Origin of the sequence: Clostridium sp. (assembly GCF_032576335.1) — a bacterium.
Classification (GTDB): Bacteria; Bacillota; Clostridia; order Oscillospirales; family Acutalibacteraceae; genus Faecalispora.
Genome location: NZ_JAWFXC010000012.1, coordinates 1 through 51,810, shown reverse-complemented (window position 1 = coordinate 51,810; position 51,810 = coordinate 1). Strand labels below are relative to the sequence as shown.

The following is a 51,810-nucleotide window of genomic DNA, read 5'->3' as shown; positions in this document are numbered from 1 at the left end:
CACTTGTAAACAGAAGAGGGAGCGCAAAATGGATCATTTTCTGTTCTGGTTGTGAGATGCACTGATAGAATGAGCGCTTGTTGTGGAATTGGCCCTGAAAGAGGAGGGCCTATCCGTGACGAGCGCTTTTTTGTTGCCTTACAGACAAGGCAACGCGGAGCTGGGGTTAAACGGCAGTTCACATTTGCGGTAGTGATGAGCCGCGGAGGATTGTGGGTTATTTTTTATGTTGAATCACATCAGCAAGATTTTTACTCACTTGTGGGAATGGCACAATCACGAACGAACCCCCTGAGCACTTTGACTCTTTGGAGGAATAAATAGAATCCCCCAGCTTCGCCGCGCTATTGTCTGTAAGAGTACAACGCCGCACACATCGCCTGTGCGGCTCACGCCGTTCCTTGATTGGAACGGCGTTCTTTTTTGTCCGAAAGCAATACAGAATTCATTGCAAATAAACGCAATGAATCATTTTATCTTCTTTGTTCGACGAAGTTACTGAAAAAATATCTAAAAATTACAAAAGCTTAGTTGGAAAAATAAACCAAATATGCTAATATTAAAATACCTTTACAAATAACGAATACCTATTTTATACATATATTCATACATGCTGGAGGAGATAACATTGTTTTGCATTAATTGCGGTACTAAGATTGCAGATGACAGTAAATTTTGTTACCATTGTGGTCAAAAAATAGCACTTAGTGAAGAGGACAAACAGCAAAATTCAAATGAAACACAGCAAAAGCCCACCACAGAACAAGAACAAAGGGGAACAGATGCACCAAAGGCTCCCGTCTCAAATTCAAATGAAGTAAATCGTTCCACACAAAGCAATACAAGCTCAGTCAATGACTCCGTAGCTTCTACGAATAATTCAGAAGCGAATAAGAAGGCTGCTATGCATTTCGTTTTGGGTGTATTGGTTATTATTTTGGTTTGTATCCTATTTGTAATAATGGGAGTGAACTCAGAGCCAGCGTATTCTTCAAACTACAAGTTCACAAGCAATGGCTCTAACGTGAGTAATTTAACGCCAGAACAAAAGAAAATACGTAATGCGATAACAGAAGATATTCTATACAATGTTGAAATCACGATAAAGGATGATTGCAAGCTGCCTGATACTACTCTAATAAAACATGATAAATCAAGCTGGAATATCGAAAATTCTCTTTTCACTTTTGGCGGAACCGTTACAAGCCAAAATAAAGAGGGATTAGAGGAAACAGAACCATTTACCCTAAAATTATTTATAAGTGAGAAGAAATTATTCAGGGTTTATGTAAAGTTGGGAAGTAAGGAGTTCTATAATATTCAAAACCAATACAGTACGATGGGAGTAATCAAAAATCCGGATACGGAGGATATGGATCTAACAAAAAATATGGAAGGCAAGCTATTAACGATTCATGACAAAGATTATGAAAAGGCAACACTCGAAGAATTTCAGAAAATTAAAATTGGAATGACTTACGCAGAGGTATGCGATATCATTGGCTCTTTGGGCACGCTTTCTGGGCAGACAGGTGGAAGTGTAAATATTTACACTTGGGTAGGGAATGGGGAGAAGGACTCTCAAGCGATAATTACGTTTACAGGTCAAAAAGTGTTTTTAACAACACAGGTTGGATTAAAATAAAAAGAGTATTTGGAGGAGAACGCGTGTACTGTAAATATTGCGGCGTAAAATTACCCGAAAACAGTAAGTTCTGCATCAGTTGTGGAAAAAAGGTAAATGATGGTGTGGCACCAGTAGATTATTATGCTCAACCCATAGCAGCTCCGGAAGCTCCCCCAGTTTCCGAAGATTTCGAAGTTTCTGAAGTTTATGAAGCTCCTGAAGTATATGAAGCTCCCGTCCCCCCAGAACCAGAACCAGAACCGAAAGAGGAATCAGAAAGCAATGGCTGCGCTTGGCTGTTTATATCATTTTGTGTCTTTATTATAATAATTATTATAGTATCTGCGTTAAGTGGTGGTGATGGCGACTTAGATGCTGCCCAACAAACAGCGTCAGCCACAGTTAGTGCAACAGCAGAGGTGCAGAAAGAGGCTCCTGCGCCGGAGGTCCCTCTCACACCAAGAGAACAGGAAATAAGAGCTGCATTTGAAGATAATGCATTATATTGTATTGAAATAACCATAAAGAAGCAACTGAAAAATCCGGTCACGGCTCATTTTACACACGATAAAACAAGCTGGAAAGTACATAACGCAATTTTCACAGGGAGTGGTACTGTTACATACAAAAATGCAAAATCAAATACTGTAACAGAGCCTTTTACCGTAACTGTAATAATGACGACTAAGAGTTTTTTCTCGCTCTATGTAAAATTAGGAGATACCATTTCAGTGAACAATGTAAAAGCTGTAAATAGCCTTGGTTTGGCCACAAAATCTGGCTCATCTATTTTTGGAGTGGGACAGTCGAACTATATATTTGATAAAGATGATGGCGATTTAATCGCTGTTTATGACAAAGACTCAGAGAAAATTACCTTAGACGAATACAGCCGTATTAAAAGTGGAATGGGTTATGATGAAGTCACCGAAATCGTTGGCTCGTATGGCACAGAAATGGCACGTTCTGAAATAGCAGGGTATCAATCGTTTATTGTATCTTGGGATGGAATAGGAAGTTTGGGAGCCAATGCGAATGTTACGTTCAGCAATGGCAAGGTTTACGCAAAGGCTCAATTGGGGTTACAATAAATGAAAAGCCGCTCTCTTTTGCACATGCAGAAGAGAGCGGCTTTCTCACCCGAAAGCGGGCTCAATATATCGTTTTATTCGGCTCTGGCGCGGGCTGTTTTTGCGTGAACTTATTTGGTTGCTTTACCCATAGCGAGAATAATATGTTATAATTAGAATGAAAATAATAAAGAGGGTGTATCTATGGATTTATTTGCATTCATCATTATGTTGTTGGTTGGTTTTCTATTTTTATTCCTTGGCTGGAAGATTTGGAGAAAAGAGCAAATCACACTCATTCATGACTATCATTATACGAATGTTACCGAAGAAAACAAGAGTGCGTATACCCAAAACATTGGTAAAGCTCTAACTTTAATGGGGATAGGAATCTTACTTACAGGTGTAATAAATCTTGTAACAAGCACAGCATATGGTTGGGCAGTATTTGCGGTTTGTTTTGTGGGCGGGCTCATTCATATGGTGATAACGCAGAAAAAGTATAATCACGGGATTTTTTAAATAAGAAGATTTTAATTTAAGTCCTCATTTAATCCTCTTAAAATGAATAAGAGGTAAAACGTCATCAATTATAGAATAAAGAAAAACCGCATGAACACTGAAAATCAGTGTTCATGCGGTTTTAAAGCTGTGGACACCGTGGAAAAAAGATTTCTTATCTTTCTCCAAAGAGAGCGCCAAATTCTCAAAATAAATCAGATTCTCCGCAGGCAATGACCAATTTTATGATGCCATAAATCCTCAGACTCTTCATGGCCGTGTTCAAATAATTATGCGGCTGTTTTCGGTCGATGTACTTGCCATTGATAATTCCTGCCCTGTTTTCTGATAAAAGGCGGCGGGAGCTTCTTCGGTTGAACCATATCGGGCGGCGGCTTTAAATGGATGATTTGTTTCTGCGCCAATGGTTTTGGCGAAGCGGAGCGCTCCAGAAACGGGTAAGCCTGCCAGCATGAAATGGACTGTTTTCGCATATTTTTCATTCTTTTGCCGGTTGGAATTATTGTGAGAATTTCACTGTAGCCACTGCCAGTGCCTCGGAGCAGAGTATCCCCTTGGCGGGGAGGCTCACACGCTGTCACAAATGGCTCACACGCCGTTTCAACTGATGTGGTGGTGTCCACGGCTTCATCGGGGCAGCTATCGCTTACAGGGGCGAAGCTGGGTTCCATGCCCTCAGCGCAATTTTCCGTATGGAGGGCATCGGCAAAGGCATGCTCCTGAATGGCTTTCATGAGCGCCAGTTTGGAAAGATTCCGTTCTGCCGCAAGGTCAAGATAAAACGAACGCTGCGCATCGGTTTCACAGCACTCCAGTATCACGGCGTTCTGTGTCCAGCCAAGGGACTGTGCCCTGCTCATAAGAGCCGGGTTGTTTTCATAAGTACGGTAAAAGTCACGCATCCTGCGGAGATTGCGAAGGGAGAAGCCTTTCAGCGATGGAAACCGGTCGGCGAGCATCTCAGCCAAATGCGGGATAAACGCTTTTTCACCCTGAAGGCAGATACATTGGCCGATCCGTGTATAAAGCTCCAGCAATGCCCGATTGCAGGGCTTCTCGTCTTTTTCATAACATTCAGCTACTGCAGAGGTAATCTGCTCCAGATACAGGGCACTGTTCTTTTTCAATGCTTTCATAGACTTCTCCTTTCCGGCTCCGTGGGAGCCTGTTTTTTATGTACCCGGCAGAGCAAGCTCCGCCGATGAAATGTTTGGAATTGTTAGTAGCTTTGTTTCATTTCAAGGCCGCCGTCCTGTTGTGTAGTTGCTTCATCCATATGAACGCCCAGCCGGTTGGGAAGATAATCACTCAGCCAAGTGCCGCCGAAAGCACTGTGTGACTGCAAACGCCATATGGCGAGCTTTCCCATATGCAAATCCACATTTTCCATAGAAAACAGCAGATTGGTGCAGCCGTCATGCTCAAAAGCGAAAACCTCCTTGAAGGTATCGCCGTTTTGCAGGATACCTTCCTGTGTCAGCAGCTCGTTGATGCCGTTTACCCATTCTGAAAGCTCCCCGCCGCAGCCTTGAAGAATCAATCCTTCACGGTCTGTCATGGTGCGAAGCTCATCTGTCGTAATCCGTTTCACGGTGCATCCTCCTTTCATTCCATCCTCATGCCGAACTGCTGAGTGGGGCCTTCCTCCGGCTCAGACGGTGCCGAGTGCGAGAGCACCGAGAAGCTGTCCTCGCCGGGAACGACACCGAGGGTGCGCCCATTGTCAAAGGTGCAGTGAAGTGTGCCGATATCGTCCACGAAATTTACCGTACCTTCCGTTCCCGGCGCAATGGGCGCGTAGGGATCGTCCATACTGTTGATGCGGATACGGGTTCCGCTGGGATACCGCTCCTTCATCCGCTGTGCTTTTTGGTAATCGAAAAACATTCTAATTCCTCCTGATAAAAATTTATATTGTATAGAAAATCAGGTGCAGGATATTTCCCTGCACCTGATTGCTGCTGCCATCAAATAATCTGCTCAATCTCTGTTCCATCCTTGAAACGGATGAGCAGTTTTTCTTCGCTGAGTACCGTGATGGCGCTGATCAGCTGCCGCACCGTGACCTCGTCAAAGGAGGCGATGCCGGTGTCCATCGATTCCAGCTCGGCGGCAAGCTGTTCCACGCGCTCGTCCGCCTGTTCGGTATCCTGCTTATTTTTCTCCAGCTCGCTCCGTTTTGCCACCAGTGCGGAGAATTCCATGCTGACTTTTTTTAGTTCCTCATCGTATTGGGTGGAATCCGCTCCCACAGCGGCGGCAAGCTGAAGGAGCCGGTACTGCTGTTCCCGCAGTTGAGACAGCCTGCTGTCGATGGCTGCGAGGCTGGTTTCCCCATTTTCCGGCAAAAGAGCTGTCCGGATGCTGTCCTGTAAAATTGCTTTCATGCTTTTTAGGCTGAACATTTCGTTCATGGCACTGACCACCGCAGTGTGAATCCGGCTTTCCTCCAGCGTGGGGGCGTCCTTGCAGAACTTCTTACCATTCTCCAGACGGTTGATGCACCGCCAGACAATTTTTTTACCCTCCGGTCTGGTCCATGTCACTCTGCGGTAGGGACTGCCGCAATTTCCGCAGGATAACAGCTCGGTCAGCACATATTTGCCGCTGTATTTGGCAAGCTCGGTTTTGGCGGCGGTACTGACTTTTTTCAGGCTGGATCGCCGTGCCATTTCCTCCTGCACCCGCTGAAAGGTCAGCCGGTCGATGATGGCGGGATGGCTGTTCTCCACGTAGTATTGGGGAAGCTCACCGGTGTTCTTCTTAGTCTGGCGAGTAAAAAGGTCTGCGATGTAGGTTTTCTGGAGCAGAGCGTCCCCCATGTATTTTTCGTTTTGAAGCATCCCCCGTATCACGCCGTCATTCCACTTTTTATGCCCCCGCGCCGTTTTGATGCCGTCCGCCTCAAGGTCTGCGATGATTTTGGCTACGCTGTGCCCAATCAGATACCGTGAAAAAATCCTGCGGACGATTTCCGCTTCCTCCGGGTCGATTTCAGGCAGATCGTTCTCGCCCCGGCGATAGCCTAAAAATCCGGCATAGTGAAAGTAAACCTTGCCGTCCTTGAAATTTTTGCGGTGTCCCCAGCGGATGTTGCCGCTCATGGACTCGCTCTCGGCCTGTGCCTGGCTCATCATAAAGGTGAGAATCATTTCATTGTCCATGTAGAGGGTGTTGACATTTTCCTTTTCAAAGAAGACGCCCACGCCCATCCGCTTGAGCCTGCGGACATAATCCAGACCGTCCAGCGTATTCCGGCAGAACCGGGATACCGATTTGGTGATAATCAAATCCACCTTGCCCTTTTCACAGGCCTTGATCATCCGCAGGAAATCCTTGCGCTTTTTGGTGGAGGTTGCGGTTTTGCCCTCGTCCGCAAACATATCCACCATGGTCCACTCCTGCTGGGCGGCGATTTTTTCGGTGTAATATTCAATCTGCGCCTGATAGCTGTCGAGCTGTTCCTCGGAGCTGGTGGAAACGCGGCAGTAAGGCGCTACCCGCAGGCGCTGCTTGCGGATATCCTTTTGGTTGTGCTTGGGATCAGCGGGAATCACCGTGACTTTTCTCACTGCGCTTTCGGGCACTTTGCATCCTCCTTTCCATCTGCTTCAAGGGTTTTTCCGTTGATGAGTCGCAAGCGGAGACTGCCGTGGGCGGTAAATTGGATTTCCTGCACTGCGATTGTGAAAAGCTCTCTGAGAAGTTCCGCATTGATGGATTGTGTAAGGATTTTTTCCTTCAGTCTCTGCATCTGATAATAAGGCATAGAATCAGGCAGTCCGCTGTATTGCTCGGCGGCACAGGCCAGTATCAGCATTTTGGTGTACTCCGGTCCCGGCTCCGCTTTGTTCAGCTCCCGGATGACCTCGTTCTGGATGCGTACCGCCTCCAGCGTCGGCTCATTTGTATTTTGCGGCAGGGACCATTCTAAGAGGTTCGGGGTCTGCGCCAGCACATCCAGCCTTTCGGATAGGGCTGTGCGGATGTCCTCGTCCTCTATGTAACGGCGGTTGGTACAGCCCTCCTTTTCGCAGTACCAGCGGGGCTTTCCCCCAGCTCTGGTATCGCGGATCATCCTGCCACCGCACACGCCGCAGACCGCCTTTTCACGGATGGGCTTGATGTAGTCCGGGCAGGGTGTATAGGTATTCTTTTCTCCCCTGACAAGCTGGGCGCGCAGAAAGGCTTCCGGCTCAAGGATGGGGGGATATTCCTTTTCCCCAAGATAGCGTTCGTTTTCAAGGATGCGTTTAACCATGTGCTTGTTCCATTCAGTCGTGTGGCTGTGGTAACGAAGCCCCCGGCGCATCATTTCAGCGACAATTTTGCTGTAGGCCATGCCGTCCGCATAAAGCCTGAAAATCTCTTTGACCGCCGCCGATTCTGTGGGGCTGCATTGTATCTCTCCCTTTTTCATGGTGTACCCGAAGGGGATTTTTCTCTGCCATGCCATATTACCGCACCGTCCTTTCCATGGTTTCTTTCAGCATCAGACCGTTGTAAAGGCTTATACTCATCGCCGTTTCCGAAGAGATGGTGATGCTCTCCACCAGCGTTTCAAACACTTCCTCCGTGAGTTCCTCCAGATATTCGGGGCTGTCCTCCAGATAATCCAGCATGGCTTGGGTGGCTTTGATTTGGCTGTCCTCACCGTTGGCCTCCATGATGCGGCGGCGTTGACGGCGCAGCTCCCGGAGCTTAAAGTCAATTTCGCCGGTTTGGGATAAATAAAGAGCAGAATCTACGTATCCCTTCGACTTGAGTCGAACAAGAACGAGATTCTGCTCGGTGAGCTGGGCGATTTCTTTGTCGATATCATTGATTCTGCGGTTGGAGCGAAGCTCCTTTTCCCGAAGCTCGGTCAGCTGAGATAAGACCGGGGACAGGATTTGCGCGCGATGCCGTTTCAGCTTGTGGTACATGCGGAGGATTGCCGTGACAATCTGTTCCTCCGGTATCTGTGAGGTGGGGCAAAGGTCTTTGTCACGGTCATGCCTCCGGCAAGTCCAGTAGATCTTTTCATTGACGATTTTTCTGCGGAACAGGGTTCCGCAGCCTTCACAGCGGATTTTCTTTGCCAGCAGTGCGGAGGAAACCGTTCCGTTTGTCTGCCTCCGTCGGCTTTCCATCAGCGCCTGCACCCGCTGAAAGTCCTCCTTGGAAATAATCGCCTCATGGCAGTTCTCTACAAAGTATTTCGGTTTCTCACCCTTGTTGCGCACCTGCCGGAACGGGATTTCGTTGGTGGCAAAGCTCTTTTGCCAGATCATATCTCCGGTGTAGGCGATGTTGGTGAGGATGTACGCCACTGTACTTGGGTGCCAGACGGTTCGCCCTTTGGTGCGGGGGACGCCTGCTTTGTTCAGCTCGTCTGCGATGTCATCCTTTCCCTGACCGCTGAGATAAGCGGCATAAATTCGGCGCACCACCTCGGCCTGTTCAGGAATAATCATTAGGGTGCGCCCCTCCAGCCTGTAGCCGTAAGGCTCGGACGGCGATAGGTAATCGCCCTTTTCCATACGGATGCGGACGCTGATCCGCATATTGTTTGAGTGGTTCTGTGACTCCATCTGTGAAAAAGCGCCGTAGATGGTGGCAATCTGCTCCGACGTCATTTTGCCGGTGTCGATGTTCTCCTTTTCAAAGTGGATGGAGATGCCCAGCCGTAAAAGCTCCCGCACATACTGGATATATTCCTTGGTATTTCTCGCGAAGCGGGAGATGGATTTGACGAGGACGCGGTCGATCTTTCCGTCCCGGCAATCCTGAATCATGCGGTTGAATTCATCCCGCTTGCTTGCCACAAGGCCGGAGATACCCTCATCGGCATAAATGTCCGCCAGCTCCCAGCTCTCCTGTGCGGCGATATGCCGGATGTAATAATCCACCTGTGCGATGTAGGAATTCTGCTGATCCTCCGAATCGCTGCTCACACGGGCATATGCCGCCACACGGAGCTTTGCCGTTTCCGGCTTTCGCGCCTGTATCAATGTGATTTTAGGCGCTTCCGCCGATGTTGAATTGGATTGATACATCTTTTTTCCCTCCTTTCAACGACATACACTACCACACCTCCCGGCATATAGCTACTGAATCGTTGATAATATTCAGAAAACAATTCCGCGACTCAGCATAGTGCGATAATGGTGGGTCGCAGCCTGCGTTCCAAGTCTTTTTTAATCTTTTCAATTTCCTGATCCGTCATGCCCTTGACGGCTGCAAGCCGTGTGAGCTGCTGCAGGGCGGCAGCGTACATCAGATTATCGGATACCTGTGCGTTTGTCATGGCGTTTCCCTCCCTGATAAAATAGGCGCCGGAGCCAGCCCGACGCTGATTGCCAGTGCCTCGTCAATTTTTTGCATTTCCTGTTCATCCAGCCTGCCGACATATTCCCGAAGCCTGCTGCGGTCGATGGTGCGTATCTGCTCCAGAAGCACAAAGGACTCCTTCAGGCGGCCGCAGGCATGACCGATGCTTGCATGGGTGGGGAGCGGCTTTTTCGGCTTCGCGGTAATGGCGGCGGCAATCACGGTGGGACTGTAGCGGTTTCCAACATTGTTTTGCAATATGACAAGGGGCCGAACGCCGCCCTGTTCCGAGCCAACCGTTGGATTTAAATCTGCGTAGTAGATGTCACCTCGTAAAATGGTATTATGGAACTGTTTCAAATACACACCTCTTTCCTATGCCCATATTCTTAATGGCACAAAAATAGAGACCGCCCTGTATGATCTGCTTTGCTGTGAGAGTCTTTGCAGGCAGGGCGATCTCCATTGCTTCTAACATTAAGATTTTTCTCGCTGTGCTTAATTCAACACTATTCCCCAAGCACGCAGAGCTCTGGTGTATACGAGCTCAAAAGGCGACGGCCTGAACTGCGGCTGGCTTCACCGCATCATAGGAATCTCACCTCCACCGGGATCTCCGCTGGCTGCCCTCATTGCGTGGTCCCCCTGTCAAGGGGGGGCTGTGACTGGACAGAAGTATCAATATAGGCTGACGGGGTCATTGCGAAACAAGCTGCCACAGCCTGCTTTTCGGACGGATGGGTACCGCTTTGCACCTTATTTGGCCGTCTTTGATAGGCTGGAAAATGAGAAGCCATGAACAGAATAAAAGTAATATGGTTGCTTTCATGTTCTCATCGCCGTCCTACAGGTGGTCTTGGCGCATCCTCCGTGGTCGCTTTCCCTTTTTTGGGGCCGTCAGCTAACGTATTCAGGTCGTCGGATATGAAATTTTCAAAGAGCAGTGAGGGTGAATAGAAAAACCCCCTCACTACTAAGCCGATTTCGTGAGGGGGTCTACAAAAAATATTTTTACTTTTCTATCATTTTTTTGAGCTTCAGCCGAATCTGTCGTTCACGGTAGCTGATAGTTTGTTGCTTGATACCGGTTTCCCGCTCCAATTCCGACTGAGATTTTCCTTGAAAGTACAGGGCAAAGATTAAAGCCTGTTCCTCCTTAGAAAGCTGTGCGAGGCACCTGTGGAGCTTTTCCGTTATGAGCTTGTCCATGACCACATCCTCCACACGGGGAGAGACAAGGTCCGGAATACCATCCTCACCTGTAGTTTCCGCCGTATCCATCGCACTGTAATAAAAGACGCCGTTTGCCGTATCCCTTTCCTCCAGATAGGTTTCACGACGCTTCATGCGGTGATAGGTAAAATAGATTTCTTCGCTGACCGGCACAAGCTGGTCTTGCACCTTGATTTGGTATTTTTTCTTGCTCTCCCTCTGACGCTGAGTATCTCTTTTGATGCTTTTCATAAAATCTGCTCCTTTGAATTTCAAATTTTTGAAATCCGCCGGAACCGTCGAATCCGCATAAACGAAACAAGACGGCAGGAGAACCTCCTTTGCAGGAAGTTCCGCACTGCCGTCTTGCGTTCTGGCGGATTTCATTTTTGTTACTGAGGTACGGTTATGCTACAGGTTTTACACGATCATGCGTTATGTTCAATGTGCCATCGGTATTTACGGTGATACGAGTAACGCAATCTTTTATTTGAATTTCAAACAGACGTTGATCACTGCTCATATCGCCGATGCGTTTTTTATTCAGGTTTCTTACTTCGGTCATAGAAATACTTCCCTCCCCTCGACTGATTTTTGAGTGTTCAGGCATATAAAGCAAAAGCTGTTATCGCCTTACGCAATAACAGCATACTAATTTATGGGACAAGCTTGGAGGTGTGGGAATAGCTTTCCAGTAGCGTGTGAGTAGCGAATTTTTAATATTGTACCAAGTTCATGCATGAAGTCTAAATATGCAAAGCCAATATCAGCGTTAATCAAGTTAACCTTGATATCAGTCTCAAAACGTGATAAAATATTCCAAATAGGCTATTTGAGGGCAAAGCTCTTTGGAGGAGATATTATGGCGTTCAGCTACAATAAGCTATGGAAAATACTGATAGATAGAAAAATGATGAAAAAAGATTTGATGGCTATGACGGGCTTAACTACAACTACTATGGCAAAGTTAGGCAAAGAACTGCCGGTCAGCATGGACGTTTTGGCGCGCATATGTAAGGCTCTCAGATGTAATATTGGAGATATCGTCGATTATATTGATGAAGAAAATAAATAGGATACAGTTCAGTTTGAATGGAGGGTTTCGGCATGAGGTTATGTTTTGGCTCATATTTAGCGATTCTTGTTCCGTGCAAGGCAGTTAATATTGATAATAAGCAGTTGTGCGAAGCACTTCTTCATTCTGTTGCCCCCAATTATGAGTTTACATTTTCAGGGCAGGAAAATGCAGATCGTGTCAGAGAAGATGCCACATCAAAATTATTGCGGTGTGAACAAAATCTCTCAAAAGATATTACTGGGCCAGCCCGCAGCGCCGTTCCACAAGAAGTAGCCAGCTACTTTAAGAACAATGTCATCAAACTGTTGGACAGTAATTTATCCAAGCAGATAATCCTGACACTTAAAGACATGATTGGTAATGATCTTCCTGAAAAAGATGGGAAGAAAATACATGGTATTTACGATGATACGAAAGTCGAGCTGGTCAATGGCATAACCAAAAAAGAATTGGCATCACAAACCGAATTCTGTTTTCATTCGTTTTTGGCCGGAGTCTTTTTATATGTTGTCACAAACACTACGAACCGAAGCGGTAAAAAGACGATTCGATCTGTTACACAAGAGTATGTTCTTTCCTTCACATCTCGGATTGAAGAAATAACGCTCCTTGAGGATAATGTGTCAGATCGGGTCCGCACTTATGATCATAGAAACGGAAAGACCGATACAGAATTCGCCGAAGGTGTCGCAGAGTATGTTATAGACAAAATCAAGCAACTACCTCAGCCATCAAAGCAGGACGATTCCCTGCTTGTTACTCTGCTGTCAGAAGCTAATGGAAAGTGTTTATATTGCGGTGGTTATCTTGGAATTCCCAAGCGAGGGAAGATTCCGGTTAAAAACTGTGAAATTGTCTATTTGAAGCAGTCACCAGATGAAGCGGACAGCTATGAAAATGCGGTAGCATTATGTACAAACGAATGTGCTCCTCTTGTTCCGGTGATGTCATCTGATGAAATAGCAGAGTTGCTTGAAAAAAAACACCGTTGTGCGGATATTCAGGCATTTCTTGACAGAATATCCGGTATTAAGTTTCAGGATGAAATAGAGACTGTTCTGCGCGAAGTTCATAAGACAAAGAATGCGCAAGGACTGGAACCAACAGATATCAAGGATTTGGTTGAGATTGAGCGTAAGATTCACGAACCTTTCCTGAAGGACAAGATTAATGCGAGTATGGCTCGCTTATATAAAACTGTAAAAAACACTTGCTCCCGTCTTGAACAGGAAATCGGATTTGACACGAATATGTTTGGGGAGTTAATGAAATCCGCTTATAAGCTGCTCGAGAGTGGAATACAGAAAAAATCAGATATTATCGATCCACAGGAATACATAGCGGATCTCTTAGTTGAAAAACTATTTTCACAAGTTGGACAGAGACATAGAGATGCCTGTGAGATCATTGTTGGATATTTAGTGAAAAGGTGTGATTTGTTCAATGAAAATACCAAGCAAAGTTAATTCCTTCTCCGATAGCGTCATTGCTCTTTTCGCGCCTATCTTGGAGAAATTAGAGGAGCGGGATATGACCCCGCATGAACTGCTCGAAGCGACACGGACAAAAGTATCAGAAATAAGCATATTTCTTGATGCCCTTGATTGTTTGTATAAACTTGGGCAAATAGAAATACCTGACGGGACGGAGGTATTCCACTATGTTAAAGCGGATAACATGCGATAAGTTTAAAACTCAGCCGGAAGATTTCCGACCTGGGCTTAACGTCATCCTTGGCAGTTCGGATGGCAGCAACGCTATTGGCAAGTCCACTTTTCTGCTGATACTGGATTTTGTATTTGGAGGGGATAACTACCCGAAATCCGCAAAGGATGTGATCACTTATATTGATCACCACACGATAAACTTTATCTTTGAATTTGATGATTTTCCCTACTTTTTTTCTCGAAGCACAAGCCGCCCGTCCGTGGTGAATCGCTGCGACAGCCAGTTCCATGTCATTGAGGAAATGAGTGTGCCGAACTATCGCAAATGGCTGTTCCATGAGTATAGAATACTCCTGAGGGGTATTACTTTCGATGAAATTGTAGAAAGATTCTTCCGTATTTACGGCCATGGAAGTCATAACGAACACAAGCCTCTGCAAAGCGAGCGCGAATCAATGGCAACGGCTGTAGAGTACCTTATGAAATTATTGGATAAGTTTGAAGCCATCCAGAATCTGAAAACCGCCGAAGAAAGCTATGGCATCAAGCCAAGCAAACAAGCGGAACGTTCCATATCGGATATCACGGCTGATATTGGCGAGAATAAGGATAAAATAGAAAGTCTGGAAAAGCGCAGGGAGAGGCTGTGCAGACAAAATGAAGAGGCCAACCTGCGCGCTTTGGGTATTGATCCACAGCAAGCGGAGCGGCTTGCTGAAATTAAGAGTGAGTTAGGTAAACTGAGCCGCCGGAAGAGTCGTTTGATATCCCAGCTTAATGCAGTCCGCAACAATATGCCTGGTAATGACGGAGCGCTAAAAAAAGACTTTTCGGCGCTGCTCCATTTTTTTCCTAATGCTAAAATTGATGCTTTTACTGATGTTGAAGCTTTCCATGCTAAGATCAACGGTTTTCTTCGTGCTGACATTGAGGAAGAAATTGCACGGCTGACGCCGCAAATTGAATACATAGATGCCGATATTGTAAACTATGAGAAGCAAATCGAGGGTTCAGGAGTCGCCAAATCGCTCTCGCAATCCATTCTTACTCAGTACGCCCGTGTGTCACGGGAAATAGAAAAACTGGTTGAAGAGAATGAAGCACTGCAAGGCGAAATGGAGCAAATGGAAAAGCGCAAGGAGATAGAACATCTGCTGGCGAATCTCCGCAAGCGGCAGGAAGAAGCTCTCGCCGCTGCTCAGGATGAAGTGAACGCTGAAATGCAGCGAATTAATGATATTATTACCGGCGGTGACAGAACTGCACCAGAATTGACGCTAAAACCGGACAAGACCTTTGAGTTTGAAACCCCCGATGATAAGAGTGAAGGAACAGCGTTTAAGAGTCTTGTGGTATACGATCTGAGTATGCTCGCTTTAACTCCGCTCCCTGTTCTGATTCATGATTCAAGCATCGTTAAGCGTATAGAGGATGCCGATTTTGAACAGATACTTGGTTTGTATCAGAAAAGCGGTGAAAGCGGCAAGCAAGTGTTCATCGCATTTGATAAGGCAGATACTTATACACCCAATACATACAAAATCGTTGATAAGGCGTCAGTTCTCCGCCTGTCCGTGGGGAATGAATTGTTTGGCAAGTCTTGGAGCCGGCAAAATGCTGTGCCAGAGACGGAGCCCATTTCCAGATCAGATGCCGAAGATAAAGCAAAAACAGAACAGCGAAACGATGAAGATTAAGGAGATAAAAGCACATGGCACGTATTGGAAACCTACTGAGGCAAATCTCCGACCCGACACTGCGAGAGCAGTTGACAACCGAAGTAGATAGTCTCAAAAAAAATAAGAAGTTTGGGCTGGTGTTTGAGGAACACGAGCCGGAGTATACGCCGCTTTACGGTGTCGCCTTTAGGTGCGGGTCTTTCGTCGCCAGAAAGACTGGAAAGCTTACAGGTGTTTATATCGTGAAAAAGATGGACGGTGAGACCGCCATCTGTGAACACAAGAACTCGCACGAAATTGAAACCATCCCGATTGCGGAACTGGTATCCGTGGCACAATTCGGCGAGCCGATTTTCCCGTCGCTTGAGCCGATTGCGAAAGTGGAAAATGCGCCGAATGACAGTCTCTGGCACACGATTATTGAAGCGGATAACTACCATGCTCTTCAGCTTTTGGAGTACCTTTACGAGGGACAAGTGGATTGCATATACATAGACCCGCCCTATAACACAGGGGCAAGGGACTGGAAATATAACAATGACTATGTGGACTCCGCCGATGCATGGCGGCATAGCAAATGGCTTTCGATGATGAAAAAGCGTTTACGATTGGCGAAGCGTATTCTTAATCCAAATACAGGCGTTCTTATTGTTACAATTGACGAACATGAGGTTCATCATTTACGGACGATGCTTGAGGATATCTTTCCAGAATTTTTTGTTCAAATGATAACCGCAGTCACGAATCCCAAAGGTGTAACTCAAGGCCGTTTTTCCCGTGTAGAGGAGTATGCTATCTTTTGCTTTGCTAAGAATGCATTTGTTGCAGACAGCAAAGATAATTTGCTTAATATACCTAATCCTAATCGAAAGCCTCGATGGAAAGGACTTCTTCGTTCCGGAACAGACGCATTGAGAACTGATAGAGAGAGTATGTTCTATCCTGTTTTAATCGATGCTGAAAAACAGATGATTATTCGTGCTGGGAATTATTTACCTATTTCCCAGAATCCTGTACTTGGAGATAAGATCGATGGATATGATGTTGCATGGCCTATCAGACGCGATGGGTCATATGGTCGGTGGAGCGTGGGTAGTGAAACACTGAATGATTTGATTAAAAAGGGATATGTGGCATGTGGGAAATTTGACATGCAAAGAGCGACATGGGGTATTTCTTACATCAGCCAACCTAATCAGCTTCAAATTGAGCGCGGTGGTATAAGAATTGTTGCTCGAAATCCAATTACAGGTGTTGTGGAAATTGAATATGTAAACGATGATACAAGAGTGATAAAAACCGTATGGCATCGTACCACTCACGATGCGGGTGCATATGGTTCTGACATGGTATCAGCGATAATTGGACAATCACGAGCGTTTTCATTCCCGAAGTCTCTTTATTCTACAAAGGATGCCATTTCTGCAGTTATGAAAAACAAGCCTACCGCTCTTATTGTTGACTTTTTCGCCGGTAGTGGAACGACTCTTCATGCTGTTAATCTGCTGAACGCTGAGGACAATGGAAAACGGCGCTGCATCCTTGTCACCAACAACGAGGTTTCCGAAGCCGAAGCCCAACTATTGACTGAACGGGGATACCAGCCGGGTGATCCAGAATGGGAAAAGCACGGCATTTGCCGTTCGGTGACTTGGCCGCGCACGGAGTACAGCATCCTTGGCAAACGGGCTGATGGTACGGTGCTTTCAGGCGAATATTTTACAAACCAAACAACGACAAAAGAAGTCAATCGCTCGTTCTATCAGCTTGGCTTTGTTGAAAATCCTGCATCACTTACCCCTGCTGCGAAAAAGCAGATTGTTGCTCTCATCGGTAAGGATAAGCTGCCGCAGTCTCTCGTGAAAGCAGACAGCCGTTTCATTGTATCAGAAAAGCATACAGCGTCCGTGTTGTTTGACCCTGATGCTGCTGATGAATGGCTCAATGTCCTTGAAGATCAGGAGCATATAACCGATTTCTATATCGTGGCAAAAGACAGCCGAACATATAATAACATCAGACAAAAGGTCGTGGACCTTCTCGGTACGGTCACGGTAACCGAACCTCTGAAGCGCCCGATGAGCGAAGGTTTCGCCGCTAATGTAGAATACTTCAAGCTTGGCTTTCTTGACAAAAACAGCGTGTCGCTCGGTCAGCAATTCGCCGAGATTCTTCCCTTGCTATGGCTGAAAGCTGGAGCGATTGGCAAGCGCCCCGAGCTGGACAGTGCGGAACTGCCGAATATGTTGATTTTGCCGCAGAACTCTTTTGCAGTTCTCCTTGATGAAGACTGCTACGGTAAATTTGCCGAGGCTTTGCTGGAAACGAAAAATATTGGTACGGTATATTTTGTTACAAACTCTGAGGAAGCGTTCAGAGAGATGTCGGATGGTATTGGGATCGAGCAAACTTATCAGCTATACCGCGACTATATTGATAATTTCGTAATCGGGAGCAGGAGGAATAATCTATGAGAGCAACGTTATTTCCGTTTCAAGAATCGGCACTTGCCGACTTGCACGAGAAGATAAAAAAAGCACATGCCTATTGGAGTGAAAAAGATCCTCAGGTCATTTCGTTTACTGCTCCCACAGGTGCCGGTAAGACAATTATTATGACCGCTTTATTTGAAGATATTATCTTCGGCCATGCCTATGGAGTAGCGGAGCCGGATTCTGTTTTCGTTTGGCTTTCGGATATGCCGGAACTCAATGAGCAGACACGTTTGAAAATTGAAAGCAAATCAGAAAAATTTCGCACAAGGGACATTCGGGTAATTGACTCGACTTTTGATGCAGAGTATTTTGCCCCCGGCGGCATCTATTTTCTGAATACACAAAAGCTCGGTTCGGACAAGCTGCTCACGCAGAAATCCAATTTGCGCGAATATACGATTTGGGAAACAATTGCAAATACTGCGGAGCGTCAGCCCAAGTCCTTTTATGTTGTAATCGATGAAGCGCATAGAGGAACATTTACATCCCCACAGGCCGAAAATAAAGCACAGTCTATCATGCAGAAATTTATTAAAGGAAGTAAAGAAGATGGTCTCCCTGTTATGCCTCTTATTATGGGAGTGACCGCTACGCCTCAACGGTTTCAAAAGCTTGTGGCCGATACGACATCTACTATACAAAAAGTTGTCGTTCCTCCTGAAGATGTGCGAGAATCCGGTCTTTTGAAAGACAGAGTTATTATTCACTTCCCCGACATTGCAATCGGTGCCGATATGACGATGTTTAAGGAAGCCGTTGCCAATTGGAAAAAGAAATGTGAACGATGGCAGTCTTATTGTGACCACGAGGAAATTAAGAAACCCGTCCGCCCTGTTCTTGTCATTCAGGTTGAGGATGGAAATGAACGGGAAATCACTCAAACAGATTTGGATTCCTGTATCTCCATACTTGAAGATGCGATCGGGCGCAGACTTCAAGCTGGAGAAGTTGTTCATACGTTTGATAAACACGAGACCATTAAAAGGCATGGGCTGGATATACGCAGGGTGGATGCTTCCCGCATTGAAGAAGATGAAAAGGCTATCGTTGTGTTCTTTAAAATGAATCTTTCCACTGGCTGGGACTGCCCTCGTGCCGAAACAATGATGTCGTTCCGACACGCAAATGATTATACTTATATCGCTCAATTGCTCGGACGTATGATACGTACCCCGCTTGCCCGTCGTGTGGAGTCTGATGCCGAACTGAACAATGTAGGTCTATTTCTTCCTTTTTTTGATGAAAAAACAGTCAAAATGGTGGAGCAGGCATTGCGCGACAGTGAGGCAATTGTTCCTGCTGAAACCGGATCGCATAAGGAGCTCATCACCCTGAAACGTGATCCTGCATTTGCCGATGTATTTAGCGATATGAATTTAATAACCTATCGCATAGATTCCGCGAGGAAACAACCCGCACTCCGCAGACTGATTGCGCTTGCCCGTGCGCTAACGCAGGACATGATTGCCCCTGAAGCTCGAAAAAGCACACTGAAAAAGGTGCTTGATGAGTTTGAATCGGAAATAGCCGAATTGAAGAAAAGCGGCAAATTTGAAGAGATCTCTAAAGCTGTTACCGGCTTGGCGTTGCGAACGCTTACCATAGATTACGGCAGCGGCGCAGAAGGGACGACAGACAACATATCAGAAATTGTGGAGCTCTCAGAATTTGATATCAACAATCTCTTTGAACGGGCGGGAAAAGTGCTCGGCGAGGGTTTGCACAAGGAATATTGGGTCCGTCACGCTGTCCGTGATTTTAAGGATGTAAAAACAGAAATTATTGTGTTGACAAACGACAATGCAGCCATGGAGCGTCTTGAATCGTTTGCAGACAAGCTGTTCAACGAATTATATGACATGCATAAAACAGCATTCCGAAAATTGAAAGAGGATCGTAGAGATGCTTATAAAAAGCTGGCTCTATCATCAACGACCCCAATTGCTCTTGACTGGGAACTGCCCCCAACCATTGATTTTTTGATTGGCGAAGATGCTGTAATTCTGGAAAAACACCTCTACATCCCTTTTGATGGTGGTGAATTCAAGGTAAGCCTGAATGACTGGGAGCTTGGTGTTATCAGGGAAGAAATGAAGGATGAAAAGGGTGCTGTAGCATGGCTCCGCAACCTTGACCGTAAAAGGTGGTCATTGGAAGTTCCATACGAAGTGGACGGAGTGGTAACTTCGATGTTCCCTGACCTGATTGTTGTTCGAGCTGATGCACATGGATATGTTTTTGATGTACTTGAACCGCATGACTCAAGCCGTAAGGATAATTATCCGAAAGCCGTTGGATTGGCCAAATTTGCAGAGAAGCACGGAGAGCATTTCGGACGTATTCAATTGATCCGCAAGGTAAAAGGCGCGGACAAGCGAGATCACTTCTATCGCTTGGATATGGGAAAACTGAGCGTCAGAAATAGGGTTCGCGGTGTGACATCTAATGCCGAACTCGATAGAATCTTTAATGAGGATGCACAAACAGAGGAATAGGCTTCAAGAAGGAGGAAACATCGTGGCTAATTGTGAATATCAATATCCGGCGCTGGCCGTGGAAAAAAAGCATGGTGACGAGTGTTTCCTTAACGGCTGCTGCTCCGCTCATCTTGTAGACTTTTGGAGATGGGCATACTCCGACCTGATGGGAAATACGGAGCGTGGCAAACTCGCCGAGTACATTGTTTCTCTGGCAATGCACTGTGCCAATGGTGTTAGCGAAGGCTGGAGAGCTTTTGACGTGTTGACACCCGAAGGTATAAAAATCGAAGTGAAAACCTCAGCCTATTTGCAGAGTTGGGCGCAAAAGAGGATCTCCAATATTCGTTTTGGCATCCGTGAAACTCTGGCTTGGGATTCGGTTACGAATACTTATGCGGAAATTGCTATACGCCAAGCGAACGTTTATGTGTTTTGCGTTCAAAACTGCAAAGAACAGAAGTTGGTAAACCCGCTTGACTTAGCACAGTGGGATTTTTATCCCATTGCTACAGAAGCTCTGAACGCTGCCGTTAGCAATCAAAAATCAATAGGATTAAATACGTTATTGGCTCTTGGTGTCAAAAAGTGTTCTTTTATCGAGTTGCGTGACACAGTAATTTCATTGGCCAAGATGCCGATTGACAGATAATAACAGACTAATAAAAAGATTTGGAGGTACTTTATGGCTTTTCAAACTGCACTAACAATCAAGGAAACAGTTGCCAATATACATAGCAAAAAATATTTGCTGCCGTCTATTCAACGTGAGTTTGTCTGGGATGTAGACCAAATAACCCAGCTGTTTGACAGCCTGATGCTTGGCTATCCCATTGGTTCCTTTCTGTTTTGGGAGGTTAGCCCTGCTAACGTGAAGGAGTTTGTTTTTTATGAATTTCTTCGGAATTATCACGAACAGGAAAAGGATGGCCGGCACAATCCGAAAGCAAGTATTATCGGCAACGAGACCGTCACTGCTATTCTTGATGGCCAGCAACGCTTGACATCGCTGTATTTAGGATTAATGGGGACATACGCCTATAAAAAACCATATATGCGGTATGATAATCCGAAAGCCTACCCGATAAGAAAGCTTTATCTGAACTTATTGAAAAAATCGGATGACGATGACTGGTTTTATGATTTTGCATTTCTTACTTCTGATGAGTGCAAAAATGACGATAGCCACTACTGGTTTTTCGTTGGGGATATACTGGGTTTTGATAAACTGTCCGATGCGATGAAGTACCTCCAAAAAGTCAACAGCTATCTTGTTAAAATCGGACAAGGCTCATATGATGAGGAGAAAGCAGAATTTGCCACCGAAACACTTAGTAAACTGTGGCAAGCAATTCACGCCGATGGAACGATCAGCTATTATCTTGAAAAGAGCGATAAACTGGACAAAGTCCTCAACATATTTATTCGTGTAAACAGCGGAGGAACACCACTCAGTTACTCCGACCTTCTCCTTTCCATTGCTTCTGCACAATGGGATGATCTGGATGCCCGTGAGGAAATTCATAGTGCAGTTGACGAAATAAACGCAATTGGCAGAGGATTCAATGTCAATAAAGATTTTATACTCAAAGCCTGCTTAGTCCTGTGTGATTTCCCTGACATAGCATTCAAAATTGATAACTTCAATCACACTAATATGATGAAGATACAGTCGGAATGGTCAAATATTATGGCTGCCCTGCGAGAAGCGGTAACCCTTGCCGCCAGACTGGGTTTTAACAGAGATAACCTGACATCAAATAACCTGTTCATACCTATCGCCTATTATATTAAACACATAGGCTTGCCTTCAAATTTTGCGGCATCACCCAAAAATGCTGAGAACGTTAGGGCAATCAAAAAATGGCTTGTAAGCGCCATGCTGAAGCGTGTGTTCAGTTCCCAGCCTGATGGTGTCCTGCGCCCTATTCGGGAGATAATCGCTAAAAGCGATGGTTCGATCTTTCCGCTTGAACAAATTATTGAGCGGTTTAAGGGAACAAACAGAACACATGAATTTACGGATGCTGACATTGAAAATCTGCTGTATCTCAAATATGGACAAGGTGATACGCTGACAGTGATGTCGGTTCTCTACCCTTGGGCAGACTTGCACAATTTGTTTCATATGGATCACATTTTCCCAAAAGCAGAGTTCACAGAGCGCAAGCTTCGCAAGATGGGAGTTCCTTCGGATAGAATTTCAGATTTCTTGGAGAACTTCAATTACATAGGCAACCTTCAATTACTTGAGGGGCTGGACAATACATCAAAAACCAATAAAGATTTTAAGAAGTGGTTTGAGGATAACCTGCCTACAGAAGAGGCAAAGACTGCCTATCGGCAGAAACATCTGATACCCGCTGGCGTTGATCTTGCGTTTACAAACTTCCCGGAATTTTTAGAAGCCCGTGAAGCTTTAATAATTGATAGATTAAAAAAGGAACTGCAAGGATAGCGTGTGAGAAAAGAACTTGAGGGATGGATGATGGAACTGAAAATTGAAGAGCTGTGGTCTTCTACCCGCCAAGACGACTGGCTGATTGCCGAGAATTGTTATTGGAATCAGGTTTCTGATGCGAATAGAAATCTGGAAAAATCGCTTGAGATGTTAAATCCAGATGACATAAAACATATGAATGTTGAGACATTTTATCTTTTTCTCCACGACACTTACTTTGTCTGGAAATATACTGCCAAAAATCGGCTTGCCACCACCCGCGCACAGTTAAAAAGGCATTTGACTGACATCACCACACTGGCTGAGATTCAGAACGAGTTGTTTTCTTTTGATAAGGCACAAATTCGTACTGGACTTGAGATCGCAAGCAGGATTCGAGGTTTGGGCATCGCCGGAGCGTCAGGATTACTTTCAGTTTTATTCCCTGATTATTTTGGGACTGTTGATCAATTTGTAGTGAAGTCCTTGCTGCGCATTAATGAGTTAAATGAACTTGAAAATCTTGTTCGGATGCGCCCAGAGGCGTTGACGCTTGCAGATGGCGTAATGCTTGAACAGGTGTTGCGTGCAAAGGCAGACGAATTGAATCGAATATTTCAGACTGGCACATGGACGCCAAGGAAAATTGATAAAATCCTTTGGGCCTATCGTGAAAAGAATGAAAATTCGCCTTCTTTGAATAAAAAGTTAAAATTTGAAATTACATAACGAAAATCGGATTTAAGTTTGCTTTTTCTGGAAAGAGGAGTATTAAAAAAATGTTACAAAACAAAGAAAAGGAGCACTAATTAATTATGAAAACCGTTTCTAATTTAAATGAATTAATCACGAACATCCAAACTTTAGATAGATACCTCAATGCTCAAGTTGATCCGGAATATGATTTTGCCCTTAACTTAATCAAAAACGGAACTTGCTTTGTTGCGATGGAAGATTCCAGCGTTTATAGATTTTATCCCAGTAGATTCATTGGTTACGCTGACAATTCAATGGACGCTCATTTGAACAACGTGGAAAAAGACGGGAAAGAGACTAATCCGGCTATATCAAGAATTTTGGGTGCCAAACCTTCGGTCAATTCTATCTTAAATAAGGAATATGCAAGATACTGCGAAACATTGGGCTTTGAGCCACGTGATAAAGGCGCATTTGGAAGCGAAAGAAAGTTCTGGTTAATAGAGAAATGATTAACAGGAGCAAATACAATGTACGACTTAGATAAAATACTTGATGAAGTACGCACAAAGTACTATGCATCAAAAGCTTTACCGCGCCCTAATATCTTATGGTCTGATGAACACTGGACAGCCATCAATGGCAAATACGATTTATATAATAATCAGATTACTATTAGCCGGGCATTAAATAGTAATGACATTTCTTATGAAGCTTTGGCATCCGTCGTTTATCACGAAAGCTTGCACCAGGATTTTGCAGACCATGACCGCAAATTTATGCTGAGGGCCAATAGATTTCCTAATTACAAGACATATTCAAAAGAACTGGATGAATATCTTAGCGATTACTCACTTAACTTGAAATATGACAAAATAACAGCTGATTATTCAAAAGGTAAAAACGAGGTGGTTTTTGTTATCATTCCTTATCTGGAAGATTTTCAAAATGCCTTTACTTTTTATGATGGGAACATTTATATTGACACAGAAGCAGAAATTTCAAATGTTTCAAAAAGCAACTTGACAATCTTTCTGGTAGACAACGGAGAAAAATACCATATTGTTGCTTGGGCGGAAAATGCAGAGTTTTTTAAGTTTCAAAAGCAGATACTTCATGGAGATTTCGGAGGGCTTGACTTTTCTTATAGGATTTGGACTTTGAGGGATCATGTAAAAATTCTTTTTGATACAACATGTACCTATGCGATTTGTAAAAAAGCATTTCCTGCTTCTTTAGAGACTGATAAGTTTATCATATATGATATTACATCAGATGTAATACAAGAAGATTTAAAATATGTAAACTCATATTGCGAAGGCTTTTATGAGTTAGGCATGGCTCCTTTCGCAACAGAGAAAGCCGCACCATATCTGCAGCTTGCATATAAGGAGTTGTATGCAATAGCTGTCAATGAGGTTGGGTTCCGGGGAGTATGGGCGGCAAATGCACTATGCAAAATGAATTTGAATTATGATACGCTTTTTAATAGAGCTGATGCTCTGAGGGATAGCGGACTTATTACATTGGCTTATCATGAAATGAAAAAGGCGTATTCTTTGGCAAGTAAAAATTCTAACTGTGTCGTAGAATTAATTAAATTATGTGCTATGGTATCAGATTTCTCTCTCGGCAATCAGTTGATTAAAGAACTCTCTGGTTCGATTGCAGTAGATGAATATCTTTCCAATAGTATTGCCCATCTTCAAAAGTAAAGGCATTGTATAATTCAGCGACGTTAAAAAAGTAGATAAATAATGGTTCATAACAAGAGAGGAGGTGTGTTAATGCCGTTTACTATTGTCCGTCAAGATATAACAAAGCTGAAAGTTGACGCCATCGTCAACGCAGCTAACACCGAATTGCAAATGGGCGGCGGGGTCTGCGGAGCAATATTTAAAGCAGCGGGAACAACGCAGCTCCAATCTGCCTGCGATAAACTCGCACCGATAAAGATTGGTGATGCCGTTATCACGCCGGGGTTTGATCTTTCGGCGAAGTTTGTCATTCATGCGGCGGGTCCGATTTACCGACATTGGAATGAGGCAAAGAATGAGAAAGATCTTCGTGCCGCATACACAAATTCACTGAAACGCGCCGTTGAAAATAATTGTGAAAGCATAGCATTTCCGTTAATTTCAAGCGGCATATATGGCTATCCAAAGGATAAAGCACTAAAAGTAGCTACCTCGGCTATTCAGGACTTTCTATCTGGCCATGACATTGATGTGGCTCTTGTGGTATTTGATAAATCGGCGTTTAACATAAGCCGCGAACTGCTTGGTGAGGTGGACAGCTATATTGACGAGTACTACGCCGATGCGCATCCGCGCCAAACTCAACGGCGGGAACTGCTTGATGTGGAATTGGAAGCCTTAGAGGAAGCCGATAAAAGCGCAAGTAAGTACAACGGACCTTTTCTAAAAGATCTGCTTGCTCCGTCCGTTGGTGCCCCTGCTCCACTCGACGATTTGGTCGGCAACCTTGATGAGCCGTTCTCGAAGACGTTGCTCCGCTTGATTGATGCCAAGGGTAAGACGGATGTGGAAGTCTATAAACGGGCAAATCTTGACCGCAAGCTATTCTCTAAAATTCGGAGCAACACAGGCTATATGCCCAGCAAGCGCACAGCAATTGCCCTTGCCGTGGCGCTGGAGTTATCCCTTGACGAAACCGATGATCTTTTGAAGCGTGCAGGATATGCACTTTCTCACGCCGTTAAGTTTGACGTGATTGTGGAGTATTTTATCACAAACGGCAAGTATGATGTTTTTGAGATAAACGAAGTGCTGTTCGAATACGACCAGCCGCTGCTGGGAGGCTGATTAAATGAAACAAAATCTTCCTATTCCTAAACCAATCATTGATACTAAAGAAGCAAACGCCCTCGATACACTGACGGAGCGTTATAATAAACTAATTGAGCCGAGCAAAGTATCAAAAAAATTGAAAGAGGTCGGCTCGAAAGTTGAAGAAATTATCCCCAGCAAAGTTAAATCTTTAGGGAGCGGCGTATCCTCAGCTATATCAGAACAGGAAATATACCGACAGGCTCTTGAACTGATTGCTAAAGGATTTAAGTACGTTGAAGAGATGGCTGCTAAAACTTCAATTAGTGAACAGGCAATCATATCAAAAGTAAATAAAGCAACACCAGATATCTCTATTTCTGACTTTGAGGACATTTGCTTTGCACGCAGCTACAATATATCAAAACTGGTATCCTCATATAAAACTCAAGACTTTTTTATCGCTTTTGCAGAGGGCGGCGCAACAGGTTTTTTTGGTTTTGCAGGAATACCTTTCAACTTAGTCCTGAGTACATTTATTTACTTTAGAGCCGTACAATCGATAGCAATGTATTACGGCTACGATGTAAAGAATAGCGTTGAAGAATTAGTGATTGCAAGCGAAGTTTTTACAAAAGCATTAAGTCCGACTCAACAAGATGTAAATAACGAATTGACAGCTACAATCAGTAAAGTAATGCTAATGAGTCAAGCTTCTATGATTAAACAAACGGCCCAAAAGACTTGGTCTGATATGGCTTCAAAGGGCGGTATTCCTCTTTTGATGACACAAATGAGAGCCTTAGCATATAAATCCGCACAAACAGCACTCGATAAAGCGGGGCAAAAGGGGCTTGAAAATAGTCTGTTCAGAGAGGTGTTCGAACAAATTGGCAAAAAACTGACAAAAGAGGTTATAAAAAAAGGAGTTCCTTTTGTTTCGGCAATAATGGGGGCATTTATAGATGCGGCACAAATGAAAAAGGTATTAGACTACGCTGATGTGTTTTATCAGAAACGATTCATTTTAGAAAAAGAAAACCGCATCATGGAGATTAGCGGTGAAGACTGTATCATTATTGATACCGACATAATTGTAAACGAGAACAAAACCGATTAAAATTGTCGCTTTCGAAGTGACCACTCGCCTCGCTGGAGCTGTTATCCTTAAGTCATCAACAAAACTTAAGGAGGACATAGCAATGAAAAAGGGATTAACAGAGCTGGTTTTTATACTGGACAAAAGCGGATCAATGAGTGGTTTGGAAAGAGACACGATCGGCGGCTATAATTCCATGCTTGAAAAGCAAAAGGCGGTTGAGGGTGAATGCCGCATTACTACGGTGTTATTTGATAATAACTACGAGCTGCTTCATGACCGCATTGATATTAGGGCTGTCAATCCAATCACTGAGAAAGAGTATCAGGTGGGCGGTTCCACAGCGCTTCTTGATGCCATCGGCAGGACGATTCATAAAATCGGCAATGCACAAAAGAACACAGCCGACGACTATAGAGCTGAAAAGGTGATGTTCGTAATTATTACCGACGGCGAGGAAAACGCAAGCCGCGAATATTCCGCCGATAAGATAAAAGCACAGATTGAGCGGCAAAAGGCAAAATACGGCTGGGAGTTTATCTTCCTCGGTGCAAACATCGACGCTGTACAGACTGCGGGGCGGTTCGGAATTGCCCCAGATAGAGCTGTTGACTATCTGGCGGACAGCGCGGGAACGGAATTGAATTTTAAAGTAATGAGCGCTGCCGTATCGACATTTCGGGAAAAAGGAACTGTCGACGAAGCGTGCTTTGAAGACATTCGTAAGGATGTACAGCGCAGAGGAAAACGGAAAAGGTAATGAATAATATCAGGCATTCTGGAAGGAGTGGCATAGAAGAAAAAATGAAACGTGAACAAACCGTGTTGACCGGTAATGAGAATTTTGAAATGCATGGTATCGTACAGGATGCCAATATATCAGATTTTTGGGCATGGTCCATGTCACGACTGCTCGCAGACGGACCTCGTGGCGATCTTGCAGAATTTATTGTTCGATTAGCTCTCGGTGAAAACATAACCATTCCGAAAAGAGGATGGGGTGAATGTGATATTATCCACCGAGGAAAACGAATTGAAGTAAAGTGTTCCTCCGTAATTCAAGAGTGGGAACGAGACCATCCTTCTCGTCCGGTATTTTCGATTCGTCCAACATATGCATCCGACATTGCGGAAGGTGTGGAAGGTGGCTATCGTTATGTCGGCCGACAAAGCAACGATCTTTGTAGGCGCTCGGATGCATATGTTTTTTGCCTTTTTTCCAATCCAAATCGCCAGACCGCTAATCCGCTAAAATTGGAACAGTGGACTTTTTATGTTGTATCCACTAATACTATCAACAAGGAACTTGGACGCAGAAAAACGGTTTCTCTCCCAACTCTTGAAAAAATAGGCTCAATTAAGTGCGATTTTCCAAAGATTCGTTTGGCAGTACAATCTGTCTTGGCATAATGGACATTATACTTGCAACAAAAATTGAAGCTGGCCTTTCGTATGAATCTACTCAGGCCATGCTTCATTTTTGAATATAGCATATTTATTCTGTTTTTTATTCGCGTGCACACTTTGTATTCAAGATTTTTAGGTCAGATGATTCGGTTGGCTGTTGGGGACCATTTGGGTTTTTGACGATGGTATGCTTATGTGAAATACAGTTTCTACCGTTCTTCTTGGCATAATACAGTTCCTTATCTGCACGATTATAATAATCGTTTATTGTGTCTTGTTTGTCCGGGATACTTATTTCAATGCCTATGCTGACAGATAAGCATTGATTGGCACAGGATTTCACTTTCAGTTGTGAGAGCGAAGCGAGAAGATTTTGTGCCATATTTATGACTTTTTCATCTTCGGTATCCTGAATAAAAATCAAAAATTCATCCCCGCCGATTCGTCCGATAATATCACTTTCCCTTTTAAAGCAACTTTTCATCTGAAGGGCAACCTGCTGTAGTATATGGTCACCCTTTAAATGACCTAATGTATCGTTATAGCTTTTAAAATAGTCTATATCGATCATAAGTACCCCAACGAGTTTTCTTTCACGCTTGCAGATGTTTAAAGCTGCGGAGAGTGTTTGTTCCAGACCCTTCCGATTAAGCAGTTGTGTTAAATGATCCGTAGTTGCTTCCAGTGCCAAAGCACTCATTGTTTTATATTCACAAAGTAACATATGAATAAAATTTCGGGCTATTCTCATAGAAACTAAAAGTGTAGATATGTTGCAGAGTAACATCAGTAAAAACTCTTTGAGATATATTTTCCCTAAGCAAAATTCAATTGTTATATAAGCGGTCACAATTACAAATATTAGTACAATTCTTTGCCACGGAAGAACAAACAATATGGATAGTAAAATAAAAGCTATTGATCCAAAAACTGCGATTCGGATCACCGCAGATTCTGCTCCAAGTGATGGAACCAGCAACAGAATCGCAACTGCAATAATAAGCAATACCGATATTGCAATGCGTTGCTTGTTATAATATTGTATTTTTTTCTTGACTTGTTTATCGTCAAAGCAGTGTATTTTCATAGCATTCCTCGCAATATTTAAAAACTTTTCCTGAAGCGTTTATACGCACTTATTTGATCAGCGCATCCTTGGGGATACCAAACTGAGCACGATAATTTAGGTGCTCCTGTTCCAGACGTTTCCATTCCATATCTGCAGTATGGAATTCAGATAAAGCTTTTTCCATTTCCGGTGAATCATATGGAATTTTTTTCTCCACCAATCGGCGAACCTTCTCTCTTCTCCTTTCTACAGTAATGCCTAATGTATATAATTTGCTTGCCTGTTTGATCAGTTTTCTTTTTTCAGTTGGTGTCATACCTATCCCTCTTTGATGTAACTTATAATTTTTATATGTATCATTATAAGTTACACTTTGTGTAAAATCAAGTTGAAGAAAGCACAAAAAGAGCCTCCTTTCGGAGACTCTCATTGACTAACTTAAAATTATTCCTTTTCGGTAATATGGCGAATCAATACTTCTATCATTTCATTGACCATATCAATCTGATCCGGTTCCAGATGCTTTAGCTGTTTGCCGAGTTGCTCCACGCTGTCAGGTATCACTGGATGTTCCAGGAGATCCCCTAAGAGATAATCAGCAGAAGTTCCAAGCACATTGCATATCTTCAGAAAAAGAGAAAAGCTGGGCAGGCTGCCGCCGCTTTCAATTCTGCGGATATGCACGGCGTTTACTCCGCACAGCTCTGAAAGCTGCTCAGAAGTTAACCCCTTGCTTTTACGCAATTGGTTTATTCTCTTTCCCAATGCCTGCCGCATTCTATTCTCACCTCTCTTTGTAACATTAAATTTTTATTTGTATATTTATAGTTTACAGAAGTAGCATTTCCATAAATAGTGCTTTGAATGTTACTGAAAAACATATAAAGATACATTTCTTCTTTCTCTGTAATAAATATTCTTAGAGTGAGAGGTTCTGGTGGGTTCATCATGAACCGCACCTCGGTTCAGCGGAAAGACGGAATACCCCCTTGGCGGAAAATCCATATTTTTTCTTTGCTACAGCCCGGCTATTTTTTCAAAATCAGCCGGTTGCTGGTATTGCTGCCGTTCTCCCGATAGCGGGATTCCTTTTCAATGAGCCCAGCATGAACCAAATCATGCAGGGCGCGTTTGACAGTGCTGCGGGAGAGTTGTAGGTCGGCAGCAATGGTCTTAACCGCGGGCCAGCAGTCCGAGCCCTTTCCGGCGCGGTCGCGGAGGTAAAGATAAACCGCCCTTGCCCGATGGGGAAGCTCATCAGGCGAGGCGGCATAGATGTGGTTGAAGTAGCTCATTCGTTATCACTCCGTTCTGACATGGCTTCGACGCTTTAGTGGCTCTGCTGGCAGCTCTGCCACAGGTGTGTGAAGTGCGCCGGTACCGGTGGGCGGCTCAAGGATTTCGCCGGTTTCCTCATCCACCATCAGACAGGCTGTGTGCTTGCGGACAATGTTTTCCTCCAGCGTCTGCTTATCGGCATACATAACCTTTCGATGTGCCTTTTCTGCCACAGTATAGGGCTTTCCGAAGCGGATGCCCCAATCCAGAAACAGCCGCAGTCTTGTCCGCATGGGATGGGTGCCGGTTTTCATGACGACGAAGTTTCCTTTGGGAATAGATTTGAGTTCATCGGGAGTCATGAGGGGGCGCTCCATCATTTGTAAACTCTGGCTTGGATCGTTCTTTCCACGGCTGATGCTGCCGCTCATGACCGTTCGGCTGCCCATCGCCTTGCTCAGCACCTCGGCAGTCTGGCTGTTTGGTGCGAAGCCACCGAAGATAGTGTCCTGACAGTTGTCCACGATGATTTCCGCACCCTCCTTGCCGTAATTCTTTTCAAGCTGGCCGAAGGACTGGATAATGGGGATCATGGAAAGGCGGCGGGAGCGGCTGGCCGAAAAAATCAGCTCCAGGGATTCGATGGCAGGCAGCGTACCCAGCTCATCACAGTAAAACATGACACGGTTTTTCAGCTTGCCGCCGTTCTCGTCCGCCACCGCAAGAATTTCCCGATAGAGTTGCTGGATCATCAGGCTGACCATAAAATATTTGGTCAAATCTTCTTCGGGCAGGACCACAAACAGCGCAGATTTTTCATTGCAGAATTTCTCCGCATCAATGGCTGTATCAAAGCAGAGTATCTGCTCCATTTCGGAGTCAAGAAAGGCATTCAGGCGGGACAGCACGGTGGAGAGTACCGACGCCATGGCCTGTTCCGCAGAGTTGAGAGCAGCTCCCGCAAACCAGCGGGCCTTGTGGTCGGGCGGCAGCTTTTCCATGAGGAGCTGGAACTGACTTTTGCCCTTCACCTTGCTGGGGGCCAGCAAATCCTGCACCAGCTTGAACACACTGATGATATGTCGGCAGTCCACCTTTTTCCCATCCACCTTGGTGGGCGGCAGATATTCGGCTATCAGCAGAATGATGGAAGACAGGAGTCCCTCGGCGGCATCGTAGAAAAACTGATTCTGCCCGTAGTTCTCGCCGCTGGCGTTGATGATGGTTTTGGAGATGATCTTGGCGTATTTCTCCGCCTTGGCCTTTGCCACAAGGTTGTTTTCGTCGGCAAGGTAAGTGTCCATGTAGGTATTGACCAACTGGAGCATATTGTTGCCGTCGGAACGGGTGGGATTTCGAAGGTCAATGACCGCCACATGGTAGCCGTAGTGGTCACGGGCAATGGCGCCATAGTTGCGGTAGAGGTCCCCCTTGGTATCAGTGGTCAGAAAACTCATGCCGCTGGCGCAGGCATATTCCAGATTCGGGTACAGGAAAAAGGCCGTCTTGCCCACACCCGACGCGCCAATCATGAGGCAGTGGACGTCATCGGTGTCCACCAGCGCCGTGACCTTATTTTTCGCTCCTGTACTGCCGAGGATGATGCCTTGCTCCGAAACAGCGGGGAGGCTTTCTCCCTGCCGCCACAGCTCCGGCTGGAAGGGAATGTGCTTATAAATGCTTTTGATTTCTTGCTTGGTGGAAAAGCGCGCCGTGCCATGCTGGCCATCGCCCACCGTGCGGGACTTGATTCCATTGAGGGTGTAATAGTGCGCCAAAAGAGAAAGGCCGCCGATGACGAGAAACATCACGGCGGCCGCAGCAAATAAGAGGTAGACCTGGGATTGCATTGGGAAAGCTCCTTTCTTATCAGTCGATTTGGTGGTAAAATAAATTCATAAAAGTCATGCTTATCGATAAAGGGGACATATAATGGACAAGGAATTATTACTGCTTGACAGCAAACTGGATTATCATCTGTTTCTCTATAAACAGCTCACGGAGCAGCTATCCTCTATTCAAAAATGTGCGGCTCAAGGCAGAATTGAAAGCTATGAGACACTAATGGAAGACGAAACACTTCGGGATGCGCTGCTGCTGAAATTTATTCTTTTTCAGCGCACCATTAAAAAGGTCGGATTCTCAACGATGGCAAGCCGCTACAAGATGCGGCTGGAGAAATTTCCGTGGCTGGAAGCAGAATACTTTGACCAGAACTGTGTAGTGCATTATGATTGCGTATGGTCGCTTCTGCAGAACATAAAACCTTTGAAGCGGCAAATCGAGCACATTAAAAAATACGACGATGCCCGGTATGAAGAGCATGGCGAGGATATTCACTGTAGCTTCTGCGGCAAGAGCCAGCAGGAGGTGGAACGCATCATCGCGGGTACCCATGAAGCAATCTGCAATGAATGCATCGGACTATGCTCCGAGATACTGGAGGAAGTAACAGAAGAGGAAAAAGATAAAAAATAATCTCAGGCAGGGCTCATACCCTGCCTGATTGCTATGCCATCCGCATTTCAAAGCCACTCTGCCTTTGCTGTGCCGCTTCCGTTAAATCGTCATTCCAGTCCTTTCCCTGGGAAATCAGCCGCTGAGAGGGATATCCTTTTTCCGCAAGCTGCTGTTTCAGCCGTTCGCTGGCCTTGTGCCCGGCTTCATCGTTATCCAAACAGAGAGACACCTGCCGGAGCTGCGGATACTGCTCCAGCATCCACAGCATTGCCTGACCGCCCACGCCACAGAGGGACACATAGCTGTGCCGCTGCCAATCCTGCGGATGCAGGGTGATAAACGACAGCAGATCCACCGGCGCTTCAAACACATACAGATGCTCACTTTCGCCAAACCAGTGAAAGCTGTGGCGGGGATCGCAGCCGTCCACATTTCCTTTATACGCCTGCCCCAAGGTGTAAATCCCGCGCTTGTGGGCGTGGCGGGCAACGCCGTTTTCATCCAAGCCCACAAATACCGCATTGTGATATTCCTTTGTCTCGTCTTTGGATTTTTCGCAGCTTTCGTAGAGGAGCTTCTGCTTTGCAAAGTAACTGACCACCTCTCGGCCGATGTGCCGGGTTTTCACCAGATAGGCATACACACGCCGCATATCCGTATGGGCCGGTGGGAGCGCAAAGGGCTTTTTCGGCTCCGGCTCCTTTTGTGAGGCTGGCCTGTAGATCTCACCCTGCTCACCGCCCAGCAGCAGGGTCACGGCTTCGGGATAAGAGCAGCCGTAGAACTTCCGCACGAAATCAATGGCATAGCCGCCGCTCTCTGCGGAGTGATCGTACCACTCGTTTCCCCGGACGGTGATGCTGTGGTCGGAGGCCAGCCGCTTATCCCTGCCGCTTGGCAGGAGCTTTTCGCCGCGCCGCTGGAGAAAGTCCGCCAGTTCCACATTGTTGGCGCGGTATTTCTGTTCATCCGTAAAATACACATAGGCACCCATGGGCGCACCTCCTATCTGTGGCGATTGCCGATTCGATGAAAAAATGCCGCCCTTTTTACAGGACGGCATGGCTTCGGGTACATATTTTTTAAGATGGGCATCCGCCTGGTTTTCTTTTTCTGCTTTTTCATGGTGTTCCTCCAATCGTTTTTAGAGTGACATGGTCTGTTCGTGGTCGTCCCGCGCATGGCCCTGCGCCTGTTTTTTCTCCCGGAGCCTGCGCAGGAGCTTGCGGTCGGCGTGCTGTCCCGGCGGTTTCAGAGGTGGGGCATTGTCTGCAAACACACGGCTCATGTGATGCAGAAGCCGCGTGCCCGCCAGCAGGACGGAGGGGTCTTTGAACTCGTCTATATGGTCAAGGAAAAACTGCGCGTAAATGTTGCCCTGCGCCGCCGATAGGGTAAACCATCGGACGGCGGTTTCCCTATTCTTGGGTACGTCTTTTCCCATCAGATGCAGTTTTCCGAGAGTGTACTGCGCATACTGGTTACCCTGTTCCGCGGCGGCTGTCAGATATCGCAGGGCAGCCGGAATGTCCTTTGGCACATCTTCTCCCATGAGGTAAACCTTGCCCAGCCGGTATTGTGCATACTGGTTGTCCTGCCCGGCGGATCGCTTCAGGTATTCCAATGCTTTCGAAATGTCTTTTGGAACATCCTCCCCCTTGAGGTAGAGGACACCGAGGGCATATTCGGCAAAGGGATTCTTATGGTCGGCGGCAAAGGGATTCTTATGGTCGGCGGCAAAGGTCAGCCAGCGGATAGCGGCTTCCATATCCTTAAGGACACCTTCGCCGCCAAGATACAGCTTTCCGAGCCGGTATGCGGCAAAGTCGTTGTCCTTCTTTGCCGATAAGGTATAGAGCCGAACGGCTTCGACCGTGTTCTGCGGGACATGCTTCCCCTTTTCATAGAGCTTGCCGAGAAAATATGCGGCGTAGGGATTTTCAGCCTCCACCGCCTGCCGGAGATAACCAAGGGCTTTTTCCACATCCTGCGGCGGCGCTGCTTCATCTGCAAGAATGAGCTTGGCGAGCTGGTAACAGGCAAAGGGATTTCCTACTGTCGCCGCCTTTTCAAAATATTCCTTTGCTTTTGCTTCATCCTTTTCTGTGCCGACGCCGTTCAGAAGCATCCAGCCCAGCCGGTACTGGAGCTTATCGTCGTGCCCTTTTTCCTCCAAAGAGACGAAGCCGAGAAAGGCTTCCTTGAAGCGCCAGTCAGAATCCTGCTGATTTTTCACACAGCCGATGCCGTCCCGCAGTATCTTACCAAGCTCAAAGCTGGCATAGGGAAAGCTCTGGTCTGCCGAACAGGTATAGAGAGAAAAGGCGGTTTCATAATTCTGCTCCACACCCTTGCCGTGGTAATACAGACCGCCGAGGGAATACTGCGCATATTTGTACTTCTCGTTTGCAGACAAAGTGAACCAATCCGCTGCCTGCAAATAGTCCTGCTCTGTGCCATGCCCCGCGGCGACCATTTTGCCGATGCGGTACTCGGTATACTTCCACGGCTTTTCTTCCTCGGTAGCATGAAACACAGCAAGTGCCTTTTCATACCAGCCATAGGCGGCATCCGCATCCGCATCGCACCCAAGTCCATCGGCGGTCATGCGGCCAAGGTCATAGAGCGCAAGGGGATTGTCATTTTCCGCTTCTAAAAGAAACAAGTCGAACGCCTGCTCAAAATCTTGCGGGATATCGGCATTCTCATCGCCATGCAGATATTGCTTTGCCAGCTTGTATTCCTCCGTCCACCATGAAGCGGAAGATTTCTCCCCGCTGTGAAAAGAAGGAGCGGGCGGCGATTCGGATGCTTCCTCCTCCGGTTCGGCGGGAGCGTTCTCCGGCGCAGCCTCCATGGAGGGTGCATCGTCATCAGCATCCGGCAGAGCGGTTTCCGCAGAGGCCGGTTCCTCAAAGGTTATAACACCGCTGCCAAGATTCAACGCCTCCTGAATGACCCTATTGCGGATGGGCTTGAAATCTTCACAGTGAGAGAGGGGCGGCGGCTCGGAGGGTGTTTCGGTGTAGACGGACTCAATCCTGCCCCTGACCTCCCACCACAGGCGGTAGGCTTCGGCAATGCGGCTGTCCTTGGCAAGCTCATCCACAATTTCGTCCACCACATTTTTTAGATCAGCTTTCAGGTAGCCATACTGCTTTTTGCCGCTGACCGTTTGCAGACGCTCCGCCAGATGGATGAGAAGTTGCTCCATGCGCTCACTGACCAAAACGCCGCCCTTCATTTGGCGGATCAGCTCTCCCATGGCTTCGGCGGCCTGCTGCTTCAGCTCATCCCGCCGCTGAGACTTTTCTCCGTAGAGCGGAATCAACTCCTGCCGGAAAATTTCATTCGCCAGAGCGGACTTCATTTTGCGGATACCCGGTTTGGTGAGATAGCCCTCTCTTGGATCGGTGCTGTAGCAGACCATGTGTATATGCGGGTGGTGCGATTCATTGTGAAACGCCGCATACCACTTCAGGTGGTCGGGGTGGATTTTCAGGCTCTCGGCCAGCTCCATCGCCTTGGAGGAAAGAAGGGCTTTCCATGCCGCCGCAGTTTCAAAGCCAAATTTGGCTGCATCCTCCCGACGTAGGGAAATAATCGGCGTCCAAACATTACCGGTGTGGGAGGACACTTCCTCCGCAACCTGTGACAAGACCAGCGGCGCATCCCCGGATGTGAACAGACCGTGGTTGCCAAGTTTTTCGACGCGGGGACGGTTTGCAATGTAGTCCAGATATTTTTCTCGCCCGCTGATTTGATCAAGGTTCTGTTCCAGCGCAATGGAGATAAACTCCGAGGCGTTTCCCCGGTTGGGATTCTCACAGTAATCCTCGTATTCAAATAAATCCTTAGCATCGGGAAACTCCCGGAGTATCTGTGCAATCAGCTCCTTTTGCTTTTTTGTAGAGTGCCAGAGTCGGTGAGCGCTCTCCATTTTTTCTACGCCCTCACGGGTGGCAATGTATTTGACAAGGTTATTTAAATGGGCGGCGGTCTTTTCCCCGCCCTTGAGATAGGGGCACTTGAGAATAATCCGCGCCATTATTCTTCAGCGGCGGCGCCGTTCTGAAACTCCACCGCATCGTCCAGACGGATTTTGCCCTTTGTCTTTTTCACCTCGGCAACGCACCGTCCGCGAAGCCGGTGCAGCTCCTCATCCGAGACATCCAGCGTGGTTGCTAAAAGATGCATCATCATGCTGATTTCCACCGAGAGGCGAAAGAGATTGCTGGCCACCCGGTTCTCCGCTTTCTGCAAGGTTCCCTCTATGGAGGAAAGCAGTGCCTTAGAAAGATACGAGGAGGTGTCCTCCGTTCCAAGGTAGCCCATGTAAAAGCAGAGCGCCTTTTCGATAAATTCGCTGCGGCTCTTGCAGTTATCCTGTATCAGCCAGCCGTCCAGCCGTTCCATGGTTTCGGGATAGAGCCAGACCGCCGTTCGTTCCTTGTTGTTTTTCATAGTAAAACCTCCATTTTGTGCGTGTACACCTGCGAGGTGACCGTATAAAATCCTTTGTTTCCCTGTGCTTTCGCAGTTTCCGACCACCTTGACCGTGCCAAAGCCCCAATCCGACCACCTCATGGGAAGGTGCGAAAAACGCCCAGCACTGCTGGGCGAAGTGGGCGGCGGGCGGTCGCTTGCGACCACCCGCCTTTATCCCGCTCTTTTTTCGACCGTGGGAAACCGCTGGATTCGGGAGCCGGTGCGCCTTTCCAAACGCTCGGCACAAAGCCTTTACGTTGTCGTTTAGGGCGGCTGGGTGCATGGATGCCACCCCGCCTGTCAAAGCGGCACACGGGGGCGAACAGGGGGCAACGCTGGGGGACGGGTTGGTGCCTTAATGCGCCGTCCCGCCCGGTGCGCTGTCAGCGGCAGCAGCGGTCTTGTCTTTTTCCTTCTGCTTTTTGGGTGAAGCTGCCGCAGGATCATCCTCGCAGCCCTCGTCAATGTATTCCCGGACGGAAGTCGGAACATATTTTTCATAGAGCTTTTGCAGAGAATCGCAAAGCTCCTGCGTGAGATCCGCGTCCTTTTTCTCCATGTAGCGCTTCACCGCGCGGAGCTTTTCGCCGTCCATTTGAACGGTAATGCTTTCTTTTTTCATGCTGAGAGTCCTCCTTAATACTCAAATCCGATAAAGGTAAAGCCGGGTTCCAGCTCCGGCTCCTGCCCGGTGAATTCGGGAATATCAGCAAAAAGCTGACTGTATTCCGCGATTTTGCTCTTGCCCAGCGAGGCAAACTCACCATCATAGGTGGTGTCGCAGACAAAAAACGAGCCGCAGATAATGTCCGCGCCCAGCCGCCTGTTGGGCGGCATTCCGTTTAATTTGCCTTCCTCATTGCAGACGGCAACGCAGCCATTTGGAAAGCTGATGCATTCAATCAGCCCTCCAACCTCTGCCTGCAGGCTGTCAAGATCGTTTGAAATCCTTGACCTGGGGAGTCTGCCCCGGCTCAATTTTGAGTACCTTAATCTTGTTTTCACGCATAAAATCATCCTTCTTTCTCTTTTTTATGGCAGATAATTTCTCGGATTCTGCTTCACACCGTTCACCCGCACCTCGAAGTGCAGATGGTTTCCTGTGCTTCTCCCGGTGGAGCCCACCTTGGCAACGGTTTCCCCGGCTTTCACGGTCTGCCCCTCCCGAACAAGAATCTCCGAGCAGTGACCGTATAAGGTGACCAGCCCGCCGCCGTGGTCAATGGTCAGGTAATAGCCGTAGCCGGTGCTGCCATAGACCACGGTTTTCACCGTTCCCGCCTTGGCCGCACGGATGGAGGTACCCTTGGAGGCGCCGAGGTCGATACCGGAATGTCCTGCCTGTTGCCCGGTGATGGGGTCCGTCCTGCCTCCGAATTCAGAGGTCACCATGGACCGCCAGCTCTTTCCCAGCGGAGAAACCAAGCCGGTAGCGGAGGCTTCCGGCGCTTCGGCATAGGGCCTTGCGTACAATACCTGCTTGCCGGAATCAAACAAATCCCGGTAGACGACCTGTCCTTTGGAGGAGGATGCGTCCACCACCTTGCCGTCTCCGGCGTAGATGCCGACGTGGGTAATGTTCATGAAGCGGCCGTTGGGCTTGTGGCTCCAGAACACCAAATCGCCGGGGGCAAGGCTGGATTTTGGTATGGTCAGCCCGTTGTCCACGCAGTATTTTCCCTGCGCCGCAGCCGTGCCGGGGAGATTTACGCCCAGCTTTTTATACACCCACTGCACAAGATAGCTGCAGTCGGTGTAGCTGCCCTGTCCGCGCTTTTCCTGAGAATAGGGGTCGCCAAGGCGGGTAAGCCCCAGCCGGACAGCCTCCGTGCCCGCTTCTCCGACAGGCAAGTCAGAAAAGAAATCGTTCATCTGATCCGGCGTCCAGTCCTCCCACGAGTCGGCACCGTCCCCCTCCATGGGTGCGCCGGTGCCGTACCGGGCGCGGTAATAGATTTCATTGGCGTTGGCCTGATCCTCATAGGTAATTGCTCTGCCGAACAGTGTGCGGATATTGTTGTAGACGGTGGGCAGCGAAGCAATGGGAACGGCTACGGTGTAGGTTTCTTCCGAGGTGGTGCCGTCGCCGTTGTCCACGGTGCGAGTGCGTTCCTCGTAGGTCACGAAGCAGTCCACATATTTTCGATGCTCCAGCCGGGAGGGGGACTCCGCGCCGAAGAACAGAGAATAAAAAATTGCCTTGACCCGGTCATCGTCAAGGCTGTCGCCGCCCTCCATTTCTGCGTTCACGTCAGCAATAGCGCCGTCTATGAGGGTGAAGCTTTGGCGCATATCCCCGATGTACTCCCGGTACTCCGCAGGCATACTCACCGGAATAACACCGCCGTGAAAGCACAGCTCCACAGCGGTGTTGTTGTGGTTGGTGGTGCCGGAGAGCAGGGAACAGACCAGCACAACGACTAAAATCAGCGGGGACAGGACGGCGGCGATTACCCAGCCGATGGTTTTCCGGATGCGCTCATTCGAGAGTGCGGCAGCGGCGGCCTTGGCAACCGCCGCAATGGTTGCGGGATCTGCCATGCCGTCACCACCATTTCAGACCGCCAAAGCCGAATAGACTCTGCTGTTCCGGCTCCGGCTCACTTGCCATGAGCTGCTCGGTATAGTCCACCGCCTGCTCCAGAACAGCGGTGTCAAAGCCCGCGGTTTTGTAGCCCTCACGGATGGTGTTGTAGTAATAGTCCGAGGGATACCCCAAGCGATGCCCCGGCGTCATCACATAGACCATGGCGGACACCGACTGTCCATCCAGTGGCAGTTCCATCAGTTCCTTGTCATAGAACCGGGGAAAGCCCTCATAAACATCCAGCGCCGCTTCATCCTTCGGCGTGATCTTCCACAGCAAAACAGGGACGGAGGAACCCTCGCAGGGCTCAATGGTGGCAACGGCTCCGTTTCGGCCGCCCCGGAACACAAGGGCATAATCCTTGATTTCGGATGCCCCCACCACCTTGGCGGATGGGCACCGGTGCGCCATCTGCGGCAGATTAAGATTGCTGCCATAGGTGATATACAGTTTGCTTTTCATACGTTCTCCCTTCTACATGGACATAGTAAAAGCGGGGGACTGCTCGTCCTCCGCTTCCATAATAGGTTCCGGCACCGCTTCTTCCGGGGGAGCCTGTGTCTGCTGACGCTCCGCCTCCCGCTTCTGACGCAGCCGTTCCTTTTGCCTTTGGGCCTGTGCCGGGTCTTTCCACGCGATGCAGCCCTCCAGATGATCCAGCAGATGCTTACGGGCGGTTTTAAACTCGTCCCCGATCATACCGAGGCGCAGAAGCCAAACACGGAAAGTATATTTTTCATTGCTGGACTGTGTTTTCGTAGGACTTGCCGACCGCTGGTTGAGCGCCTGCGCGGTCATGGCAAGACAGAACTGGATGTACGCCTTGATTTTTCCGGCGTGCAGCTCTCCGTTGAACGCCCGGAATTCCACCGTACCCTTTTGGAACACACTGTGCAGATTCAGGCAGTGGTAGCGGCTATGGTGGTAATGCTCCCGGCTGCCGTCCCCGCCGTTATACCAGAGGCTTTTCAGCCGGTCGAGGGTGGCGGGCTTCTGCCGGTTGAGCCGCTCTAAAAAAGCGGGGTCAATCTTCTGGCAGTAGTGGCTTTCCCTCCCACGCGAGACCTTCAGCGCCTTGTAAATCATATCCTCCTTGGCCGCCATGATGTTGACCAGATTACGGAGGTGGGGTGCGTCAAAGGGCGCGGCATTGATATGAATGTGGATGCCACAGGAGGAATTCACAAACGCACCGGCCTCCCGGAGCCTGCGGATCAGCTCCTGCACCGTTTCGATATCCCCGTACTGGCAGATGGGGCTGACCAGCTCCACGCTGTAGTTCCGGTCGGCGCTGACCTTCCTGCGGCCCTCCTTCCGCTGGCAGTCCAGACTGCCGTCGCTCATGACCTTCCATTTGCGGCCGGTGGTATCCCTTGCGAAATAGGTGTCATAGAAGCTGCCCTCATATTCTTTTGTGGTGCCGAAATATTCGGCAATGACCTCGGCAGCGCGGCTTCTGGTAAGCCCGGTCATTTCAATTTCAATCCCGAAATCCTGACCCTGTATCTCCATTTACTCACCGCCTTTACCATATCCTGTGCTGCAGGGTCAGGTCTTTTTCCTGAGACAGCCCCGCCAGCTCCGCCGCAGAGTTGATGAAGCCGCACAGCCGTTCCCTGCGCCAGGTATCAATGAGATACCGTCCGCATTCCTCGTTGAGCGCATTGATTTTCAGCACCGTATCCCGCACACACTCTGAAACGGCGGCGGGATCACCCTGCGCCAAGGTGAGGTCGTCAATGTAGTCATCCAGAATCTGCCCCATGACAGACACATCCTCCGGGGTATAGTGGTAGCTCCCGGCGTAGGGATCGGGGTATTCCTTGCCATCCATGCAGCACCGGAGCTGCTCCAAAATGGCGGGGCGCTCGTCGCAATCCGCTTTCTGGTATTTCTCCATAAACGCTAAAAGATCCGCCTCCCGATTGGGTGTGTAGCGGATGAAGGACAGCATATCTTCGAGGAGTCCTGATTTGTTTTCTTTCTGCTGTTGCAGTCTGTTCATGATTTTTCTCCTTTCCATGTTATCTGCCGCCCGCCGTTCCGAACAATTTCTCCTTATATGCCGGAGCGTGAACCGCGAGGTTATACCGCTCAATGCCGCATTTGTAGAGGCAGACACCGCGCTGGGGAAAGCGGATCAGGTTGTATTCGCTTTCTTCCAGCTGGAGGGAGTCGATATAGAACCGCTTGTCGATGTTGCCTGCGTTGAACAGAAACGCATGAGACGGAATGGAAAACAGCGGCTTGGTCAATTCGCGGATGTGCTCAATATTGAAGTCCTCCAAGTTCTGTGACGAAAGAATAACCGCCGATTCCTTCTTGCGCACACGCTTCATGAAATTGCGGATGTATTCAATGGCTGTCAGGTTCGTGAGGAACAGATACAACTCGTCAATGGAGGCGGCAGTGTTCCCCTCGGTCAGAAGCTTGTCGCTCATGAAGGACAGAACATTGAACAGCAGGGCGTTTTTCACGTTCCGACTGGCCTGGAGCAAGCCTTTTACTCCGAACACAATAAAGCGGTCGGAGGTTACGTTGGTGTGGCCGTTGAAAAACTGACTTTCCGCGCCCATGCACATGGAGTGAAGCCCCAGCAGGATTTCCTGCAAAAGCTCCGGCGGGTAGAGCTGGTATTTGGTTTTGTCGTAGCCCTTGTACTCGGCTTCAATCAGGGCATAGAGGTCGGACAAAATGGGGTAGTCCGTGGCGGCAAGGCTCTTGAAATCGGTGCGGTCGCTGATTCCGAACTGTTCGTACAGCTTGCCCAGCATGATTTCAATGGCGTCAATGTGGCGGTCGGAAAAATCTTTGTAGCACCGGAAGAAATCCTTGAGAAAGCTGATGTGCTGACTGAGCTTGGTGGACTGGCGGAACGCCTGGGGCGCGTCGGTGTCCTCCGGGCTGCCGCCCTCGTCCCATGTTTTCGGCTCCAGCGGGTTGATCCGGTACCGGCCCGACATGAGATCAATGAAACAGCCGCCGAGGTTTTCCGCCAGCTCCACATATTCGTGCTCTGGATCAAGGCACAGAACCGACTTGCCCGATTCGAGGATATTGCAGAGAATGAGCTTTAACAGGTAGCTCTTGCCTTGGCCGGAGTTACCGAGTATCAGGACATTGGCGTTGGTTTTGTCATCGTCGCGCTTGTCAAAATCCGCAATGATATTGGAGCCGAACTTATCCCTGCCGAGGTAAAAGCCGTGAGGGTCGGTCTTACCGCTGTAGTTGAAAGGATAGAGGTTTGCCACGGAGCTTGCGGGCAGCACCCGTTCAAACTGGCTGGCGAACACATTCCAGCCAGCGGGGCCTACGGCGAGAAAACCCTCCCGCTGGCGCAGCATGAGCCGGTCCACATTGAGCTTGGAGCGCACCAGCTCGGTGAGCACATCGGTCTGGAGCAGCTTCAGCGCATCGGAATCGTGAGCGGTCAGCTCGATAAAAACAGCGCAGTGCAGAAGCGGCTCCCGATTCCGGTGCATGGAGGAGACCAGCGTCACTACATCCTGCAGATTGCTTTCGGCGGTGACGGTCTGCTGGAGATCGTTGGTACTGCTCTTATCCATGCGATTTTTGTTGGCGGCATTGTGGATGATCTTCTTTTCCTCGGCCGCCGTTACCTGACGGGTGTAGATGCGCAGGGTCACGCCGTCCTTTTCTCCGAGGTGGCGCAGGATGGCCTGTTCCTCGGTAGCTGTGGGATATTCCCGCAGCACCCACACACAGCGGTAGGTGTTGCCGCATATGAAGTGGTCGGTGTTGAATTTGATGATGCCCGGAGCGATCATGTCAAGGAAATCCTTGATTTTTGCATCCTCCTGCGGCACTGATTTTTCTCTTTTTCTGTTTTTACTCACCGAAAATCACCCACCTTTCTCCGTCATAATCCTCGTATTGTTCCGTTGTGACATTCTGCTCATAATAGACACCCAGCAGGCGCTTGATGTCCGATTCACCCGCCTTGCGCACCGTGAAGCCCTGATCCTTAAGGCTCTTTTCGATGCGGGAGAGGTAGGGCTGAACATCGCGTTCCTTTTCATTTCTCAGCCGGATGATGATTAGAAATTCCCTTGCCGTTGCCATCTGCACCTGCATACGGTCAAGGGCGGTCTGATCCTGTGCCAGCAGTTTTCGGATGACAGGATTCTGCTCGGCATCCATTCTTGCTTTGAGATAACTCTTATTGTCCTCGAAGTTTTCCCGGCTGTTCAGGCACAGCATTTCAATTTCAGCAATGCCCTTGAGAACATTCATAAGAGCGTAGATTCTTGCCCCCACGCTGCTCTCAGACAAAACACTGATATTGGTCGGTTTAATCATAAAAAACACCAGCTCACCGTGGGGCGTTACAAGGCTGTGGGCGGTGATGCCATCAATGCCCATGAGCTGGCGGGTGGAGGCTTTTTCTCTGGCCTCCTGTTTCTTTTTTCTGTTCATATTCATCCCCTCCATTCGTAGGTCTGCTGCTTGCCAAAGAAGAAAGCGACGGCGTAGCGGATAAAGTCAAGGATGCTCACATCCTCGAAGCGGATGGATAAAAAGGCATAGACCGCCGTCAGAACAATGGGCGGCAGCCAGCCCAGCCGGGAGAGGGCAAAGACAGAAATCAGGCATTCGATGCCGATGATTCCGATGTCCCGCAGATCCCACAGCCACAGGGTCGCCTTTGATTTTAAGTTGTCGGGGTAGATGTACATCGGGGTGATCCCTCCTGTTCCTCATAGATTTTTCGTAAAAAATAAGCGATGCCTCGGAGGACAAAGTCCACGCAGGGTATCGCCACACTATTTCCAAGAGCTTTATACCGGGCGCTGTCAGATGCCCCCGGAATTAGCGTCCAGCCATCGGGAAAACCTTGGAGCCGTTCACATTCCAGAGGGGTAAGCCTGCGGATGAGGTTGCGCCTTTCCACAATGCATTTGTTCTGACTGACATACTGGCTGCCGATGCCTTTCTCATCTCCACGGCAAAGCGCGCCCACCACCTCTTGGTATGGCTCACACACTGCGTGCCGGTCGCTGGTTGTAATGGTGTAGCTGATGTCCGGCTGACAGCCGAGGCCGTTGCCGCCGTTTTCCGGCTCCCGGTCGATGGTGTTTCCGGCAATGCAGATGGTTTCCTGCAAAATAGCAATGCCGCCTTGGTTCTTGCTGGGATCGGGGCTGGTTGTGTCAATGGTTCTGGCAACCTCCGTTTCCCGGCATCCCGAATGGGGATTTGCTGATTTCATGCTGTTGGATTCCTTGGAATCCAGCGAAAAGGCAACGGCACTGCCCACCAGCGGAACATTATTGCCGCCTGTTCCCATCCGGGCGGACATGGTGGGCGCTACTGCATGGGGGCCGGTGTAGCGGCTGTCAATGCCGTGATTTTCAAATAATACCGGCTGATTATTGCCACTCATCCCGGCACTTGCCGTAATGGTCGGGCAGATGCCCTCGCCAATTTCAGCGCCGCCCTGCTGGGTCGCCATGACCAGCGGCTGATTGTTCCCGCCCTGCCCGAAGCCTGCGGATACTGTCTGCGACACATCCACCGGTCCGGTAAAGCGGGAATCTTGTGCGTGGTTGTCAAACACCAGCGGCTGGTGTCCATGCTCCTGTGCGCGGAGGGTGCCGGTGATATCCTCGGTACAGTGCATCTGACTGCCGCCCTGATCGTTGAGGCACAGTACCGATGGGGCCGTGCCGGTTTTAATGGTGGGTGAGCACTCCGCCTGATAGCCGATTCCTCTCGCATCGGCGCTGGCATTTCCGCAGAAGCCCGCGGTAAGCACACAGGGATAGCCCTGTCCGGCCTGCCCACCGCCGCCGGTAATAGAGGTGTGTACCTCCGGTGAGAGAAAGCAGTCGCCGTCACCCTTGCTGACAACGCCTGCCGCAAACAGAAGCCCTGCCGGGTTTCTTCCCCCGCCGCCGTCCGCACCGGCAAGAGTCGGCGCCACACCCTCCGGCGTGAACACACGGCTTTGCTGGGTATCCCAGCCGTTCAGACAGTTTGGCTGAGATACAAGGGGAGGATGCCCGCCCATACCGGCGCGCAGCGTGGACGCCACATCCTCGGTGACATCCATCCGTTCGCCGCCCTGATCGTTTAAGCACAACAGCGGTTCTGCCACAAAGGTCTGCTGTTTCATCCCCGGCTGAGCCTGTACTGCCCCTGCAATATCGTGCAAATCCCGCACTTCATCACGTTGGTTGGCGGCGAAAGCAATGGGTATTCTTTCTTCTGTCTGAATATATCCGTGCCCACCGCCTTCACCACTATAGAGGGCGGGCCATGTTCCGGTTTCTTCAAAAATGCGGCGGCTCTGTACATCCCATGGGGTCAGGCAAGCCCCGCCTGTATCATCAGTGCGTCCCTGAGCTGGGGCGGCAGCTCCTTGCCGCGGGCCTCCGCTCTGCGCAATATCCCCAAACAGGCTGTCTTGCTTAAATAGTATTTCGGGTGCGGTCGTGCCTCCAAAATCTGCGACAAGGAAGATGCGACGGCGGCGCTGGGCGACTCCCCAGAATTGAGCGTCCATGACTCTCCAAGCCAGGCTGAATTCATTTCCCAAAAGGACAGCCCCAGCAGATTCCCAGCGCCCGGACTCAGGTCGAGGCACATCACAGGCACTGTACTTAATGCGGACGATCTCCTCAATGACCGCCCGGAAGTCCTCCCCCTCTGCGGAGCTGAAGGCTCCGGGGACATTCTCCCAAACGAGGTATCGAGGTCGAACAAGGTGAGCTGGTACGTTTCGTTGCTCATCGGATTTTCTCATCTCCTTCGCAATGCGTGTCTGCTCCATAAACAGGCCGGAACGCTCACCCGCCAAGCCCCGGCGCTGGCCAGCGACCGATAAATCTTGACACGGGCTGCCGCCGCAAATGACGTCCACAGGCGGCAATTTCGCTCCGTCCAGCTTTGTAATATCCCCGACATGGAGCATTTCGGGGAATCGGATTTTCGTCACTTCAATGGGAAAGGCTTCGATTTCACTGGCCCATACGGGAGTGATACCGTTGCGGATAGCCGCCAATGGAAAACCTCCGATCCCATCGAAGAGGCTCCCCATCGTCATCATCAGGCCATCCTCATCGCCTGCTGGGGAGCTTCGGCCGGTTCGGTGCCTTTGGCTCTGCCGATGGCAAAGCCGTTTTCCTGTTCCATCACCCGGCGAACCGGGATTCCGATTCTGACCGCTTCCTCGATTTCAAGGTGCATTCCATAGGAGATGCGGTCGCCGTAGCACCACAACTCGTCACAGCGGGGCAGCATGGCAAGTCCCATATCCAGACCCGCCTGACGCTCCTGCGGATTGGAATCATCAAGGAGCTGCGGATATAACAGATGGGGCGCAAAAAAAGCGTGCCCCTCGTTCATCACATGGCGGCACGCTTTCCTGGCAAATGCGGTGTTCTGTTCGATGTCCCCGGCATAAGGGGACGCCACATAGATTAATTTCATAGGCTTTTCCTTTCTGTGCTTATTTCGGCGCTACCGCCTGTACGATGGTGCGGGTGGTGTTGACGGCAGCCTGTGCGGTATACACGGCGCTCATCACGTTGGCCTTTGTACTGGTATCCAGCCCGAAGGCTCCGGCAATTCGCGGTACTTCTCCTGCGGCCAGCATCAGACCAAGCCCCAGCAGAGCGTGGGTTCGCAGCACCATAAGCCCCGCCGCAAGGATGGTTGCCTGCAAAAATGTGGTGAGGCACAGACCGATGATCTGCTTGCACCACTGTGTAAAACCGTCGATGTAGCCGCGGGGAACGGAAAACATATACAGGCTGCCCACGGCAATCTGTATGAGCAGGATGCCGCCGCGCTTCAGGTTGGCAAAGAACACCTTAATGACCGCGTACCCCATCATGATGATCATAAAGAGCAGCAGGATGGGGCTTGTAATGACAGCCAGCCCTCCGAACACGCCGGAGCCCATGGCGCCAACCATATCCGGTGAGCTGCCAAGCTCGGAAATGATGTTCCCGGCAAGGTCGCCAAAGCTGGTTCCATAGCCGGTGATCCCCGCCGTGAGGCTGCTCTGGAGATTGACCGAGAGCTTGAACAGCTCCACCGGCACGATGGTAAAAAGGGACACCGCCATAAAGCCCTTAATGGCGTTTAAGGCGGTGTCCTTGATGCTGCCCCGGCCGTGCTGGTACTCGATGCCGGTTTCAAACGCCGACACCACCAGCCCGGTTCCATACAGCGCCCAAGCCAGATAGGAAAAAAACAGGACGATGGACTGCACCCAGCTCATTTCGAACAGCTCCACGCCCATATTTCCCATCTGTGCAAAAAAATCGGCCAGAAAACCGACCACCTGTCCGTAGAGCCATTCGATGATCTGATCCATCACGGTTCCAAGGACAAAGTCCCATATGAACATTGGATTCTCACCCCTTTCTGTGGAAATAAAAAAGGCACACCATGCAATAAAATGCGGTGTGCCTGCATATCTGTCTGAACGGATTTCTGACAGGGTGCTAACATTTAGAAAACTTCAGAAACGACTTGACAATCCGTCCGGTCAGAGCTTCAATACCACACAACGGTGGCCGCCGAAATAAGGAAAAGGAGGTCTATTGTGTGGCAGATTACAAAAAAATGTATGATTCGCTGTTTAACGATGTGACGGATGCCATCTCGCTGCTTCAGCGTGCGCAGCAAAAGACGGAGGAGCTTTTTATCTCCGGTGATGACGGCGTTATTGTGGAACTCAAAAGAGATTCAGAGCCCGACGGCAACGATAAATAGCATAGCCCGTTTACAAAAAGCAAGGAGAGCGGTTCTGCCGCCCTCCTTGTTTTGCTGCTGCAAACGTCTTTTGGGGGAAATAAAAAAGGCACACCGTGGGTTCATTCACAGTGCGCCTTGGAGAATAGTTGCAACTCGCTGCCGACAGGGGTTTCAGACTATACCGCAATCGTTTCCATGTGTTCAAAGTCAATGACCACATCCGCTTGGTCAAAGGTGATTTCGAACAGGATAAGCGCAGGAAGTACATCAGGGATGCTCATAATGTATTCCGGCAGCTTCAATAGAAACTGATCCTTGATGGCTTCCACCGAAACAGAGCTTTTCCGAACAATCCCATTCCTGACCCGAACGTGTTCTTCTCCACTTTCCGGAATCGTTGTGAATGCAGCATGAGGATTTTTCTCAAACTCCGCAACCTTTTGGTTGTCGCTAAAGGTGGAGAAATACAGGGCTTTCGTCTCTGCATCATAATAAAAATTGACGATGCGTACATTGGGCGCTCCGTCTGCCGCTGTAGCCAGCGCCATGGCTGTTTGTGTTTGCATCATGCGCTCAAATTCTTTTCTATAATCCATTTGTTATTTCGTCTCCTTCTTTTTAGGCATAGGCAATTGTGTAGCTGCTTATTTGGTAAAGGAACCAATTTCAATTAAGTTGCCCTCTGGATCTGCAACATAGCAAGTCCGCTGTCCCCACGGCTCTGTTGTAGGTTCTAAGACCGGCACGGCACCGTTTGACACAACCCGCTTAAAGGTATCATCTACTGCGGCATAGTTTTCTACACCCATCGCAATTTCATAATGGCCATGGATGCCATTCGCATAAGAAAACGACCTTTTTGCCATCTGCTCAAAATCTGTTCTGCGATAAAGTAAAAACAAAGTGCCATCTTTCACCAGATAGACATTGCTGGAATCTTCTTCCTCCTTGATTTCAAACCCAAGAACATCACGGTAAAAACGCACCATAGTCGGCATATCTTTCACGAAAATTCCGAAGCCTTCTAATTTCATACGTTTCCCCCCCTTACTTCAGAGCAATGTAGATATCAATATCACAGTTTTCCGGGTCGGCATTTCGGTATTCCTCGAAATCGCCTGTAAAGCTGCGGTCTAAATCCGTCTGCCAAATCTCTCCCCATGAGTCAGAGACGGCCTTTTCCATATGCCCATGCACAGAGAATTTTGCGTATTTTCCGGCAGGGATTGTTTTTACGGTCAGTTCAGGATTTTCTGCCTTGGAAACCTCATTACCCGCTGTTACACAGTACCCATCGGCCGTATAATCGGAATACAGCCCAATGGCGTACTCGTTTACCTTGTTTTTTATCACGGCATTGATGCCGCCTTGGTATAACTTCTCCCAAAGCCCGCCAATGATTTTCCCCATTTCAGGGTCGCTGTTGCTGGTCGCAGCACTTACCCCAACAATAATCTTTTCCTCTAAATGCACAACTTCGTAGTTCATTTGATCGTCCTCCTTGTCTTTGATACTATCATCATAGCAAAGACCAATTGACAGCAGCGTGTCATATTATAAATATTGTGCCAGTGTTTTTTGCAGCTTATCCTTGATTTGCAGGCGGATATCCTCCGGTTCTATGATCTCACAATCCTCACCAAAGGTCGCAAGATATTGATAGACCCAATCGCCTCTGGGCATGGTGAGCGTCGCAATGAAATCACCGCTGGGAAGCGTTTTGTATTGTGAAAATTCATCATAGACACGATACGCCATTTTCTTTGACAGCTTCAGTGTGATTGTCACGAAATCATCTTGAAATATTTTTGTGCCTTCAAATATCTTCGCGGAGGCAGTGCGTTCAAAGCGCTCGTCAAGCAGCTTCAATTCTTTCATGCGCCGCAGTTTGAAAAACCGATAATCTTGACGCACTGTGCAGAAAGCATAAAGATACCAGCTCTGTCCCTTAAAGCAGAGTTTCATGGGTTCTGCTGTGCGCTGCGTGCTGCCCTCACTGCTGTGATACTGAAACGCCACTTTTTTCTTTCCGAGAATGGCGCTTTTCAGCAGGCTGAACAGCTGCGCTTCCTCATCGGCGTTTGCCCAGCCGGAGAAATCAACTTCAACCCAATCGGCGCTGGTGTTTCCAAATAGGGAGGACAGCTTTTGCACCGCAGTATTGGTTTGCTCCAAGTTGACCGCATCTACTGCGTGAAGTGCAGCGAGAATATCTGACTTTTCGCCATCGGTCAGGACAGTTTTATTGAGAACGAAGTCAGGGAGCAGTGAAATTCCACCACCCTTGCCCTTGGTCATATAAATGGGTATTCCCGCCGAGGATAGAAGCTCTACATCCCGGTAAATCGTGCGGGGTGAAACCTCAAAGTGTGTTGCGAGCTCCCCGGCGGTCATACTTTTTTTGTTCAGCAATAGATAAACCATTTCGAATAGCCTGTTAATCTGCATATTATCACCTCTACTGCTTTTATTATAAGATGATAATATGACATCTACAAGACATATTAAAGCAACGAAACATTATTTGTTCCACTACATCCCCAAAATCGTCCAGAGTATCCTTGCAAAAGGATGGCGAACGGACTTTTTCATAGTATCTGTGTCCTTTCCATTGTTCATATTTGTTTAATT

The 51,810-nt window shown here is 48.1% G+C and carries 54 protein-coding genes; 20 read left to right on the top strand and 34 right to left on the bottom strand.

Features of this window, described 5'->3' with window-relative positions:
- Positions 1–628 precede the first annotated feature (628 nt).
- The 3 genes from E7L17_RS12405 (at position 629) to E7L17_RS12395 (ending at position 3,219) form a co-directional block, all read left to right on the top strand.
- A complete protein-coding gene (locus tag E7L17_RS12405; protein ID WP_316323458.1) occupies positions 629–1,645 on the top strand; it encodes a zinc ribbon domain-containing protein in 1,017 nt (338 codons plus the stop codon).
- Positions 1,646–1,668: 23 nt separating this feature from the next.
- Complete coding sequence (locus tag E7L17_RS12400; protein ID WP_316323457.1) at positions 1,669–2,718, top strand: zinc-ribbon domain-containing protein; 1,050 nt, start codon at positions 1,669–1,671, stop codon at positions 2,716–2,718.
- Between the two features lie 183 nt (positions 2,719–2,901).
- Complete coding sequence (locus E7L17_RS12395; protein ID WP_316323456.1) at positions 2,902–3,219, top strand: DUF3784 domain-containing protein; 318 nt, start codon at positions 2,902–2,904, stop codon at positions 3,217–3,219.
- Between the two features lie 269 nt (positions 3,220–3,488).
- Here the strand turns inward: E7L17_RS12395 and E7L17_RS12390 are convergent, their stop codons facing one another.
- The 10 genes from E7L17_RS12390 to E7L17_RS12345 form a co-directional block, all read right to left on the bottom strand.
- Positions 3,489–4,355, bottom strand: a complete 867-nt coding sequence (locus E7L17_RS12390) for a DUF1016 N-terminal domain-containing protein (protein WP_316323455.1) — start codon at positions 4,353–4,355, stop codon at positions 3,489–3,491.
- 83 nt (positions 4,356–4,438) lie between these two features.
- On the bottom strand, positions 4,439–4,810 hold the full coding sequence (locus E7L17_RS12385; protein ID WP_316323454.1) for a hypothetical protein: 372 nt from the start codon (positions 4,808–4,810) through the stop codon (positions 4,439–4,441).
- Positions 4,811–4,824: 14 nt separating this feature from the next.
- Complete coding sequence (locus E7L17_RS12380; protein ID WP_316323453.1) at positions 4,825–5,106, bottom strand: DUF4314 domain-containing protein; 282 nt, start codon at positions 5,104–5,106, stop codon at positions 4,825–4,827.
- Between the two features lie 80 nt (positions 5,107–5,186).
- The gene (locus E7L17_RS12375; protein WP_316323452.1) at positions 5,187–6,806 is read right to left on the bottom strand and encodes a recombinase family protein; all 1,620 of its coding nucleotides are present in this window, start codon (positions 6,804–6,806) and stop codon (positions 5,187–5,189) included.
- Entirely contained in the window at positions 6,788–7,675 is an 888-nt protein-coding gene (locus E7L17_RS12370) for a recombinase family protein (protein WP_316323451.1), read from the bottom strand. The genes E7L17_RS12375 and E7L17_RS12370 overlap by 19 nt, the downstream gene beginning before the upstream one ends.
- A gap of 1 nt (position 7,676) precedes the next feature.
- The gene (locus tag E7L17_RS12365) at positions 7,677–9,257 is read right to left on the bottom strand and encodes a recombinase family protein (RefSeq protein WP_316323450.1); all 1,581 of its coding nucleotides are present in this window, start codon (positions 9,255–9,257) and stop codon (positions 7,677–7,679) included.
- Between the two features lie 92 nt (positions 9,258–9,349).
- Positions 9,350–9,508 carry a hypothetical protein gene (locus tag E7L17_RS12360; protein ID WP_316323449.1) on the bottom strand — a complete coding sequence of 53 codons (159 nt, stop codon included), beginning with the start codon at positions 9,506–9,508 and terminating at the stop codon, positions 9,350–9,352.
- Complete coding sequence (locus tag E7L17_RS12355) at positions 9,505–9,891, bottom strand: type II toxin-antitoxin system PemK/MazF family toxin (protein ID WP_207715825.1); 387 nt, start codon at positions 9,889–9,891, stop codon at positions 9,505–9,507. Before E7L17_RS12355 ends, E7L17_RS12360 begins: the two co-directional genes overlap by 4 nt.
- 651 nt (positions 9,892–10,542) lie before the next feature.
- Positions 10,543–10,995 carry a sigma-70 family RNA polymerase sigma factor gene (locus E7L17_RS12350; RefSeq protein WP_316323448.1) on the bottom strand — a complete coding sequence of 151 codons (453 nt, stop codon included), beginning with the start codon at positions 10,993–10,995 and terminating at the stop codon, positions 10,543–10,545.
- Positions 10,996–11,149: 154 nt separating this feature from the next.
- Positions 11,150–11,308: a hypothetical protein gene (locus tag E7L17_RS12345; protein ID WP_170313502.1), complete on the bottom strand. Its 159-nt coding sequence runs from the start codon at positions 11,306–11,308 to the stop codon at positions 11,150–11,152.
- 297 nt (positions 11,309–11,605) lie between these two features.
- Between E7L17_RS12345 and E7L17_RS12340 the strand changes: the two genes are divergently transcribed.
- The 15 genes from E7L17_RS12340 to E7L17_RS12270 all read left to right on the top strand — a co-directional run bounded on the left by E7L17_RS12340 (position 11,606) and on the right by E7L17_RS12270 (position 28,573).
- Complete coding sequence (locus E7L17_RS12340) at positions 11,606–11,818, top strand: helix-turn-helix domain-containing protein (protein ID WP_117418225.1); 213 nt, start codon at positions 11,606–11,608, stop codon at positions 11,816–11,818.
- A gap of 32 nt (positions 11,819–11,850) precedes the next feature.
- Positions 11,851–13,287 (top strand): ABC-three component system protein, encoded by a 1,437-nt coding sequence (locus E7L17_RS12335; protein WP_316323447.1) that lies wholly within the window; start codon positions 11,851–11,853, stop codon positions 13,285–13,287.
- Entirely contained in the window at positions 13,265–13,507 is a 243-nt protein-coding gene (locus tag E7L17_RS12330) for an ABC-three component system middle component 7 (RefSeq protein ID WP_316323446.1), read from the top strand. Before E7L17_RS12335 ends, E7L17_RS12330 begins: the two co-directional genes overlap by 23 nt.
- Positions 13,482–15,185: a DUF2326 domain-containing protein gene (locus E7L17_RS12325; RefSeq protein ID WP_316323445.1), complete on the top strand. Its 1,704-nt coding sequence runs from the start codon at positions 13,482–13,484 to the stop codon at positions 15,183–15,185. Before E7L17_RS12330 ends, E7L17_RS12325 begins: the two co-directional genes overlap by 26 nt.
- A 14-nt stretch (positions 15,186–15,199) precedes the next feature.
- On the top strand, positions 15,200–17,641 hold the full coding sequence (locus tag E7L17_RS12320) for a site-specific DNA-methyltransferase (protein ID WP_316323444.1): 2,442 nt from the start codon (positions 15,200–15,202) through the stop codon (positions 17,639–17,641).
- Positions 17,638–20,157 (top strand): DEAD/DEAH box helicase family protein, encoded by a 2,520-nt coding sequence (locus tag E7L17_RS12315; RefSeq protein WP_316323443.1) that lies wholly within the window; start codon positions 17,638–17,640, stop codon positions 20,155–20,157. The genes E7L17_RS12320 and E7L17_RS12315 overlap by 4 nt, the downstream gene beginning before the upstream one ends.
- Before the next feature lie 22 nt (positions 20,158–20,179).
- A complete protein-coding gene (locus E7L17_RS12310) occupies positions 20,180–20,791 on the top strand; it encodes a hypothetical protein (protein WP_316323442.1) in 612 nt (203 codons plus the stop codon).
- Positions 20,792–20,824: 33 nt separating this feature from the next.
- Positions 20,825–22,597 (top strand): DUF262 domain-containing protein, encoded by a 1,773-nt coding sequence (locus tag E7L17_RS12305; protein ID WP_316323441.1) that lies wholly within the window; start codon positions 20,825–20,827, stop codon positions 22,595–22,597.
- Positions 22,598–22,624: 27 nt separating this feature from the next.
- Positions 22,625–23,308, top strand: coding sequence for a hypothetical protein (locus tag E7L17_RS12300; protein WP_316323440.1), 684 nt, complete (start codon positions 22,625–22,627; stop codon positions 23,306–23,308).
- An 86-nt stretch (positions 23,309–23,394) separates the two neighbouring features.
- Positions 23,395–23,787, top strand: coding sequence for a hypothetical protein (locus E7L17_RS12295; protein WP_316323439.1), 393 nt, complete (start codon positions 23,395–23,397; stop codon positions 23,785–23,787).
- An 18-nt stretch (positions 23,788–23,805) separates the two neighbouring features.
- Positions 23,806–24,990, top strand: coding sequence for a hypothetical protein (locus tag E7L17_RS12290; RefSeq protein ID WP_316323438.1), 1,185 nt, complete (start codon positions 23,806–23,808; stop codon positions 24,988–24,990).
- 72 nt (positions 24,991–25,062) lie between these two features.
- Positions 25,063–26,100, top strand: a complete 1,038-nt coding sequence (locus tag E7L17_RS12285; RefSeq protein ID WP_316323437.1) for a macro domain-containing protein — start codon at positions 25,063–25,065, stop codon at positions 26,098–26,100.
- Positions 26,101–26,104: 4 nt separating this feature from the next.
- Positions 26,105–27,184 (top strand): EcsC family protein, encoded by a 1,080-nt coding sequence (locus tag E7L17_RS12280; protein WP_316323436.1) that lies wholly within the window; start codon positions 26,105–26,107, stop codon positions 27,182–27,184.
- 82 nt (positions 27,185–27,266) lie between these two features.
- Positions 27,267–27,923 carry a vWA domain-containing protein gene (locus E7L17_RS12275; protein ID WP_195198675.1) on the top strand — a complete coding sequence of 219 codons (657 nt, stop codon included), beginning with the start codon at positions 27,267–27,269 and terminating at the stop codon, positions 27,921–27,923.
- Between the two features lie 44 nt (positions 27,924–27,967).
- Positions 27,968–28,573, top strand: a complete 606-nt coding sequence (locus E7L17_RS12270) for a hypothetical protein (RefSeq protein ID WP_316323435.1) — start codon at positions 27,968–27,970, stop codon at positions 28,571–28,573.
- Positions 28,574–28,670: 97 nt separating this feature from the next.
- On the opposite strand, the gene E7L17_RS12265 is transcribed toward E7L17_RS12270, so the two are convergent.
- From E7L17_RS12265 to E7L17_RS12245, 5 genes are all read right to left on the bottom strand, one after another.
- Positions 28,671–29,657: a GGDEF domain-containing protein gene (locus tag E7L17_RS12265; RefSeq protein ID WP_316323434.1), complete on the bottom strand. Its 987-nt coding sequence runs from the start codon at positions 29,655–29,657 to the stop codon at positions 28,671–28,673.
- A gap of 49 nt (positions 29,658–29,706) precedes the next feature.
- Positions 29,707–29,955, bottom strand: coding sequence for a hypothetical protein (locus E7L17_RS12260; RefSeq protein WP_195198672.1), 249 nt, complete (start codon positions 29,953–29,955; stop codon positions 29,707–29,709).
- A gap of 128 nt (positions 29,956–30,083) precedes the next feature.
- Positions 30,084–30,416 (bottom strand): helix-turn-helix domain-containing protein, encoded by a 333-nt coding sequence (locus tag E7L17_RS12255; RefSeq protein WP_195198671.1) that lies wholly within the window; start codon positions 30,414–30,416, stop codon positions 30,084–30,086.
- A gap of 251 nt (positions 30,417–30,667) precedes the next feature.
- Positions 30,668–30,934, bottom strand: a complete 267-nt coding sequence (locus E7L17_RS12250; protein WP_316323433.1) for a helix-turn-helix domain-containing protein — start codon at positions 30,932–30,934, stop codon at positions 30,668–30,670.
- 6 nt (positions 30,935–30,940) lie between these two features.
- Positions 30,941–32,767: a VirD4-like conjugal transfer protein, CD1115 family gene (locus E7L17_RS12245; protein ID WP_316323432.1), complete on the bottom strand. Its 1,827-nt coding sequence runs from the start codon at positions 32,765–32,767 to the stop codon at positions 30,941–30,943.
- Positions 32,768–32,849: 82 nt separating this feature from the next.
- On the opposite strand from E7L17_RS12245, the gene E7L17_RS12240 reads away from it, so the two are divergent.
- On the top strand, positions 32,850–33,395 hold the full coding sequence (locus E7L17_RS12240) for a ClpX C4-type zinc finger protein (RefSeq protein WP_316323431.1): 546 nt from the start codon (positions 32,850–32,852) through the stop codon (positions 33,393–33,395).
- A 31-nt stretch (positions 33,396–33,426) separates the two neighbouring features.
- Here E7L17_RS12240 and E7L17_RS12235 read toward each other — a convergent pair whose 3' ends face one another.
- From E7L17_RS12235 to E7L17_RS12165, 15 genes are all read right to left on the bottom strand, one after another.
- Positions 33,427–34,371, bottom strand: coding sequence for a DUF3991 and toprim domain-containing protein (locus E7L17_RS12235; protein ID WP_316323430.1), 945 nt, complete (start codon positions 34,369–34,371; stop codon positions 33,427–33,429).
- A gap of 150 nt (positions 34,372–34,521) precedes the next feature.
- Complete coding sequence (gene mobP3 / locus E7L17_RS12230) at positions 34,522–37,425, bottom strand: MobP3 family relaxase (RefSeq protein ID WP_316323429.1); 2,904 nt, start codon at positions 37,423–37,425, stop codon at positions 34,522–34,524.
- Entirely contained in the window at positions 37,425–37,964 is a 540-nt protein-coding gene (locus E7L17_RS12225; RefSeq protein ID WP_410470669.1) for a hypothetical protein, read from the bottom strand. The genes mobP3 and E7L17_RS12225 overlap by 1 nt, the downstream gene beginning before the upstream one ends.
- A 256-nt stretch (positions 37,965–38,220) precedes the next feature.
- Complete coding sequence (locus tag E7L17_RS12220) at positions 38,221–38,487, bottom strand: DUF6103 family protein (protein ID WP_316323428.1); 267 nt, start codon at positions 38,485–38,487, stop codon at positions 38,221–38,223.
- Between the two features lie 14 nt (positions 38,488–38,501).
- Positions 38,502–38,870, bottom strand: coding sequence for a DUF3846 domain-containing protein (locus E7L17_RS12215; RefSeq protein ID WP_316323427.1), 369 nt, complete (start codon positions 38,868–38,870; stop codon positions 38,502–38,504).
- Positions 38,871–38,897: 27 nt separating this feature from the next.
- A complete protein-coding gene (locus tag E7L17_RS12210; protein WP_316323426.1) occupies positions 38,898–40,406 on the bottom strand; it encodes a peptidoglycan DD-metalloendopeptidase family protein in 1,509 nt (502 codons plus the stop codon).
- 4 nt (positions 40,407–40,410) lie between these two features.
- The gene (locus E7L17_RS12205) at positions 40,411–40,914 is read right to left on the bottom strand and encodes a gamma-glutamylcyclotransferase family protein (protein ID WP_316323425.1); all 504 of its coding nucleotides are present in this window, start codon (positions 40,912–40,914) and stop codon (positions 40,411–40,413) included.
- 12 nt (positions 40,915–40,926) lie between these two features.
- Complete coding sequence (locus E7L17_RS12200) at positions 40,927–41,964, bottom strand: amidoligase family protein (RefSeq protein ID WP_018213973.1); 1,038 nt, start codon at positions 41,962–41,964, stop codon at positions 40,927–40,929.
- 13 nt (positions 41,965–41,977) lie between these two features.
- Positions 41,978–42,457 (bottom strand): hypothetical protein, encoded by a 480-nt coding sequence (locus E7L17_RS12195; protein ID WP_018213974.1) that lies wholly within the window; start codon positions 42,455–42,457, stop codon positions 41,978–41,980.
- 19 nt (positions 42,458–42,476) lie between these two features.
- Complete coding sequence (locus E7L17_RS12190) at positions 42,477–44,240, bottom strand: helicase HerA domain-containing protein (RefSeq protein WP_207729943.1); 1,764 nt, start codon at positions 44,238–44,240, stop codon at positions 42,477–42,479.
- A gap of 61 nt (positions 44,241–44,301) precedes the next feature.
- Positions 44,302–44,889: a hypothetical protein gene (locus E7L17_RS12185; RefSeq protein ID WP_020493352.1), complete on the bottom strand. Its 588-nt coding sequence runs from the start codon at positions 44,887–44,889 to the stop codon at positions 44,302–44,304.
- 2 nt (positions 44,890–44,891) lie between these two features.
- Entirely contained in the window at positions 44,892–45,149 is a 258-nt protein-coding gene (locus E7L17_RS12180) for a hypothetical protein (protein WP_018213977.1), read from the bottom strand.
- The gene (locus E7L17_RS12175) at positions 45,125–47,521 is read right to left on the bottom strand and encodes a DNA cytosine methyltransferase (protein WP_074432651.1); all 2,397 of its coding nucleotides are present in this window, start codon (positions 47,519–47,521) and stop codon (positions 45,125–45,127) included. Before E7L17_RS12175 ends, E7L17_RS12180 begins: the two co-directional genes overlap by 25 nt.
- Positions 47,521–47,904, bottom strand: coding sequence for a DUF4406 domain-containing protein (locus E7L17_RS12170; protein ID WP_018213984.1), 384 nt, complete (start codon positions 47,902–47,904; stop codon positions 47,521–47,523). Before E7L17_RS12170 ends, E7L17_RS12175 begins: the two co-directional genes overlap by 1 nt.
- A 19-nt stretch (positions 47,905–47,923) precedes the next feature.
- The gene (locus tag E7L17_RS12165; protein ID WP_018213985.1) at positions 47,924–48,829 is read right to left on the bottom strand and encodes a conjugal transfer protein TrbL family protein; all 906 of its coding nucleotides are present in this window, start codon (positions 48,827–48,829) and stop codon (positions 47,924–47,926) included.
- Positions 48,830–49,029: 200 nt separating this feature from the next.
- Between E7L17_RS12165 and E7L17_RS12160 the strand changes: the two genes are divergently transcribed.
- Positions 49,030–49,197 (top strand): hypothetical protein, encoded by a 168-nt coding sequence (locus E7L17_RS12160; RefSeq protein ID WP_018213986.1) that lies wholly within the window; start codon positions 49,030–49,032, stop codon positions 49,195–49,197.
- A 158-nt stretch (positions 49,198–49,355) separates the two neighbouring features.
- Here E7L17_RS12160 and E7L17_RS12155 read toward each other — a convergent pair whose 3' ends face one another.
- From E7L17_RS12155 to E7L17_RS12140, 4 genes are all read right to left on the bottom strand, one after another.
- On the bottom strand, positions 49,356–49,775 hold the full coding sequence (locus tag E7L17_RS12155) for a pyridoxamine 5'-phosphate oxidase family protein (RefSeq protein WP_018213987.1): 420 nt from the start codon (positions 49,773–49,775) through the stop codon (positions 49,356–49,358).
- Positions 49,776–49,823: 48 nt separating this feature from the next.
- Positions 49,824–50,213, bottom strand: a complete 390-nt coding sequence (locus E7L17_RS12150) for a VOC family protein (RefSeq protein ID WP_018213988.1) — start codon at positions 50,211–50,213, stop codon at positions 49,824–49,826.
- A 13-nt stretch (positions 50,214–50,226) separates the two neighbouring features.
- Positions 50,227–50,667 (bottom strand): GyrI-like domain-containing protein, encoded by a 441-nt coding sequence (locus tag E7L17_RS12145; protein ID WP_018213989.1) that lies wholly within the window; start codon positions 50,665–50,667, stop codon positions 50,227–50,229.
- Between the two features lie 66 nt (positions 50,668–50,733).
- Positions 50,734–51,627 (bottom strand): helix-turn-helix transcriptional regulator, encoded by an 894-nt coding sequence (locus tag E7L17_RS12140; RefSeq protein ID WP_018213990.1) that lies wholly within the window; start codon positions 51,625–51,627, stop codon positions 50,734–50,736.
- Positions 51,628–51,810 lie beyond the last annotated feature (183 nt).

Coding starts and splice junctions, on each gene's coding strand:
- E7L17_RS12395 (WP_316323456.1), top strand. CDS start 2,902: ATGGATTTATTTGCATTCATCATTATGTTGTTGGTTGGTTTTCTATTT.
- E7L17_RS12390 (WP_316323455.1), bottom strand. CDS start 4,355: ATGAAAGCATTGAAAAAGAACAGTGCCCTGTATCTGGAGCAGATTACC.
- E7L17_RS12380 (WP_316323453.1), bottom strand. CDS start 5,106: ATGTTTTTCGATTACCAAAAAGCACAGCGGATGAAGGAGCGGTATCCC.
- E7L17_RS12370 (WP_316323451.1), bottom strand. CDS start 7,675: ATGGCATGGCAGAGAAAAATCCCCTTCGGGTACACCATGAAAAAGGGA.
- E7L17_RS12365 (WP_316323450.1), bottom strand. CDS start 9,257: ATGTATCAATCCAATTCAACATCGGCGGAAGCGCCTAAAATCACATTG.
- E7L17_RS12360 (WP_316323449.1), bottom strand. CDS start 9,508: ATGACAAACGCACAGGTATCCGATAATCTGATGTACGCTGCCGCCCTG.
- E7L17_RS12350 (WP_316323448.1), bottom strand. CDS start 10,995: ATGAAAAGCATCAAAAGAGATACTCAGCGTCAGAGGGAGAGCAAGAAA.
- E7L17_RS12345 (WP_170313502.1), bottom strand. CDS start 11,308: ATGACCGAAGTAAGAAACCTGAATAAAAAACGCATCGGCGATATGAGC.
- E7L17_RS12340 (WP_117418225.1), top strand. CDS start 11,606: ATGGCGTTCAGCTACAATAAGCTATGGAAAATACTGATAGATAGAAAA.
- E7L17_RS12335 (WP_316323447.1), top strand. CDS start 11,851: ATGAGGTTATGTTTTGGCTCATATTTAGCGATTCTTGTTCCGTGCAAG.
- E7L17_RS12330 (WP_316323446.1), top strand. CDS start 13,265: ATGAAAATACCAAGCAAAGTTAATTCCTTCTCCGATAGCGTCATTGCT.
- E7L17_RS12325 (WP_316323445.1), top strand. CDS start 13,482: ATGTTAAAGCGGATAACATGCGATAAGTTTAAAACTCAGCCGGAAGAT.
- E7L17_RS12320 (WP_316323444.1), top strand. CDS start 15,200: ATGGCACGTATTGGAAACCTACTGAGGCAAATCTCCGACCCGACACTG.
- E7L17_RS12315 (WP_316323443.1), top strand. CDS start 17,638: ATGAGAGCAACGTTATTTCCGTTTCAAGAATCGGCACTTGCCGACTTG.
- E7L17_RS12305 (WP_316323441.1), top strand. CDS start 20,825: ATGGCTTTTCAAACTGCACTAACAATCAAGGAAACAGTTGCCAATATA.
- E7L17_RS12300 (WP_316323440.1), top strand. CDS start 22,625: ATGATGGAACTGAAAATTGAAGAGCTGTGGTCTTCTACCCGCCAAGAC.
- E7L17_RS12295 (WP_316323439.1), top strand. CDS start 23,395: ATGAAAACCGTTTCTAATTTAAATGAATTAATCACGAACATCCAAACT.
- E7L17_RS12290 (WP_316323438.1), top strand. CDS start 23,806: ATGTACGACTTAGATAAAATACTTGATGAAGTACGCACAAAGTACTAT.
- E7L17_RS12285 (WP_316323437.1), top strand. CDS start 25,063: ATGCCGTTTACTATTGTCCGTCAAGATATAACAAAGCTGAAAGTTGAC.
- E7L17_RS12280 (WP_316323436.1), top strand. CDS start 26,105: ATGAAACAAAATCTTCCTATTCCTAAACCAATCATTGATACTAAAGAA.
- E7L17_RS12275 (WP_195198675.1), top strand. CDS start 27,267: ATGAAAAAGGGATTAACAGAGCTGGTTTTTATACTGGACAAAAGCGGA.
- E7L17_RS12270 (WP_316323435.1), top strand. CDS start 27,968: ATGAAACGTGAACAAACCGTGTTGACCGGTAATGAGAATTTTGAAATG.
- E7L17_RS12265 (WP_316323434.1), bottom strand. CDS start 29,657: ATGAAAATACACTGCTTTGACGATAAACAAGTCAAGAAAAAAATACAA.
- E7L17_RS12260 (WP_195198672.1), bottom strand. CDS start 29,955: ATGACACCAACTGAAAAAAGAAAACTGATCAAACAGGCAAGCAAATTA.
- E7L17_RS12255 (WP_195198671.1), bottom strand. CDS start 30,416: ATGCGGCAGGCATTGGGAAAGAGAATAAACCAATTGCGTAAAAGCAAG.
- E7L17_RS12250 (WP_316323433.1), bottom strand. CDS start 30,934: ATGAGCTACTTCAACCACATCTATGCCGCCTCGCCTGATGAGCTTCCC.
- E7L17_RS12245 (WP_316323432.1), bottom strand. CDS start 32,767: ATGCAATCCCAGGTCTACCTCTTATTTGCTGCGGCCGCCGTGATGTTT.
- E7L17_RS12240 (WP_316323431.1), top strand. CDS start 32,850: ATGGACAAGGAATTATTACTGCTTGACAGCAAACTGGATTATCATCTG.
- E7L17_RS12235 (WP_316323430.1), bottom strand. CDS start 34,371: ATGGGTGCCTATGTGTATTTTACGGATGAACAGAAATACCGCGCCAAC.
- mobP3 (WP_316323429.1), bottom strand. CDS start 37,425: ATGGCGCGGATTATTCTCAAGTGCCCCTATCTCAAGGGCGGGGAAAAG.
- E7L17_RS12225 (WP_410470669.1), bottom strand. CDS start 37,964: ATGAGGTGGTCGGATTGGGGCTTTGGCACGGTCAAGGTGGTCGGAAAC.
- E7L17_RS12220 (WP_316323428.1), bottom strand. CDS start 38,487: ATGAAAAAAGAAAGCATTACCGTTCAAATGGACGGCGAAAAGCTCCGC.
- E7L17_RS12210 (WP_316323426.1), bottom strand. CDS start 40,406: ATGGCAGATCCCGCAACCATTGCGGCGGTTGCCAAGGCCGCCGCTGCC.
- E7L17_RS12205 (WP_316323425.1), bottom strand. CDS start 40,914: ATGAAAAGCAAACTGTATATCACCTATGGCAGCAATCTTAATCTGCCG.
- E7L17_RS12200 (WP_018213973.1), bottom strand. CDS start 41,964: ATGGAGATACAGGGTCAGGATTTCGGGATTGAAATTGAAATGACCGGG.
- E7L17_RS12195 (WP_018213974.1), bottom strand. CDS start 42,457: ATGAACAGACTGCAACAGCAGAAAGAAAACAAATCAGGACTCCTCGAA.
- E7L17_RS12190 (WP_207729943.1), bottom strand. CDS start 44,240: ATGATCGCTCCGGGCATCATCAAATTCAACACCGACCACTTCATATGC.
- E7L17_RS12185 (WP_020493352.1), bottom strand. CDS start 44,889: ATGAACAGAAAAAAGAAACAGGAGGCCAGAGAAAAAGCCTCCACCCGC.
- E7L17_RS12180 (WP_018213977.1), bottom strand. CDS start 45,149: ATGTACATCTACCCCGACAACTTAAAATCAAAGGCGACCCTGTGGCTG.
- E7L17_RS12175 (WP_074432651.1), bottom strand. CDS start 47,521: ATGATGACGATGGGGAGCCTCTTCGATGGGATCGGAGGTTTTCCATTG.
- E7L17_RS12170 (WP_018213984.1), bottom strand. CDS start 47,904: ATGAAATTAATCTATGTGGCGTCCCCTTATGCCGGGGACATCGAACAG.
- E7L17_RS12165 (WP_018213985.1), bottom strand. CDS start 48,829: ATGTTCATATGGGACTTTGTCCTTGGAACCGTGATGGATCAGATCATC.
- E7L17_RS12155 (WP_018213987.1), bottom strand. CDS start 49,775: ATGGATTATAGAAAAGAATTTGAGCGCATGATGCAAACACAAACAGCC.
- E7L17_RS12150 (WP_018213988.1), bottom strand. CDS start 50,213: ATGAAATTAGAAGGCTTCGGAATTTTCGTGAAAGATATGCCGACTATG.
- E7L17_RS12145 (WP_018213989.1), bottom strand. CDS start 50,667: ATGAACTACGAAGTTGTGCATTTAGAGGAAAAGATTATTGTTGGGGTA.
- E7L17_RS12140 (WP_018213990.1), bottom strand. CDS start 51,627: ATGCAGATTAACAGGCTATTCGAAATGGTTTATCTATTGCTGAACAAA.